Origin of the sequence: Streptomyces sp. NPDC006235 (assembly GCF_040613735.1) — a bacterium.
In the GTDB taxonomy this organism is placed as follows: Bacteria; Actinomycetota; Actinomycetes; order Streptomycetales; family Streptomycetaceae; genus Streptomyces.
The window spans coordinates 1-57,671 of sequence record NZ_JBEXSR010000037.1 but is presented as its reverse complement, the minus strand read 5'-3'; the positions used below and the strand labels follow the sequence as shown (position 1 = coordinate 57,671).

Below are 57,671 nucleotides of genomic sequence, written 5' to 3'. Positions count from 1 at the left end.
CGACTACACGCTTGAGCTCCAGCGCCACGGGATGGAGTCCGTGGAGCGCGAAGTGCGCTGGCTGAACGAGCTCATCGAGAGCGAGCGGGCGGGACGGGACCTGAAGGGTTCCGCCTCGGGGGAGCCCGGTTCGCGTGACACCACATCTGGAGCGTCGGGCGGCCTGCCCCGGACCGGGGACGACCCCCGTCCGGATACGCCTGACGACACCGCCACGTGAGAGCCCGTTGAAGGGCCTCACTCGTACACACAGGGAGCAACCGGAATGGGTTCGGTTCGCGTAGCCATCGTCGGTGTGGGCAACTGCGCCGCATCGCTGGTGCAGGGAGTCGAGTACTACAAGGACGCCGACCCGGCGTCCAGGGTGCCGGGCCTGATGCACGTCCAGTTCGGCGACTACCACGTCCGCGACGTCGAGTTCGTCGCCGCGTTCGACGTGGACGCCAAGAAGGTCGGCCTCGACCTGGCGGACGCCATCGGCGCCTCCGAGAACAACACCATCAAGATCTGCGACGTACCCAGCACCGGTGTGACGGTCCAGCGCGGCCACACGCTCGACGGCCTCGGCAAGTACTACCGCGAGACCATCGAGGAGTCCGCCGAGGAGCCGGTCGACGTCGTCCAGGTCCTCAAGGACAAGCAGGTCGACGTCCTCGTCTGCTACCTGCCCGTCGGCTCCGAGGACGCGGCGAAGTTCTACGCCCAGTGCGCCATCGACGCCAAGGTCGCCTTCGTCAACGCCCTTCCGGTCTTCATCGCCGGCACCAAGGAGTGGGCGGACAAGTTCACCGAGGCGGGCGTCCCGATCGTCGGCGACGACATCAAGTCCCAGGTCGGCGCCACCATCACGCACCGCGTCATGGCGAAGCTGTTCGAGGACCGGGGCGTCGTCCTGGACCGCACGATGCAGCTGAACGTCGGCGGCAACATGGACTTCAAGAACATGCTGGAGCGCGACCGCCTGGAGTCGAAGAAGATCTCCAAGACGCAGGCCGTCACCTCCCAGATCCGCGACCGCGACATGGGCGCGGACAACGTCCACATCGGCCCGTCCGACTACGTGGCCTGGCTCGACGACCGCAAGTGGGCGTACGTCCGCCTGGAGGGCCGCGCGTTCGGTGACGTCCCGCTGAACCTGGAGTACAAGCTCGAGGTCTGGGACTCCCCGAACTCCGCCGGCGTCATCATCGACGCCCTGCGCGCCGCGAAGATCGCCAAGGACCGCGGCATCGGCGGCCCCGTGCTCTCCGCATCGAGCTACTTCATGAAGTCCCCGCCCGTCCAGTACTACGACGACGAGGCCCGCGAGAACGTCGAAAAGTTCATCAAGGGTGAGGTCGAGCGCTGAGGCGCCGCAACCAGTCGCTCCTGCCAGGGCTGTGAGGGTCCCCGGGTCGTACGACCCGGGGACCTTCTCCGTATGTGAGGCTGTGCCCCATGGCCGTCGTCCGTGACCTGCGTGTCCTGTTGCGTTTCCAGGGCTTCAGGCGTCTGCTCGGCGTGCGCCTGCTCTCCCAGGGTGCCGACGGCGTCTACCAGGTCGCGCTCGCCGCGTACGTGGTCTTCTCGCCGGAGAAGCAGACCTCGGCGGCCGCGGTCGCCTCCGCCATGGCGGTGCTGCTGCTCCCCTACTCCCTCGTCGGTCCTTTCGCCGGTGTCCTGCTGGACCGCTGGCGGCGCCGCCAGGTCCTGCTGTACGGCAGCCTGCTGCGCGCACTGCTGGCCGCCGCCACAGCGCTGCTGATACTCAGTCCGGCTCCGGACTGGCTCTTCTACGTCTCCGCCCTGTGTGTCACCGCCGTCAACCGTTTCGTCCTTTCCGGCCTGTCCGCCGCCCTGCCCCGTGTGGTCGACGCCGAGCGCCTCGTGCTCGCCAACTCCCTTTCCCCGACCGCCGGGACGCTGGCGGCGACCGCGGGCGGCGGTATCGCCTTCGTCGTCCGTCTGTTCGTGGCGGACTCCGACGCAGCCGTGGTGCTCGTGGGAGCCGTGCTGTATCTGTGCGCCGCCCTGGCGTCGCTCAGCATGGCGCGGGAACTCCTCGGCCCCGACCGGAACTTGGTACGCGTGCGGATCGGGACGGCTCTCACGAGCACCACTCGCGATCTGGCGGCGGGCGTACGCCACCTGGCCGCACCGCAGCGCCGGGAAGCGGCCTGGGCGCTCGTGGCCATGTCGCTGATGCGCTTCTGCTACGGCGCCCTGCTGGTGATGCTGCTGATGCTCTGCCGGTACGCGCTCACCACGACCACGGACGACGGACTCGCCCTGCTGGGACTGGCGTTGGGCATCTCAGGCGCCGGCTTCTTCGCGGCGGCCGTGGTGACGCCCTGGACCGCGGGGCGGCTCGGGCCGGGCCGCTGGATCGTCGTGTGCGCGGGGGCCGCCGCGCTGCTGGAACCCGCTCTCGGGCTGCCGTTCGCCGCTGCCCCTCTGCTGGCCGCGGCCTTCCTCCTGGGCCTGACCACCCAGGGGGCGAAGATCGCCACGGACACGATCGTCCAGTCCTCCGTCGAGGACGGCTTCCGTGGCCGGATCTTCTCGGTCTACGACGTCCTCTTCAACGTCGCTTTCGTCGGCGCCGCCGCCGTCGCCGCCCTGATGCTGCCGCCGGACGGCCGATCCGTGCCGCTGGTGATCACGATCGCCGTTATCTACGCGGCAGTAGCTGTGACTATGAGCCGGTTTGGCCGCCAGTAAGTGTCACATCAATGACACAGAGCCACATCCGGCTACTGCGGTGTCAGTGGGGACCGCTACCTTACGTGGGTCTTATCTCGCGACATGTTCGCGTCACTCAACCATGTTCCAGGGGGACCCCAAGTGACCACTCCGCCGCCCCAGGGCAACCCGTTCGCGCAGGGCCAGCCCGCCGGTCAGCCCCAGCAGGCTCCGTACCCGCCGCAGGGCGGCTACCCCCAGCAGCCCGGCCAGCCCGGCTTCCCGCCCCAGGGGGCGGCTCCGTACGCTCCGGTTCCGCCGCAGCCGACCGGCCGCAAGCTCAGCTTCAAGACCATCAAGAACATCGCCATCGTCATCGCGGTGGCGGGCATTGCCATCGGCGGCTACATAACGAGCCGGGACGACGCCAAGACGGCGGCCGTCGGCGACTGCATGCACCGCGGCAGCACCAACGACAACAACCCGGACCTCGAAGTCGTCGAGTGCAGCGATGCGAAGGCTCAGTACGTGGTGCTGGCCAAGATCGAGGGCTCTTACCTCACCCAGACCCTGGCGTCGAGCAAGTGCGAGGCCGAGGCCAAGGACTTCCAGTACACGTACACCGAGAGCGGCGACAGCAAGGACTTCCTGCTCTGCCTGAAGGACAAGAAGTAAGGCAGACACAGCGAGGGGGCGGCGTTTCACGTGAAACACCGCCCCTCGGTCCGTCTCCCGGGGTCATGTTTCACGTGAAACATGACCCCGTTTCACGGCCTCAGCTCTCCTGCCCGGCCCACCACTCCTTGAGCGCGGCCACCGCGGAATCGTGCTCCATCGGCCCGTTCTCCAGGCGCAGCTCCAGCATGTGCTGGTACGCGCGGCCGATGACCGGGCCGGGTCCGACGCCGAGGATCTCCATGATCTGATTGCCGTCGAGGTCGGGACGGATCGAGTCCAGCTCCTCCTGCTCCTGAAGCTTCGCGATCCTCTCCTCCAGACCGTCGTACGCGCGTGACAGAGCCGCCGCCTTGCGCTTGTTGCGCGTGGTGCAGTCCGAGCGGGTCAGCTTGTGGAGGCGGTCGAGAAGCGGGCCGGCGTCACGGACGTAGCGACGGACCGCCGAGTCCGTCCACTCGCCGGTGCCATAGCCGTGGAACCGCAGGTGGAGTTCGACCAGACGTGAGACGTCCTTCACCAGCTCGTTGGAGTACTTCAACGCCGTCATGCGCTTCTTGGTCATCTTCGCCCCGACCACCTCGTGGTGGTGGAACGAAACCCGGCCGTCCTTCTCGAAGCGACGCGTGCGGGGCTTGCCGATGTCGTGCAGCAGGGCGGCCAGGCGGAGAGTCAGGTCGGGACCGTCGTCCTCCAGCGCCATCGCCTGCTCCAGGACGATCAGCGAGTGGTCGTAGACGTCCTTGTGCCGGTGGTGCTCGTCACGCTCCAGACGCAGGGCCGGCAGCTCGGGCAGCACGCGGTCGGCGAGGCCCGTCTCGACGAGCAGCGTCAGGCCCTTACGCGGGTGCGGCGAAAGGACCAGCTTGTTCAGCTCGTCCCGCACCCGCTCGGCCGAGACGATCTCGATACGCCCGGCCATCTCCTTCATCGCCGCGACGACCTCGGGGGCGACCTCGAAGTCGAGCTGAGCCGCGAAGCGCGCGGCCCGCATCATCCGCAGGGGATCGTCGGAGAAGGACTCCTCAGGCGTGCCAGGAGTACGCAGCACACGGGACGCGAGGTCCTCGAGCCCGCCGTGCGGATCGATGAACTTCTTCTCCGGCAGCGCGACGGCCATCGCGTTCACCGTGAAGTCACGGCGGACGAGGTCCTCCTCGATGGAGTCGCCGTACGACACCTCGGGCTTGCGCGAGGTCCGGTCGTACGCCTCCGACCGGTAGGTGGTCACCTCGATCTGAAAGCGTCGATCAGCGTCTCCGACGCTGGCGTCCTTCTGCACTCCGACGGTGCCGAAGGCGATCCCGACCTCCCAGACGGCGTCCGCCCACGGGCGCACGATCTTGAGAACGTCCTGGGGGCGGGCATCGGTCGTGAAGTCCAGATCGTTGCCGAGCCGACCCAGCAGCGTGTCCCGGACCGAGCCGCCGACCAGGGCAAGTGAGAACCCGGCCTCCTGGAAGCGGCGGGCGAGGTCGTCGGCGACAGGAGCGACCCGCAGCAGTTCACTCACTGCGCGGTGCTGCACCTGGCTCAGGGCACTGGGCATTTCTTCGTTGGCGTTCGGCACAACAGAAGAGGGTACGTGGCCCGGGCGCCCCCGAGCTCCCCGTATGACGCATGCAGACACGTCCCTCCATACGCGCACAAGGGATGCTCTTGAGAAGGAGACAACCACTCTCCGCCATACAGCGACATACCGGACAGCTCGGTGCCGGACCGCGATCTTGTGGAACGGACCGCGGCACTTCCCCTCAGCGCGCATCGTTACCATGCGTGGACGCACATTCCGACGACCACTGACGACGACGAGGGACGGGCGAGCGCGTGGCCGAGGCGGCAGACTTCCAGGGGACCAGTGCCTCACCTGCCCGCCGGTGGCTGCGGCGCACCGGGGCACTGCTCGCCGGTGCGCCCCTGCTGGCCGGACTCCTCCAGTTGCCCGCCGCGACGCCGGCGGACGCGGCCGGGCAGGAGTCCCTCCAGGCTGCCTCCGGCACGAGCGGCTCGGTGTCCGTCGCTGTCGACTCGCTCAGCCCCAGCGCCCCCACGGAGGGCGACACGGTGAACGTGACGGGCACGGTGACCAACAACGGCAAGCAGCCGGTCACCGACGCCCACGTCGACCTGCGGGTGGGGCCCTCGCTCGACACCCGCTCGGCCATCGACGGCCTGGCCAAGAAGAGCGACGACATCCAGGGCCCCGCCGGCGAGCCAGTCGGCGGCAAGTACACCGAGAAGTTCCCCAAGCTCACCCCCGGCGTGGCGGAGCCCTTCAACATCTCCGTGCCGGTCGACGAGCTGGACCTCGGCCAGGACGGCGTCTACCAGCTGGCCGTCGCGCTCTCCGGCGAGACTGCCGCGCAGCCCTGGGACCAGGTTCTCGGCGTCCAGCGCACGTTCCTGCCGTGGCAGCCGGAGGAGGCCGGCACCAAGACGAAGACCACGTTCCTGTGGCCGCTCGTCTCCGACGTCCACATGACGGCCGAGACGGGGTCGAACGAGCAGCAGACGCCGGTCTTCAGCAACGACGACCTCGCCGAGGAGATCGCCCCGGGCGGGCGCCTGGACCAGATGGTGTCACTGGGCAAAGGCCTCGACATCACCTGGGTGATCGACCCGGACCTGCTGGCGTCCGTGGACGCGATGACCAGGAGCTACGAGGTCAGAGGCGAGGACGGCGCCACGACCCCCGGCAGGAACCAGGCGGCCGCCAAGCAGTGGCTCTCCGAGCTCCAGCAGGCAGTGGCGGGCAAAGAGGTCGTCGCCCTGCCGTTCGGCGATCCGGACCTGGCCTCCCTCGCCCACAACGGCACGGCCGTCACGGGTTCGCTGAGCCACCTCAAGGAAGCCACCGACGCCGTCGACAACACGGTGCAGACGATCCTCCACGTGAAACCGTCCAAGGACTTCGCGTGGCCCGTCGACGGCGCCGTCGACCCGTCGATCATGAAGGTCGCGACGTCTGCGGGCGCCGACAAGGTGATCGCCCGCAGCGACAGCCTCCAGGACAACCTGTCGTACACACCCTCCGCGGCCCGGCCCATCGGCGGCGGCACCACGGCGGTCGTCGCGGACTCCAGGATGTCCACGGCGTTCCAGGGCGACCTGACAGAGGCCTCCGCGTCCACGCTGGCCGTGCAGCGCTTCCTGGCGCAGAGCCTGACGCTCGGCCTCCAGACCGGCAAGCAACGCAGCGTCGTCGTCGCTCCGCAGCGCATGCCCTCCGTGAACCAGGCGCAGGCGATGGCCGAGGCGCTGGGAGCCCTCGAGGGCGGGAACTGGTCCGAGTCGCAGGACCTCACGGCCGCCGCGAAGGCCAAGCCGGACCCGTCGGCCAACAGGAAGGTGCCGCCCGCCTCCGCGTACCCCTCCTCGCTGCGCAAGCAGGAGCTGCCGCGGGCCGCCTTCGAACAGATCGCGAGGACGCAGGACAAGCTCGGCAACTTCAAGGTGATCCTCACCGACGAGTCCCGGGTGGTCACTCCCTTCGGGCGGGCCATGAACCGCGAGATGTCCACGTCGTGGCGGGGCCGGGGCGTCGCGGCGGTGGGTTACCGCGACAACGTCGAGTCCTACCTCGACGGGCTGACCGACGGGGTCAAGCTGATCGAGAAGTCGGAGACCAAGCTCTCCGGCCGCAGCGCCACGATCCCCGTCACCGTCCAGAACAACCTGGTCCAGGGCGTCGAGCACCTGAAGCTGCGGCTCACGTCACAGAACCCGACGCGACTCAAGATCGCCGGCAACGCCTACGAGGAACACCGGGTCGCGGTGAACGGCGGGCACAGCCAGTCGGTGAAGTTCACCACGTCCGCCAACGCCAACGGCCGGGCGAAGGTGGAGGCCCAGCTGTACACGGAGGACGGCCAGAAGTACGGCGAGCCCGTCACCTTCGACGTGAAGGTCACCGAAGTCACGCCCACCGTGATGCTGGTCATCGGCGGTGGTGTCCTGCTCCTGGTCCTCGCCGGCTTCCGTATGTACACCCAGCGCAAGCGCGCCGCCGCCCGTGAGGCCGCCGAGGACGCCGCCGCGGAGGCGGACGATGCCGACAGCCCGGTCGGTACTCCGCAGAACCCGCAGGCCCCCGGCGACCGTCTCAACGAGGAGTCCGAGGCCGGCTCCCGGGCAGACGCCCCGCAGCAGCCGAGTGACCCGGCCCCGGACACCGCAGCGGAAAGCGCCGACCCGCCCGGCACGGGTGAGAGAGTGGACCGTTGAGATGTCGTGGCCGGTGGGCCCGGGACGATGAGGTGGGGTAACCATGAACGCGCCGTACGACGGTGACCACGGCCGTGGCGTGGGCAGCTCGGGCTACCCCGAGTCGGGCGGGCCCGAGGACTCGCCGCCCGAACACGGCCAGGTGCCGCCGCAGCCGCCCGCGGACATGTACCTCCAGGACGCCTACGGCCAGGACCCCTACCGGGCGCAGGACCTCTCCGCCCAGGACCCGGTCGCCGAAGCGCGCTACGACCGCTCCGCGCACCCCCCGCCCCCTGAGGGCACGTACCAGCCTCAGCAGCAGTTGTACGGCCAGCCGCCGCAGTCGCCGTACGCGCCCGACCCCCGGGTGTGGGCCCAGACGCCCGCCCCGGAGCCGGAGGGCCCGTCCAGGCACCTGCCGTACGGCGACGACGCCCGGACCACCCAGTTCGTGGGCGTGGACGACCTCGTCTCCCAGGCGGGCGAGCCGCGCCAGGAGCCGGACGCGTTCGCGCATCTCTTCCGGGACCAGCAGCAGGGCAGCGGCCACCCGTCCTACGAGTCGCCGTCGGTCCCCGGCCCGTCACCGGCCCCGGGCGCGCTGGCGCAGGGGCAGTACGCGGCACAGGGTCAGTACGCGGCGGGCCAGTACCCGGCACCCGGCGAGACCGCGGCGACGCCGGCGGTGGACGACACCCCCGCCCCGGAGGCCGCTGCCTCGCCCGCTCCGAAGAAGGGCGGTCGCGCCGCGGGCCTGATGAAGTCCAGCGCCGTGATGGCGGCGGGCACCATGGTCTCCCGCCTCACCGGCTTCATCCGCTCCGCGCTGATCGTGTCGGCCCTCGGCGTCGGTCTCCTCGGTGACACCTTCCAGGTCGCCTACCAGCTGCCGACGATGATCTACATCCTCACGGTCGGCGGCGGTCTCAACTCCGTCTTCGTGCCTCAACTCGTTCGCGCCATGAAGGAGGACGAGGACGGCGGCGAGGCGTACGCCAACCGTCTGCTGACCCTCGTCATGGTGTCGCTCGGCACGCTCACCGCGCTCTCGATCTTCGGCGCGCCACTGCTCATCCGCATGCTGTCCGACCCGGTCGCCAGCGACCCGGCGGCGAACCAAGTCGGCATCACCTTCGTCCAGTACTTCCTGCCCTCGATCTTCTTCATGGGCGTCCACGTGGTGATGGGACAGATCCTCAACGCCCGCGGGAAGTTCGGCGCGATGATGTGGACCCCGGTTCTGAACAACATCGTCATCATCGTGACGCTGGGCATGTTCATCTACGTCTACGGCACCGCCGCCGAGTCCGGGATGAAGGTCACGAACATCCCGCCGGAGGGCCAGCGCCTGCTCGGCATCGGCGTCCTGCTCGGCCTCGTGGTCCAGGCGCTGGCGATGATCCCCTACCTGCGCGAGACCGGCTTCCGGCTGCGGCTGCGCTTCGACTGGAAGGGCCAGGGCCTCGGCAAGGCCATCACGCTCGCCAAGTGGACGGTCCTGTTCGTCCTCGCCAACCAGGCGGGCGCCATGATCGTCATCCAGCTGTCGACCGCGGCGGGCAAGGCCTCACCGGTCGACGGCACCGGCTTCGCCGCCTACGCCAACGCACAGCTGATCTGGGGTCTGCCGCAGGCCATCATCACGGTCTCCCTCATGGCCGCCCTGCTGCCGCGCCTGTCGCGCTCGGCGGCCGAGGGCGACGGCGGTGCCGTCCGCGACGACATCTCCCAGGGCCTGCGCAACACGGCGGTCGCCATCGTGCCGATCGCGTTCGGTTTCCTCTCCCTCGGCATCCCCATGTGCACGCTGATGTTCGGCTCTTCCGGCACCAGCGAGGCCACCAACATGGGCTTCATGCTGATGGCGTTCGGTCTCGGCCTGATTCCGTACTCCGTGCAGTACGTCGTCCTGCGCGCCTTCTACGCCTACGAGGACACCCGAACTCCCTTCTACAACACGGTCATCGTGGCCGCGGTCAACGCCGGCGCCTCGGCGGTCTGCTACTTCGTCATCCCGTCGCGCTGGGCCGTCGTCGGTATGGCCGCCTCGTACGGCCTGGCCTACGCGATCGGCGTCGGCGTCGCCTGGCGCCGGCTGCGCAAGCGGCTCGGCGGGGACCTCGACGGCGCCCGTGTCCTGCGGACCTACGCCCGGCTGTGCATCGCGTCGGTCCCGGCCGCCCTGCTCAGCGGCGCGGCCTGCTACGGCATCGGCCGCACGCTCGGCCAGGGCGTCGCGGGCTCGCTCGCCGCGGTGCTGGCCGGAGGCGCCGTACTACTCGTGATCTTCTTCGTCGCCGCCCGCCGTATGCGCATCGAGGAACTCAACTCGCTGGTCGGCATGGTCCGCGGACGCCTGGGGCGCTGAGTCGGGGGTGGGCGCACAACCATCGTCAGCCACCGCGTGTCGTGCATAGCGGCGGACTGTGGGCACAATTGGTTTCGGCGTCGAACGGCGCGCAACGGATGCCGGGCGGCGCGCAATGGATGGGGAGGCAGGAACGACGGTGGCGGAACGGAGTACGGCTGCCGTCGACGTGGCAGACAACAGCGACGAGTCGTCGCTGACCGCACAGGCGGACCAGTCCACGGCCGACGGGGTGGCCAAGAACCGGGAGCGGGACACGGACAGCGACGAGGTACAGGAGAGCACCCGGACCGACGGTCCAGGGAAGACCTCGCCGCCTGAACTGCACAGTGGTCACAAACTCGCCAGACGCTACCGCCTCGAGGAGTGCGTCACCCGACTGGACGGTTTCAGCAGTTGGCGTGCCGTGGACGAGAAGCTCCGCCGTGCCGTCGGCGTGCACATCCTGCCCGCGGATCACTCACGGGCCCGGTCCGTCCTGGCCGCCGCCCGTTCCTCCGCCCTGCTGGGCGACCCGCGCTTCGTCCAGGTGCTGGACGCGGTGGAGGAGAACGACCTCGTCTACGTCGTCCACGAATGGCTTCCGGACGCGACCGAACTGACCACGCTCCTCGCCGCCGGGCCGCTGGAGCCGTACGACGCCTACCAGATGGTCAGCCAGGTCTCCTCCGCCATGGCCGCCGCCCATCGCGAGGGCCTCGCCCATCTGCGGCTGAACCCCAACGCCGTCCTGCGTGCCTCGACCGGCCAGTGGCGCATCCGGGGGCTCGCGGTGAACGCCGCTCTGCGGGGCGTCGCGTCCGACACCCCGCAGCGCACGGACACCGAGGCGATCGGCGCCCTGCTGTACGCGTCGCTCACCCAGCGCTGGCCGTACGAGAGCGATGCCTACGGGCTGTCCGGCCTGCCCAAGGACATCGGCCTGATCGCGCCCGACCAGGTGCGTGCCGGCGTGCACCGCGGCCTCTCCGAGCTCTCCATGCGCGCGCTCGCCAACGACGGCGCCACCGCCTCCCGCCACGAGTCTCCGTGCACCACCCCCGAGGAGTTGGTGAAGGCGATCGGCGAGATGCCCCGCATCCGCCCGCCGGAGCCGGCGTTCACCGCCCCGCCCGAGTACCAGCGCACCGCGTACCAGCAGGGCACGTACGGCCGCCAGGCCCCGCGCCCCGGTGCCACGCAGCCCGTCCCGGCCCCGCCGCCCCCGCTGCAGAGCCGCACGGGCAAGGCCCTGAAGTGGGCCGTGTCCGCGCTCCTCATCGCCGCGCTGGGTCTCGGCAGCTGGCAGCTGGCGGACGCGCTCATGGACCAGGGGGGCAAGAACGAGGACCCGGGCCAGACGCAGAACAACGACAGCGGCGACAAGAACAAGGACCGCCCGGCACCGAAGCCGATCGCCATCAAGGGCGCCGAGGAGTACGTCGCCAAGGGCGACGCCCAGCACCCCGCCGACGTCACCAAGACCTACGACGGCGACCCGTCCACGGCCTGGCGCACCAGCAGCTACCTGGACGGCCCGAAGATGGTGATAAAGCCCGGTGTCGGCATCGTCTACGACCTCGGGTCCGAGAAGGAAGTCTCGGCCGCGACGCTCTCGCTGCGGTACGGCAGCGACCACACCACGGTAGAGCTGTACGCGACCGACACCCTCGGTTCGTCCACACCGCTGAGTGCCATGAAGAAGCTGGGCACGGCCACGACGAGCAGCACCTCCGCGAAGGTGACCGTCGACAAGCCCGTGAAGAGCCGGTACCTCCTCGTGTGGCTCACGGCCCTGCCGTACTCCGGTAACGACCCCGCCAACTACAGCCGCCCGGGCTACAAGCAGGCCATCACCGAAGTGAAGTTCACGGGCTGAGAGCCGACCGAGGGGAAGGGGGTTCGATGGCGGACCGCGCCGAGCACAGCGGTGCAAGTGATCAGGACCTCCTCGCCCGGCATGTCGAGGGCGACCCCGACGCCTTCGGTGAGATCGTGCGGCGGCACCGCGATCGGCTCTGGGCCGTCGCCCTGCGGACGCTGGGAGACCGCGAGGAGGCCGCTGACGCGGTGCAGGACGCCCTCGTCTCCGCCTACCGGGCCGCCCACACCTTCCGGGGCCAGTCGGCCGTCACGACCTGGCTGCACAGGATCACGGTGAACGCCTGCCTGGACCGCGCCCGCAAGGTCGCCTCCCGGAAGACCTCTCCCGTCGACGACACCGAGCGCCTGGAGCAGCTGCTGGAGCCACACGAGTCGGCTTCGGCACCCGCCGAGCGCAACGATCTCCACAGGCAGCTCATCGAAGCCCTGGGAACCCTGCCGACCGACCAGCGAGCGGCGCTCGTCCTGGTGGACATGCAGGGCTACCCGGTCGCCGAAGCGGCCCGCATCCTCGACGTGCCGACCGGCACGGTGAAGAGCCGATGTGCACGCGGCAGAGCCAGACTCCTGCCGCTGCTCACGCACCTACGGCCGGACAGCACCGGTGGGAGCGAGAAGCCTGGCGGGGAACGGAACCGGACGCAGGGGCCAGCCGTCCCACCCGCAGCGGGACCGCGCCGAGCGGAATCACCGGACACAGGGCCGAGCGACCCAGCGGCAGTGAAGGGCGGAGGTGGACGAGCGTGACGTCGACGACAGACATGGCCGGGCACCCGGACGTCGCGGAGATCTCCGACCTCACCGAGGGCCTCCTCCCACCGTCCCGGAGCACCGACGTGCGCCGGCATCTGGACGGGTGCGAGCTCTGCGCGGACGTCTACGCCTCCCTGGAGGAGATCCGCGGGCTGCTCGGCACGCTGCCGGGCCCACCGCGCATGCCCGCCGATGTCGCAGGCCGCATCGATGCCGCGCTCGCCGCCGAGGCCCTGCTGAACGCCACGGGGCCGGAAACCGCAGAGCACCAGACGCCGGTGAGCACGCCCCATGCCACGTCCGAGAGCGGCAGCGGTGCGCATGTTTCACGTGAAACATCGACGCCCGCCGACCGCCCCGCCGGACGCCCCCGTTCTGCCACCACCGGCCCGGGCCGCAAGGACCGCACGCGGAACGGGCGCCGGAGGATCGCCGTTCTGGGGACCGTCTTCACCGTCGCCGTCCTGGGGCTGGGCTCCGTCCTGCTGTCGTCACTCGACGACGGCAAACCCTCGCGTGACACGGCGGGCGGACCGCAGACCGCCCCCGCGGACACCTTCTCCGAGGGGAAGCTCGAGAAGCAGGTCACCGATCTCCTGGCGGACAAGCAGAGCGAGGAGGGCGGCGGCTCCCGCACCCCCTTCGGCGCGAAGACCGCCGAGCCCAACCATCATCGGGTCTTCCGGGAGCCCACCGTGCCCGCCTGCGTCCGCGACGGCATCGGGCGCAAGGACACGGCCCTCGCTGTCGAGAACGGCAGGTATCAGGGGAAGAAGGCCATGCTGGTCCTGCTCCCCGACGCATCCGACGCCACTCGGGTCACCGCCTACATCGTCGACGCGACCTGTGTGGATCATGCTGCGGCCAACGCCGAGGGCAAGGTCCTTCTTCAGCGCTCGTACCCGTCCGCCTGAGACACGCCTCCGTCTTCGCCCTGCGCGGTACCCCCCACGGCGCCGCATCTCCGTGTGCCCGGACACAGCGGGAATGCTCGCCCCTTAGGATCCGTTGGGTGGGGTGAGAGCTCCGAGAGGAACTCCCACACCGGTCGAACGACGCAGTCCAGAGACGAGGAATCAAGCCGTGAGCGACGTCCGTAACGTGATCATCATCGGCTCCGGGCCCGCCGGCTATACGGCGGCGCTCTACACCGCGCGCGCGTCGCTGAAGCCACTGGTGTTCGAGGGCGCCGTCACCGCGGGCGGTGCGCTCATGAACACCACCGACGTCGAGAACTTCCCGGGCTTCCAGGACGGCATCATGGGCCCCGAGCTCATGGACAACATGCGCGCCCAGTCGGAGCGCTTCGGCGCCGAGCTCGTTCCGGACGACATCGTCAACGTCGACCTGACCGGTGAGATCAAGACCGTCACGGACACGTCCGGTACCGTCCACCGCGCGAAGGCCGTCATCGTCGCCACCGGTTCGCAGCACCGCAAGCTCGGTCTGCCGAACGAGGACGCCCTCTCCGGTCGTGGGGTGTCGTGGTGCGCCACCTGTGACGGGTTCTTCTTCAAGGACCAGGACATCGCCGTGATCGGTGGTGGCGACACCGCCATGGAGGAGGCCACCTTCCTCTCGCGGTTCGCCAAGTCCGTGACCGTCGTCCACCGCCGCGACACCCTGCGCGCCTCCAAGGCCATGCAGGAGCGTGCCTTCGCCGACCCGAAGATCACGTTCGTGTGGGACAGCGAGGTCGCCGAGATCCAGGGTGACGCGAAGCTCTCGGGTCTGAAGCTGCGTAACCTCAAGACCGGCGAGCTTTCGGACCTGCCGGTGACCGGTCTCTTCATCGCTATCGGCCACGACCCTCGCACCGAGCTCTTCAAGGGTCAGCTCGACCTGGACGACGAGGGCTACCTGAAGGTGGCCGCGCCGTCGACCCGCACCAACCTGACCGGTGTCTTCGGTGCCGGCGATGTGGTCGACCACACCTACCGTCAGGCGATCACCGCGGCGGGGACCGGCTGCTCCGCTGCTCTCGACGCCGAGCGCTACCTCGCCGCCCTCGCGGACGAGGAGCAGCCCGAGCCCGAGAAGACCGCTGTCTGACCTCTCCCTACCCGCCCCACGCACCAACCAGTTAAGGAGCCCGCCGTGGCCGGCACCCTGAAGAATGTGACCGACGACTCCTTCGAGCAGGACGTCCTCAAGAGCGACAAGCCCGTCCTGGTGGACTTCTGGGCCGCCTGGTGCGGTCCGTGCCGTCAGATCGCGCCGTCCCTCGAGGCGATCGCCTCCGAGTACGGCGACAAGATCGAGGTCGTCAAGCTGAACATCGACGAGAACCCGGGTACGGCCGCCAAGTACGGCGTCATGTCCATCCCGACCCTGAACGTCTACCAGGGTGGCGAGGTCGCCAAGACCATCGTGGGCGCCAAGCCTAAGGCCGCGATCGTTCGTGACCTCGAGGAGTTCATCGCCGAGTGAACCGGCGGAGCCGTCGGAGCGACGGTGCCTGTTTCACGTGAAACACGAATGGGCCAACCCGGAAGGGTTGGCCCATTCGTTTGAGTTCCTGCCCCACAGCGGCCACCCAGTTCCTGTTCGGCCACGAGTTCCAGTCCCACAGCGGCCGCCGAATACCGCCCTACAGGGGCCGCAGCGCCGGCTCCTTCTGCACGGCTCCCAGGAGCCGGTCCAGGGCCATCTCGACGTCTTCCTTCCAGGAGAGCGTCGACCGCAGTTCCAGCCTCAACCGGGGATAGGTGGGGTGCTGCCGGACCGTCTTGAAGCCCACCGCCAGGAGGTGATCGGCGGGCAGCACACAGGCCGGTTCCTTCCAGCGCGCATCCCCGAACGCCTCGATCGCTTTGAACCCGCGCCGCAGCAGGTCTTTGGCGACCGTCTGGACCATTACCCGGCCGAGCCCCTGCCCCTGGTACCCCGGCGCGATGAACGCGGTCATCAGCTGAACCGCGTCGGGGGAGACGGGACTCGTGGGGAACGCCGTAGAGCGCGGGACATAGGCCGGGGGCGCGTAGAGCACGAATCCCACGGGCACGTCGTCGACGTACACGACCCGGCCGCAGGAGCCCCAGTCCAGCAGAACGGCCGAGATCCAGGCTTCCTTCTCGAGAGCGGACTCGCCCGCCTTTACCGCGGCCTCACCGCTGACCGGGTCGAGCTCCCAGAAGACACACGACCGACAGCGTTGGGGAAGGTCCTGAAGGTTGTCCAACGTGAGCGGTACGAGCCGGCGACCCATGAAGGCTGATCCTCGCTTCCTTCGCCTGCCGCGTCGCGGGCGGCTGTGAGAGCGCTCCGTTCCCTGAGGAGACTGCCGATGAACCCACCGACCGCTCCCAGCCCCAAACCGGCGCTCACCAGTCCAGTGCGGCTCATCGTTCGCATGGCCCCTGCCTTCCTCTCAGAGGTACTGCCGGGTGGTGCGCCGTATCCGAACGCATCGTATCCACGATGCGATTCCATCGATACCGCCAGAAAGGAAAGAGCGAGCCACGTTCCGGCACACACCGGACATGGCCCGCTCCGTCGTCCACAACAGCGGCTCCCGCCGGAGGCTCAGGACTCGCTCTCCTCGGAGTCGTCCTCCAGCAGGCTCTTCTGCAGAACCGGTCCCTCGCCGGGAGCGAGTGAACCGAGGATCCGCTCAAGGTCCTCCATGGAGGCGAACTCGACGGTGATCTTCCCCTTTTTCTGGCCCAGGTCGACCTTCACCCGGGTCTCGAAGCGGTCCGAGAGCCGGGTGGCGAGCTCGGACAGCGCGGGAGAGACGCGAGCACCAGCACGCGGGCCCTTGGGCCGCTGAGCCTTCTGGGGACGCGACCCCATCAGGGTCACGATCTCCTCGACGGCCCGCACCGACAGTCCCTCGGCCACGATGCGGTGGGCGAGCCGGTCCTGCTCCTCCGAGTCCTCGACGGACAGCAGGGCCCGAGCGTGCCCCGCCGAGAGCACTCCGGCGGCGACCCGACGCTGCACCGCCGGAGAGAGCTTCAGCAGGCGCAGGGTGTTGGAGACCTGTGGGCGGGATCGGCCGATGCGGTCCGCCAGCTGGTCGTGCGTGCAGTTGAAGTCCCGCAGCAACTGGTCGTAGGCGGCTGCCTCTTCCAGCGGATTCAGCTGGGCGCGGTGCAGGTTCTCCAGCAGGGCGTCCAGGAGGAGCTTCTCGTCCTCCGTGGCGCGCACGATCGCCGGGATCGCCTCCAGCCCCGCCTCGCGGCAAGCCCTCCAGCGGCGTTCGCCCATGATGAGCTCGTAGCGGGCCGGGCCCACCTGCCGTACGACGACCGGCTGGAGGAGTCCCACTTCCTTGATGGAGGTGATGAGCTCGGCCAGCGCGTCCTCGTCGAAGACTTCACGCGGCTGCCGCGGGTTCGGCGTGATGGAGTCGAGGGGAATCTCGGCGAAGTGCGCACCGATGGGCGGCGCAGGCGTGGCGGGAGCACTGGGCTGCGCCGGTTCCTCTGTTTCACGTGAAACATTCGGCAGGGTCGCCACCTTCGCCGCGGCCACCCCCCGGTCGTTCGGCAGCACGGGTACTGCCGCGGGGGACGTGGAAGCGGCACCCCCTGCCGCAGCCTGGGCCACCGACTTCTCCGTCGGCGCAGCAGGGATCAGTGCGCCGAGACCACGGCCCAGCCCCCTCCGTCGCTCGCTCACTGAATGCCCTCCACCATGCTCGGGTCGTTCTGCTGTGCGCCGATATGGGCGTGCGTCGCGTCATAGCTGATGCCGACACCCTTCAGCGCGATCTCTCGTGCCGCCTCAAGATAAGAGAGGGCACCACTCGATCCAGGATCGTAAGTCAGGACCGTCTGGCCATAACTCGGCGCCTCGGAGATACGGACGGACCTGGGAATGCTCGTCCGCAGCACCTCGTCGCCGAAGTGAGTGCGCACCTCTTCTGCGACCTGGGACGCGAGTCGCGTCCGGCCGTCATACATGGTGAGGAGGATGGTCGACACATGCAGGGCGGGGTTGAGGTGCCCCCGCACCAGGTCGACGTTTCGCAACAACTGACCCAGGCCTTCCAGCGCGTAGTACTCGCACTGGATCGGGATCAGAACCTCCTGGCCCGCCACCAACGCATTGACCGTCAGAAGGCCGAGCGAGGGCGGACAGTCGATGAGGATGTAATCCAGCGGCTGTTCGTACGCCTGGATGGCGCGCTGCAGCCGGCTCTCTCGTGCCACCAGGGACACCAGCTCGATCTCCGCACCGGCGAGATCGATCGTGGCAGGGGCGCAGAAGAGACCCTCGACATCGGGGACCGGCTGGACGACCTCGGAGAGCGGTTTGCTCTCCACCAACACGTCGTAGATGGACGGAACTTCGGCGTGATGGTCAATGCCCAGCGCGGTGGACGCATTGCCCTGTGGGTCGAGGTCGACCACCAGAACCCGGCCACCGTGCAGGGCCAGTGACGCAGCAAGGTTGACGGTCGTCGTCGTCTTGCCCACACCGCCCTTCTGGTTGGCGACCACCATGATTCGGGTCTGCTCGGGCCGTGGCAGGCCCTCGCCGGCGCGGCCTAGAGCCTCCACCGCCAGTTGGGCAGCACGACCGATGGGAGTGTCGTCCATCGGAGGCGGTGTTTCACGTGAAACATCCGCCCCCATCGACTCGGTACGGGGACCGGGGACCGGATCGGTCATCGGTCCCGCGATGTTGGCGTCGGACCGCAAGGATTCACTCTCCTCGACTTCAGGCTCGCAATGAACAGAGCCTCCCATGTCTTCGGGGTCGTGAACCAGTGAGGCCTTCCGTTCTGTGGAGAATTCCACCTCTGTGGACAACTCGGTTCCCTCATCGAGTGACCCAAGAGGCTTACGGTCGCGGGGTTCGGCCGCAGCGCGGCCACGACTGATGATGCCGTGCAACAGTGAGCGACGTTTCACGTGAAACACGATGCACAGCCGCCGTGGCCGAACCGCCGCGACACTCCGGCTTGCGTACGTTTGGCAGCTTGTGTGGAGTACGTCTCGTCCTCAGGACGGATCAGCGTCGCCGACGGGCCCGCCCCGTGCGAGCCGCCTTGGCGCGCTTCGCCGCGAAGCGCACCCCACCGGGGCTCTCCCCGACCTCGACCCGCACGACCGTGGACATCGGATCCACCACACCCTCACCGACGTGCAGGATGGACGTCTCCACCGCACCCAGCTTGCTCAGGGCCGCCGACGCGCTCTTCAGCTCCTCCTCGGCGGCGTCGCCCTTGAGCGCGAGCATCTCCCCGTACGGCCTCAGCAGAGGGATGCCCCATGTGGCGAGGCGGTCGAGGGGCGCGACCGCTCGGGCCGTCACGACGTGGACGGGCTGGATCTTGCCCATCACCTCCTCGGCCCGGCCGCGCACGACGGTCACATGATCCAGGCCGAGCAGTTCCACGACCTCGGAGAGGAAGTTGGTACGCCGCAACAGCGGCTCCAGCAGCGTGATCTTCAGGTCCTCCCGGACCAGTGCCAGCGGGATCCCGGGGAGGCCGGCGCCCGAGCCGACATCGCACACCGTCACGCCCTCGGGCACGACCTCCGAGAGCACCGCGCAGTTCAGCAGGTGCCGCTCCCACAGGCGGGGCACTTCACGCGGGCCGATGAGACCGCGCTGCACGCCCGCCTCAGCGAGCAGCTCGGCGTACCGCACCGCATCCGCGAAGCGATCACCGAACACCTCGCGCGCCTGCTCGGGCGCGGGGGGAAGCTCCGCTGCCTCCGTCACGGGGGACCGTCCTTCCGTACCGTGTCAGCGCGTACCCGCGCCGACACCAGAACCACCAGAACTATCAGGCTGACAAAGTTCGGCCCCGCCTGCGCAACAGACGGGGCCGGGGAAGTATGGGCCGATCAGGCGGGAAGCACGACGACGAAGCGCTCCGGCTCCTCGCCCTCGGACTCGCTGCGCAGGCCCGCGGCCTTGACCGCGTCGTGCACGACCTTGCGCTCGAACGGCGTCATCGGGTCCAGCCGCACGGCCTCGCCGCTGCTCTTGGCCTCGGCGGCGGCCTTGGCGCCCAGCTCCGACAGCTCGGAGCGCTTCTGGGCGCGGTATCCCGCGATGTCGAGCATCAGCCGGCTGCGGTCACCGGTTTCGCGGTGCACGGCCAGACGGGTGAGCTCCTGGAGCGCCTCCAGCACCTCGCCGTCCCGGCCGACCAGCTTCTGCAGGTCGCGGCTGCCCGTGTCGCTGATGATCGAGACAGAGGCACGGTCGGCCTCGACGTCCATGTCGATGTCGCCGTCGAGGTCGGCGATGTCGAGCAGACCCTCCAGGTAGTCCGCCGCGATCTCGCCCTCCTGCTCCAGGCGAGTCAGGGTGTCTGCACCCTCGGCAGCGGCGGAGGTGGTGCCTTCCGTCACGGGATGGACTCCTTCTTACTTCTTGGACGGGGACTTGGGCCGCTGCGGGCCCTTGCGCTGTCCGGACTGGGCCTTGCTGCGGGTACCGCTGCCGGACTTCGCGCCGCCCTTCTTGGCAGCGGGGGCGGGCTTGGCGTCCTCGGGCGCGTCGGACTTGGTGAGCGACGTCTTCTGCTCGGACTCCTCGGCCGCCTTGGCGGCAGCGGACTGGCGCTGTGCCTTGGTCTGCCGCTTGGGCTGCTGACGCTTCGGCGTGCCGGTGGTCGGCGTACCGTCCTCGGCCTCGACAGCGACAGCGGTGTCGCTCTTGATCACGGTGCCGTCGGTCTGAGCGGCGAGGCCGGCCTTGCTGAGGCCGTTGATGAACTTGCGCTCGAACTCGTTACGGTCGCGTCCCTTGGCGACGATCGCCTTCACGATGACCTTGTCACGCCGCCGGCTGACCTTGCCGTGCGTGGTGACGTGCTTGTGGAGGCGCTCCAGGTACGAGGCCTGGGCCTTGGAACCCGGGGTCGGGTTGTTGTGGATGACGTACATCTGCTGGCCCATGGTCCACACGTTGGTGGTCAGCCAGTAGACGAGGACACCGACCGGGAAGTTGATGCCGAAGACGGCGAACATGACGGGGAAGACGTACATCAGCATCTTCTGCTGCTGCATGAACGGGGTCTTCACCGTGGTGTCGACGTTCTTCGTCATCAGCTGGCGCTGGGTGAAGAACTGCGACGCCGACATCAGGACGATCATGATGGCGGTGACCACGCGGACGTCGGTGAGGGAGGCACCGAGTGCTTCCACCTTCGACGCGCTGTCGGTGAACTTCACCGCCAGCGGCGCACCGACGATGTGCGCCTTCTGCGCGCTCTCCAGAAGGCTGGTGTTGATCACGCCGATGGTGTCGTTCGACGCGATGCTGTTGAGCACGTGGTACAGGGCGAAGAAGAACGGGGACTGCGCCAGGATGGGAAGGCACGAGGAGAGCGGGTTGGTGCCCGTCTCCTTGTACAGCTTCATCATCTCTTCGGACTGACGCTGCTTGTCGTTCTTGTATCGCTCCTGGATCTTCTTCATCTCGGGCTGGAGCGTCTGCATGGCCCGGGTCGCCTTGATCTGCTTCACGAAGAGCGGGATCAGGCAGATACGGATCAGGATCACCAGGGACACGATCGACAGGCCCCAGGCCCATCCGGTGTCGGGGCCGAAGACGGCGCCGTACACCGAGTGGAACTGGACGATGACCCAGGAGACGGGTGTGGTGATGAAGCTGAAGAGGCTGGCAATCGTGTCCACTAATCATGCTCCTTGGGCATGGGACGGTGTCTCTGCGGCCGGGCTCGAAGGACTCGGGGGACTTGTGGGAGAAGTCTGTCCTTCGATGGCCGGGTCGGCGGCGGAGGGCCCGCCCTTGCGTGCACGCCACGCGTTACGCAGCATTTCGTGCCACCGCGGGCGCTTGCGCGGCGGGACATGGTCCACACCACCCAGCGACCACGGGTTGCACCGCAGGATGCGCCAGGCCGTGAGTGCCGTTCCCTTGATGGCACCGTGCCGGTCGATGGCCGTGAAGCCGTAGTGGGAGCACGACGGGTAGTACTTGCAGACCGGCCCGAGCAGCGGACTGATCGTCCACTGGTAGAGCTTGATCAGAGCAAGCAGCGGGTACTTCATCGCGCGCCCCCTCCCAGCAGCCGCTGGAGGGCGGCGTCCAGGTCTCGGGCCAGCTGTGCATGGTCGGCGTCGCCCGCACCGGGCAGCGCTCGTACGACTACCAGGCTACCGGGGGGCAGCTGGGCGACTCGGTCGCGCATCAGGTGGCGAAGCCTGCGCTTGACTTTGTTGCGTACGACCGCACCACCCACGGCTTTGCTCACGACGAAACCCGCACGCGTCGGGGGAGCGCTCTCCCCAGGCGCATGCGGGTCCGTGGCACCGCTACGAAGGTGGACGACGAGGTGCGGGCGTCCAGCCCGGCGCCCCCGCCGTACCGCGGTCGCGAAGTCCTCGCGCCGCCTCAGCCGGTTCTCGGTGGGCAGCACGACGTCATGACCTGATCGGAATCAGGCGGACAGGTTGGCGCGACCCTTGCTGCGACGGTTCGCGAGAATCGCGCGACCGGCACGGGTACGCATCCGCAGGCGGAAGCCGTGGGTCTTCGCGCGACGACGGTTGTTCGGCTGGAAGGTGCGCTTGCTCACTCGGGGGCTCCAGAAGAAATCGGTAGTTGCGGGGTGCCGTCCTGGCTGTCACCGTGCGCCCACGAGTAGCTCGCAGTTACGCCCGTGTGCACCGCTGACCGATCACCCAAATGATCTGTGCCCATCGGAGGCAGGCGGCAGCAGCCATCGACAACTCGACCTGGTTACGGTACGCGCGGCTACGCCATCCGGTCAAACCGGCAGCCGCCCGCAGACACTTGTCCACAGGCTGGGGACAACAACTTGAACCGCAGTGGCCGCCCTGACTACCGTGACGGAACTCCGATTCGTTCCCTTATCCCTGCCCCACCCGATTTACATCCCGAGCCGTCCCAGAACCACACGTTCGTGGGACCTGTGAGAGAGCGTGCCCTGTGGCTGACGTACCTGCCGATCTTGCCGCAGTGTGGCCACGCGTATTGGAGCAGCTCCTCGGGGAGGGCCGCGGCCAGGGCGTCGAGTCCAAGGACGAGCACTGGATCCGGCGCTGCCAGCCGCTCGCGCTGGTCGCGGACACGGCCCTGCTCGCCGTACCGAACGAATTCGCGAAAGGCGTACTCGAGGGCCGCCTGGCGCCCGTCGTCAGCGAGACCCTGAGCCGCGAGTGCGGCCGCCCGATCCGGATCGCGATCACCGTCGACGACTCCGCGGGCGAGCCCCCGGCCACGACGGCGCCCCCGGCCCGCCCCCCGTCGCGGTACGAGGAGCCCGAGCCTCCGGCCGCGCGCCAGGACCGCGACGGTTACGAGGGGTACGGCCGCCACCGCGCCGACCAGCTGCCGGGAACGTCAGGCGACCAGCTCCCGCCTACGCGCGGAGATCAACTCCCCTCCGCCCGTCCCGCGTATCCGTCCGAGTACCAGCGCCCCGAACCCGGCTCCTGGCCGCGGCCGCCGCAGGACGACTACGGCTGGCAGCAGCAACGCCTCGGCTTCCCCGAGCGTGACCCGTACGCGTCACCCAGCCAGGACACGTACGGCGGCCAGGACGCGTACGGATCCCAGGACTCCTACGGATCCCATGGTTCGCACGGTTCGTCCCAGGATTCATACGGGTCCCAGGGATCGTCGCAGGACCCCTACGGATCCCAGCGATCACAGGGCTCACATGGCTCACAGGGCTCACCTGGGTCACAGCGATCCCATGGGTCACAGGACTCCTACGGATCGCATGGCTCACAGGACTCCTACGGCTCGTCCTCCCAGGACGCCTACGGCTCCCCGTCCCAGGACTACCGCCCGCAGTCCATGGAGCGCCCCTCCTACGAGGCACCGCGCTCCGACTACGACACGTCACGCCCCGACTACGACCAGCGGGACCCGGTCCGCCGTGAGCTGCCCGAGCCGCCGGCCGGCTCGGGTCATGTGCACCGGGGCGGCCCCGTCGGCCCGAACCTGCCCACGACCGGTGCGCCCGGCCCGCTGGCCGCACAGCCGGCGCCGGCGACCGGCCCGGGGGAGCCCACCGCGCGCCTGAATCCGAAGTACCTCTTCGACACGTTCGTCATCGGCGCCTCCAACCGCTTCGCGCACGCCGCCGCGGTCGCCGTCGCCGAGGCACCGGCGAAGGCGTACAACCCCCTGTTCATCTACGGGGAGTCCGGGCTCGGCAAGACGCACCTGCTGCACGCGATCGGGCACTACGCGCGCAGCCTCTACCCGGGCACGCGGGTGCGGTACGTGAGCTCGGAGGAGTTCACCAACGAGTTCATCAACTCCATCCGCGACGGAAAGGGCGACAGCTTCCGCAAGCGCTACCGCGAGATGGACATCCTGCTCGTCGACGACATCCAGTTCCTGGCGGACAAGGAGTCGACACAGGAGGAGTTCTTCCACACCTTCAACACACTCCACAACGCCAACAAGCAGATCGTGCTGTCCTCCGACCGGCCGCCCAAGCAGCTGGTCACGCTGGAGGACCGGCTGCGGAACCGTTTCGAGTGGGGTCTGATCACCGACGTGCAGCCGCCCGAGCTGGAGACGCGGATCGCGATCCTCCGCAAGAAGGCGGTGCAGGAGCAGCTGAACGCGCCGCCGGAGGTGCTGGAGTTCATCGCCTCCCGGATCTCGCGCAACATCCGCGAGCTGGAGGGCGCGCTGATCCGGGTCACGGCGTTCGCCTCGCTCAACCGGCAGCCGGTCGACCTCGGCCTGACGGAGATCGTCCTCAAGGACCTGATCCCCGGCGGCGAGGACTCCGCGCCCGAGATCACGTCCACGGCGATCATGGGCGCGACGGCGGACTACTTCGGGCTGACCGTCGAGGACCTGTGCGGCACGTCGCGTGGCCGCGCCCTCGTCACCGCCCGGCAGATCGCCATGTACCTGTGCCGTGAGCTCACGGACCTGTCGCTGCCGAAGATCGGCGCGCTGTTCGGCGGCCGCGACCACACGACGGTCATGCACGCCGACCGCAAGATCCGCAATCTGATGGCAGAGCGCCGCTCGATCTACAACCAGGTCACCGAGCTGACCAACCGCATCAAGAACGGCTGACAAGACCGGTTGTACGACGCCGAAGGGCGCTCCCGGAGCAGGTTTCCGGGGGCGCCCTTCGGCGTGGCGAGGGTCGGCCGTCGTCCGGCCGCAGCCGACCCTCGCCACGGCGAAGCCGGCCGTCGTCCTGCTGTCGGCCGCCGGCTGTTCGAATACCTGCCGGGTTACGGCCGCTCTCCACAGATTCGGTGACTTTTTCCCGTCCACACCCTGGGGACTGGGAAGTTGTCCAGACTGTGTCCACAGAGGCCTCGAGTGAAGGACCATCAGACCAGCTCAGTGGCATGTGGATTCGTGGACGAACGATCTCCACAGGCTGTGGACAGTGCGGGGATCCACAGGCTGTGCATCGAGTTGTCCACCGGCAACCCACAGGTTGAGGCCGGTTGTCCCCAGCGATCCCCAGCTTCTCCACATCGCTGTCCACTGTTCGGCAACGCGACGCGCCTCATCACCGGGTCGAGTGAAAGGCGTCACACGAAGGTGCCGGGTTGGGCTGTGGGAAAGCTGGGTAAAACTGGGGACGGCGCTGGGGAGAACTCGCCTCTCCCTGTGCACGGGGTGTGCAGAACTTTCCGTTCTCCACAGAAACCCCTGGTTGTCCACCGCCGTCACCCACAGGGCCAGTGGACAAAATTCCTGCTCTGAGCTGGGCAAACGTGGTTATCCACGGTATCCACAGGCCCTACTACTACTCCCGACTAGAGAGAGCTGGGAATTCGTTTCGAAGCGGGTCCTGTGCACAACTCGCTCTCCGGTGCCCGGCCGCCCCTCGTCACGACTTGACCCCGAAAGGCACCTACTGTCAGTGCGGTGCGTCAGACTGGTCCCCGGTGTCCTCCCCATCCCAGGGACCGTCGACACCGACACAGACGACGAGGGCCAGGCAGAGCGAGAAGCGCCGGCAACAGCAGGAGGCGGCAACAGTGAAGATCCGGGTGGAACGCGACGTACTCGCGGAGGCAGTGGCCTGGGCGGCACGCAGCCTCCCGGCCCGTCCGCCGGCGCCTGTCCTCGCCGGCCTGCTGCTGAAGGCCGAGGACGGCCAGCTGAGCCTGTCCAGCTTCGACTACGAGGTCTCCGCGCGGGTGTCCGTGGAGGCCGAGGTCGAGGAGGAGGGCACGGTGCTCGTCTCCGGCCGCCTCCTCGCGGACATCTGCCGCGCCCTGCCCAACCGCCCGGTGGAGATCTCCACAGACGGTGTACGGGCGACGGTGGTCTGCGGCTCCTCCCGGTTCACACTCCACACCCTGCCTGTGGAGGAGTACCCGGCCCTGCCGCAGATGCCGAACGCGACGGGCACCGTCCCCGGCGAGGTCTTCGCCTCCGCGGCCGCCCAGGTCGCCATCGCGGCCGGCCGTGACGACACGCTGCCCGTCCTCACCGGCGTCCGCATCGAGATCGAGGGCGACACGGTCACGCTGGCGTCCACCGACCGCTACCGCTTCGCGGTCCGCGAGTTCCTGTGGAAGCCGGAGAACCCGGAGGCCTCCGCGGTCGCCCTGGTGCCCGCCAAGACGCTGCTGGACACCGCCAAGGCCCTGACGAGCGGCGACCAGGTCATCCTGGCGCTGTCCGGCTCGGGCTCGGGCGAGGGCCTGATCGGCTTCGAGGGCGCCGGCCGCCGTACGACGACCCGCCTGCTGGAGGGCGACCTCCCGAAGTACCGCACGCTGTTCCCGACGGAGTTCAACAGCGTCGCCGTGATCGAGACCGCCCCCTTCGTCGAGGCCGTCAAGCGTGTGGCCCTGGTCGCCGAGCGGAACACCCCGGTGCGCCTCAGCTTCGAGCAGGGCGTGCTCATCCTGGAGGCAGGCTCCAGCGACGACGCACAGGCTGTGGAAAGGGTCGACGCCCAGCTGGAGGGCGACGACATCTCGATCGCCTTCAACCCGACGTTCCTGCTGGACGGCCTGAGCGCCATCGACTCCCCGGTCGCCCAGCTGTCCTTCACGACGTCCACGAAGCCCGCGCTGCTCAGCGGCAAGCCGGCGCTGGACGCCGAGGCGGACGAGGCCTACAAGTACCTGATCATGCCGGTGCGGCTCAGCGGCTGAGTTCCGACCGGTTGTCCACAGGCTGGGGGCAAACCCGCAGGTGAGGGCGTACGACTGAGCGCGTATGCCCACAGATGTGCGCGAGCGTCCGGGTTTAGGCTCGGCACGGTACGAAAGTGCCGCAACGCCACATCGGACACCTGCAAACCTAAGGAACACAACTGATGGAGCTCGGTCTCGTCGGCCTCGGCAAGATGGGCGGCAACATGCGCGAGCGGATCCGCCGCGCGGGCCACACCGTCTTCGGATACGACCGCAACCCGGACCTCGCCGATGTCCACAGCCTGCCGGAGCTTGTGGGCAAGCTCAGCGGCCCGCGTGTGGTCTGGGTGATGGTCCCGGCCGGCGAGGCCACGCAGTCCACCATCGACGAGCTCGCCGACCTGCTGGAGCCCGGTGACGTCGTCGTGGACGGCGGCAACTCCCGCTGGACGGACGACGAGAAGCACGCCGAGGAGCTGGCGGCCAAGGGCATCGGCTTCGTCGACTGCGGTGTCTCCGGCGGCGTCTGGGGCCTGGAGAACGGCTACGCGCTGATGTACGGCGGCGACGCGGAGAACGTCGCCAAGGTGCAGCCGGTCTTCGACGCCCTCAAGCCGGAGGGCGACTTCGGCGCGGTGCACGCGGGCAAGGTCGGCGCGGGCCACTTCGCGAAGATGGTCCACAACGGCATCGAGTACGCGATGATGCAGGCTTATGCCGAGGGCTGGGAGCTGCTGGAGAAGGTCGACTCCGTGACCGACGTCCGGGAGGTCTTCCGCTCCTGGCAGGAGGGCACGGTCATCCGTTCCTGGCTGCTGGACCTCGCGGTCAACGCGCTCGACGAGGACGAGCACCTGGACAAGCTCCGGGGTTATGCACAGGACTCCGGTGAGGGACGCTGGACTGTGGAAGCCGCCATCGACCACGCGGTGCCGCTGCCGGCGATCACCGCGTCGCTGTTCGCGCGGTTCGCCTCCCGCCAGGAGGACTCGCCCCAGATGAAGATGATCGCGGCGCTGCGGAACCAGTTCGGCGGCCACGCGGTCGAGAAGAAGTAACCGAGCACCGAGGGAGGTCGGCGAAACGACCATGCACGTCACGCATCTGTCGCTGGCCGACTTCCGTTCGTATCCCCGGGTCGAGGTCCCGCTCGACCCGGGGGTGACGGCCTTCGTCGGCCCGAACGGGCAGGGCAAGACCAACCTCGTCGAGGCCGTCGGCTATCTGGCCACCCTCGGCAGCCACCGCGTCTCCTCCGACGCCCCCCTGGTCCGCATGGGCGCCGAGCGCGCGATCATCCGGGCCCAGGTGCGGCAGGGCGAGCGGCAGCAGCTGGTCGAGCTGGAGCTGAACCCGGGGCGCGCCAACCGGGCCCGTATCAACCGGTCCTCGCAGGTCAAGCCGCGTGATGTGCTGGGAATCGTACGGACCGTGCTGTTCGCCCCCGAGGATCTCGCCCTGGTCAAGGGCGACCCCGGTGAGCGGCGCCGCTTCCTCGACGAGCTGATCACCGCCCGGTCCCCGCGCATGGCCGGAGTCCGCTCCGACTACGACCGGGTCCTCAAGCAGCGCAACACCCTCCTGAAGTCGGCCGCGCTCGCCCGTCGGCACGGCGGCCGCAGCATGGACATGTCGACGCTCGACATCTGGGACCAGCATCTCGCGCGCGCGGGCGCCGAGTTGCTCGCCCAGCGTCTGGATCTGATCGCTGCCGTGCAGCCGCTCGCCGACAAGGCGTACGAGCAGCTCGCCCCCGGCGGCGGCCCGGTCGCCCTGGAGTACAAGCCCTCCGCGCCCGGCGAGGCCCACACCCGCGAGGACCTGTTCGAGCAGCTGATGGCCGCGCTCGCCGAGGCCCGCAAGCAGGAGATCGAGCGGGGCGTCACCCTGGTCGGCCCGCACCGGGACGACCTGCTGCTCAAGCTCGGCCAGCTGCCCGCCAAGGGCTACGCCTCCCACGGCGAGTCCTGGTCCTACGCGCTGGCGCTGCGCCTGGCCTCGTACGACCTGCTCAGAGCCGAGGGCAACGAGCCGGTGCTGGTGCTCGACGACGTCTTCGCCGAGCTGGACACCCGCCGCCGTGAGCGCCTCGCCGAGCTCGTGGCGCCCGGCGAGCAGGTCCTGGTGACGGCCGCTGTCGACGACGACGTTCCGCATGTGCTGTCGGGGGTGCGGTTCGCCGTGTCCGAGGGGACGGTGGAGCGCGTATGACGGAGAACACACCGGAGAACGCACCCGACAGCACACCGGGGAACACAGCGGAGAGTCCGTCCGGGAAGACGCCCGGGCCCCGGTCTCCCGAGCCGTCCGGCGTGGACCTCGCGCGCGTGGCGCTCCGTGCCGCCAAGGACGCCGCACGCGCGCGTGGCGACGCGGCACAGCAGAAGAAGCAGGCGCGCCGCGGTGGACTGCGCTCCGGCGCGCGCGCCGACGGCCGCGACCCCATGGCGCTCGGCTCCGCGATCAACCGGCTGATCACCGAGCGCGGCTGGGAGGCCCCGGCCGCGGTGGGCGGGGTGATGGGCCGCTGGCCGCAGATCGTCGGCGAGGACGTGGCCAAGCACTGCGTGCCCGAGAGATACGACGAGGACGAGCACGTCCTGTCCGTGCGCTGCGACTCCACGGCCTGGGCGACGAACCTCCGGCTGCTCGCCCCGACCCTGGTGGCGCGCCTCAACGAGGACCTGGGCCACGGCACGGTGAAGATGATCAAGGTGCAGGGCCCCGGCGGGCCCCACCGCCGCTACGGCCCGCTGCGCGCCCCCGGGAGCACCGGCCCGGGCGACACGTACGGCTGACGGGCCCGATCGGCACCTGTTTCCCGCCAATCCACAGCACGTGACTGACATCACAAAAATGGGCGCCGACGGCTCGTCCGGAGCCCCGGCGCCCCTCTCTCCGCCCCACCGCACACGGTTGCGAATCGCGACCTGACTCCGAAGTAGCCAAGGGTTGACGGCCGGAAGCGCTGAGTGCCTCCGTGAGCCTCTTGGGGCCCCCATCCGCATATCGGGAGTCGGGGAAGACCGGTTGAGGGCGGCACATGCGGACTCAGGTACCGGCAAACCCCCATCAGTGTCAGTGCTACCGGTAGACTGGAAGCAATCCCGCCCCAATCGTGGGGACCGTCCGGGAAAAGCTGAGCAACGCTGATCAAGGCTTACCAACGCAACATGCCGCAGCCGCTCCGGCAACCCGCCGACGAGCCTGGCTCGTGCTGTGCCAGAAAGGGCGCTTCGTGGCCGATTCCGGCAACCCCAACGAGAACATCCCGTCCACCGAGGCCCCGGCCGGAGTCGCCGAGGCCTCCGTAACGGCGTCGTACGACGCCAGTGCCATCACCGTCCTCGAGGGTCTGGACGCGGTCCGCAAGCGACCCGGCATGTACATCGGCTCGACCGGTGAGCGAGGACTGCACCACCTCGTGTACGAGGTCGTCGACAACTCGGTCGACGAGGCGCTGGCCGGCCACGCGGACACCATCGACGTGACGATCCTCGCCGACGGTGGCGTCCGGGTCGTCGACAACGGCCGTGGCATCCCGGTGGGCATCGTCGCCTCCGAGGGCAAGCCGGCCCTCGAGGTCGTGCTGACCGTGCTGCACGCGGGCGGCAAGTTCGGCGGCGGCGGTTACGCGGTCTCCGGCGGTCTGCACGGCGTGGGTGTCTCCGTCGTGAACGCGCTGTCCTCGAAGGTCGCCGTCGAGGTCAAGACCGACGGCCACCGCTGGACGCAGGACTACAAGATGGGCGTCCCCACGGCGCCGCTCGCCAAGCACGAGGCCACCGAGGAGACCGGCACCTCGGTCACCTTCTGGGCCGACCCGGACATCTTCGAGACCACGGACTACTCCTTCGAGACGCTCTCGCGGCGCTTCCAGGAGATGGCGTTCCTCAACAAGGGCCTGCGCATCAACCTCACCGACGAGCGAGAGTCCGCGAAGGCCACCTCTGGGGCGGACGAGGCGGGCGCGGACGAGACCGCCGACGTCAAGACGGTGAAGTACCACTACGAGGGCGGCATCGTCGACTTCGTGAAGTACCTCAACTCCCGCAAGGGCGAGGCGGTTCACCCCACCGTCATCGACCTGGAGGCCGAGGACAAGGACAGGCAGCTGTCCCTCGAGGTCGCCATGCAGTGGAACAGCGGCTACACGGAGGGCGTGTACTCCTTCGCCAACATCATCCACACCCACGAGGGCGGTACGCACGAAGAGGGCTTCCGGGCCGCGCTGACCTCGCTGATCAACAAGTACGCGCGCGACAAGCGGCTGCTGCGCGAGAAGGACGACAACCTCACGGGTGACGACATCCGCGAGGGTCTGACCGCGATCATCTCGGTCAAGCTCGGCGAGCCCCAGTTCGAAGGCCAGACGAAGACGAAGCTGGGCAACACCGAGGTCAAGACCTTCGTCCAGAGGGTCGTCTACGAGCACCTGAACGACTGGCTGGACCGCAACCCGAACGAGGCCGCGGACATCATCCGCAAGGGCATCGCGGCGGCCACCGCGCGCGTGGCGGCCCGCAAGGCGCGCGACCTGACCCGTCGTAAGGGCCTGCTGGAGACGGCGTCCCTGCCGGGCAAGCTCTCCGACTGCCAGTCGAACGACCCGACCAAGTGCGAGATCTTCATCGTCGAGGGTGACTCCGCCGGCGGTTCGGCCAAGTCCGGCCGCAACCCGCAGTACCAGGCGATCCTCCCGATCCGCGGCAAGATCCTCAACGTCGAGAAGGCGCGCATCGACCGGATCCTGCAGAACCAGGAGATCCAGGCGATGATCTCCGCGTTCGGCACGGGTGTGCACGAGGACTTCGACATCGAGAGGCTCCGCTACCACAAGATCATCTTGATGGCCGACGCCGACGTCGACGGCCAGCACATCAACACCCTGCTGCTGACCTTCCTGTTCCGCTTCATGCGGCCCCTGGTCGAGGCCGGGCACGTGTACCTCTCCCGTCCGCCGCTCTACAAGATCAAGTGGGGCAAGGACGACTTCGAGTACGCCTACTCCGACCGCGAGCGCGACGCCCTCATCGAGATGGGCCGCCAGGCCGGCAAGCGCATCCGGGACGACTCGGTGCAGCGCTTCAAGGGTCTCGGCGAGATGAACGCCGAAGAGCTGCGCATCACGACCATGGACCAGGAGCACCGCGTCCTCGGCCAGGTCACCCTCGACGACGCCGCCCAGGCCGACGACCTGTTCTCGGTCCTCATGGGTGAGGACGTCGAGGCCCGCCGCGCGTTCATCCAGCGCAACGCCAAGGACGTCCGCTTCCTCGACATCTGAGTCGGTCTCAGCTGACCGCACCAGGAAGGACCTTCACCAGCAATGACCGACGAGAACACTCCCGTGACGACGCCCGAGGGTGACGCCCTGGCCATGCGCGTCGAGCCCGTCGGGCTCGAGACGGAGATGCAGCGCTCGTATCTCGACTACGCGATGTCCGTCATCGTCTCGCGTGCGCTGCCGGACGTCCGCGACGGCCTCAAGCCCGTCCACCGCCGCGTGCTGTACGCCATGTACGACGGCGGCTACCGCCCCGAGCGCGGCTTCTACAAGTGCGCCCGCGTCGTCGGCGACGTCATGGGCAACTACCACCCGCACGGCGACTCCTCCATCTACGACGCCCTCGTGCGTCTCGCCCAGTCGTGGTCGATGCGCATGCCGCTCGTCGACTCCAACGGCAACTTCGGCTCCCCGGGCAACGACCCGGCGGCGGCCATGCGGTACACCGAGTGCAAGATGGCGCCGCTGTCGATGGAGATGGTCCGTGACATCGACGAGGAGACCGTCGACTTCACGGACAACTACGACGGCCGCTCCCAGGAGCCGACCGTCCTGCCGGCCCGCTTCCCGAACCTGCTGATCAACGGCTCGGCCGGGATCGCGGTCGGCATGGCGACCAACATCCCGCCGCACAACCTGCGCGAGGTGGCCGCCGGCGCCCAGTGGTACCTGGAGAACCCCGAGGCCTCGCACGAGGAGCTCCTGGACGCGCTCATCGAGCGCATCAAGGGCCCGGACTTCCCGACCGGTGCGCTCGTCGTCGGCCGCAAGGGCATCGAGGAGGCGTACCGCACGGGCCGCGGCTCCATCACCATGCGCGCGGTCATCGAGGTCGAGGAGATCCAGAACCGCCAGTGCCTGGTGGTCACGGAACTGCCGTACCAGGTCAACCCGGACAACCTCGCCCAGAAGATTGCCGACCTGGTGAAGGACGGCAAGGTCGGCGGCATCGCGGACGTCCGTGACGAGACGTCGTCCCGCACGGGCCAGCGGCTCGTCATCGTGCTCAAGAGGGACGCGGTCGCCAAGGTCGTCCTCAACAACCTCTACAAGCACACGGATCTGCAGACGAACTTCGGCGCCAACATGCTGGCGCTGGTGGACGGCGTGCCGCGCACGCTCTCGCTCGACGCGTTCATCCGCCACTGGGTGACGCACCAGATCGAGGTCATCGTCCGCCGTACGAAGTTCCGCCTGCGCAAGGCCGAGGAGCGGGCGCACATCCTGCGCGGTCTGCTGAAGGCCCTGGACGCGATCGACGAGGTCATCGCGCTGATCCGGCGCAGCGACACCGTCGAGATCGCGCGCGGGGGCCTGATGAGCCTCCTGGAGATCGACGAGATCCAGGCCAACGCCATCCTCGAGATGCAGCTGCGCCGACTGGCCGCCCTGGAGCGCCAGAAGATCGTCCAGGAGCACGACGAGCTCCAGGCGAAGATCACCGAGTACAACGAGATCCTGGCCTCCCCGGTCCGTCAGCGGGGCATCGTCAGCGCCGAGCTGGCCGCGATCGTCGAGAAGTACGGCGACGACCGCAAGACCAAGCTGATCCCGTACGAGGGCGACATGTCCATCGAGGACCTGATCGCCGAGGAGGACATCGTCGTCACGGTCACCCGGGGCGGCTACATCAAGCGCACCAAGACCGACGACTACCGCGCCCAGAAGCGCGGCGGCAAGGGCGTCCGCGGTACGAAGCTCAAGGAAGACGACATCGTCGACCACTTCTTCGTGTCCACGACGCACCACTGGCTGCTGTTCTTCACGAACAAGGGCCGCGTCTACCGCGTCAAGGGCTACGAGCTGCCCGACGCCGGCCGGGACGCGCGCGGCCAGCACGTCGCGAACCTGCTCGCCTTCCAGCCCGACGAGGCGATCGCCGAGATCCTGGCGATCCGCGACTACGAGGCGGTTCCGTACCTCGTTCTCGCCACCAAGGCCGGACTTGTGAAGAAGACGCCTCTGAAGGATTACGATTCGCCGCGTTCCGGCGGTGTGATCGCGATCAACCTCCGTGCGCAAGAGGACGGTTCGGACGACGAACTGATCGGAGCCGAGCTCGTCTCGTCGGACGACGATCTGCTTCTGATCAGCAAGAAGGCACAGTCGATCAGGTTCACCGCCTCGGACGAAACCCTGCGCCCCATGGGCCGTGCCACCTCGGGTGTCAAGGGCATGAGCTTCCGCGAGGGCGACGAGCTGCTCTCGATGAATGTTGTTCGACCCGGTACGTTCGTGTTCACTGCCACCGACGGCGGGTACGCGAAGCGGACCAACGTCGACGAGTACCGCGTCCAGGGCCGCGGCGGCCTCGGCATCAAGGCCGCCAAGATCGTGGAGGACCGTGGATCTCTCGTCGGCGCGCTGGTGGTCGAGGAGACCGACGAGATCCTCGCCATCACGCTGGGTGGCGGTGTGATTCGTACGCGAGTCAACGAGATCAGGGAAACCGGCCGTGACACCATGGGCGTCCAACTGATCAATCTGGGCAAGCGCGATGCCGTCGTGGGCATCGCACGCAACGCCGAGGCGGGACGCGAGGCGGAAGAGGTCGACGGCGACGTGGTCGTCGACGAGACCGCCGATGGTGCCGCGACCGCCGGCACGGACGAGGGTGAGGCGCCCTCGGCCGAGTAGCACGAGGAGTGAGTCAGCGTGAGCGGAGCCACGGGCGCCGGACCGACCGGAACCCCGAAGGGTACGGAGACGGACGACGGCGGCCGTGGCTCCGCCGCGCGTGCGGCGGATCCGCACACGACCAACCTGAAGGCGATCAAGTCCCCGACCAAGGACTCGTCTGACAGGCATGAATCACAGGGGGGAACTGTGACGGACACCAGAGGTCCGCAGACCCAGCAGAACACCGCTGGAGCGGGCCCGTCCGCCTCCGGCGCCCAGCGGCAGCCCGAGCCGGCCGCGCAGGAGAAGGGCGCCGCGCAGACGGCCTCCCCCCTGCCGGGGGAACGGCAGACACAGCAGCAGGCGGGGCCGTACCACCCGCCGCAGGCCTACCCGGCGCAGCCGGCGGCGGCCGGTGCGGGAGCCGGTGCCGCCGCCGCTGCCGTGCGGCGTCCGCGTACCGGTGCGCGCACCACGCCGCGCGTCCGCAAGGCCCGCCTGCGGGTGGCCAAGGCCGACCCGTGGTCGGTGATGAAGGTCAGCTTCCTGCTCTCCATCGCCCTGGGCATCTGCACGATCGTGGCGGCCGCGGTGCTGTGGATGGTGATGGACGCGATGGGCGTCTTCTCCACGGTCGGCGGCACGATCTCCGAGGCGACCGGCTCCAACGAGTCCAACGGCTTCGACCTCCAGGCCTTCCTGTCGCTGCCCAACGTCCTGATGTTCACGTCGGTCATCGCGGTCATCGACGTCGTCCTGGCGACGGCCCTCGCGACGCTCGGCGCGTTCATCTACAACCTGTCCGCGGGCTTCGTGGGCGGTGTGGAGCTGACCCTCGCCGAGGACGAGTAGCCCTCCCGGCGATGGATGTCGGTGTCCCGACAACCGATTTTGGGACTGCCCATGTCGTGCGCTAATCTTCAGGGGTCAGCGCGCGGGACACACACCGCAGAGCGCGGCGGGGCTATAGCTCAGTTGGTTAGAGCGCATCCCTGATAAGGATGAGGCCACAGGTTCAAATCCTGTTAGCCCCACCAGCGAAAAGACCCCCGGTCCACTTGGGCCGGGGGTCTTTGACGTCCACGGCTGACACCAGCCGGCCCGTCCGGCGCTTACCTCGCAGGTAATCGCGGCGCACGGAGCGCCTGGCTACGTTCAAGGCGTCGTACCGGAGCGAACGAAGGAAGCGGACGTGCCCGCATATGGCTTTGCGCACCTACGTGACCGCCGTCACCACCCTGACATCCTGGAGTACCTGGAACGCATCCAGGACACCCTCGACCCGTTCCATGGCCGTTTCCTGATCCACGGCCCGCCGACCGAGGTGGTGGAGGGGAGCTGGCCGGGCAGCATGGTGCTGATCGAGTTCCCCGGCCTGGCCGAGGCCCGCGCCTGGTACGCGTCCCCCGCGTATCAGGAGATCCTGCGGCTGCGGACCGACCACATCGACGGGGACGTCGTGCTGGTCGAGGGCGTCGGCCCTGGATACGACCCGCGTGAGCGTGCGGAGAAACTCAGGGGATTCCTGAGGCCGCTGTGACGCCTGCTGACGCTCCGGCGCTTCTTCAGTGAGGCCGGCCGGCCTCCCGGAGCATTCCCTTGGGGGAACCTTGACGAGAAGCACCATGCCCAGACGCGTCCTGGCCCGGACGGTGGGCGTAGTCGCGGCGCTGGCCGTCGCCCTCGCGGTCGCGCCGCTGGCGGGCACCGCGCAGGCCTACGGCGCGGCGACGGGAACGCTGAGCTTCAGCGGTGACGCGGGTGAGCCCATATCCGGCGGTCAGTCGTACGCGTACACGGCCGGAGCGGTCCAGATGTTCGACGTCCAGGGCAGCACGGACGGGAACAGCCTCACCGTCGCCGTCGACGCGGAGCAGGGCACGCTGTGGCGTCTCATCGTCGCCGCCCCGGATGGCCAGAAGCTGACCGAGGGTACGACGTACACCGGGGCGAAGCAGTGGCCCGACGCCCAGCCGGAGGATCCGGAACTGGTGTTCAGCGGGATCGCCAACGGGACCGAGAAGGGGTGCAACACCACCTCCGGTTCCTTCACCATCGAGCACATCGCCTTCGGCCCCTACGGCTACGTCAGCGAGCTCGACGCCACCTTCGAGCAGTACTGCAACGGCTCGGCGGTGCCTCTACGCGGCGCGGTGCACGCGGTCATGCCCGAGCCCCCGGCCGAACTCGCCATGGGGATGACCCTCGACCCCGAGGGCACGGCGGAGGTCCCCGAGGGACGGATCACCGTCGGCGGCACCGTGACGTGCAACAAGCCCGCGAGCGTCTCGCTCGCCGGCCAGGTCTTCCAGATCCAGAAGAAGGGGGCACCGGGCGCGTCCTACCAGACGACCGTGGTCTGCACCCCGGGTGCGCCCGTCCCGTGGTCGGTCAGCCTGACCAGCCAGGAGCCCGGCACCTCGTTCCAGCCCGGTACCGCGACGATGCGCAGCAGGGCCAGGGCGGATGACCGGGACTACCCGGTGACGGTCGACACCGGACAGCAGGAGTCACAGATCACGCTCTCCAAGGGCTGATCGCCGTCGAAGAAGGCCCGGTGGCTCCTCGGAGCCGCCGGGCCTGTACGCGCGTCGCCGGGAGGTTCCGGTGATCTCAGCGCTGCAGCGGCGTGAGATGGTCCGCCGGGTCGCCGTCACCGTCGGCGTCGGTGTCGTCGTCGGAGCAGTCGGAGGTGGGTGACGCCGTCGTGTCCGCGAGCGGGCGGTGCCGGCAGCTGGGGGACTTTCCGTGGGCCTCGGCGTGGATACGCTGCTTCATCGTGGGGGGCAGGGCCTTGGCGTAGGACAAGGACCAGGGGACGGTCGCCGCCGGTGCCGTCCGCTGCTGCGGGATGAGCGCGCTGTTGCGCTTCTGCTCGGCCTGCGGTACCGCCGCCGCGGCGGTCGCGGTGACGAATCCGAGCGCCGTGCACAGCGCGAGGAAGGCGGTGACGATGGCGGTCCACAGCTTCATGACCTTGCTCCGGGCCATAACCCCTCACTTTCGGGTTGGGCGATTTGCGTACTTTCCTCATGATGTGTATGGGGGGCGAGAAGTGGTGGACCGACGCCCGTGGCGCGTCGATGTTCAGATGAACACCACCCGGATGGACGCAAGAGGGGCGAAAAGCTGAGGAAGGAGGAGAAGAGCGGTCGAAGTAACCGTCCGTCGGCGTGTGATCACTCTCCGGCCGGATCGCTGGACTCCGCTTCTATCGCGGTTTCCCGGGCGGGAGTTGAGGTCCGACTCAGGTCACCGATCGGTATCGGTCGGTGTGTATAGTCGGGCGCCAGAGGTCCCCTACGTCAAGGAAAGACGAGGTCGCGCGGTGAAGAAGCTTCTCCTGGTCGCACTGGCCGCCATCGGCGGGCTCCTCGTGTACCGCCAGATCCAGGCGGATCGCGCCGAGCAGGATCTGTGGACGGAGGCGACTGACTCCGTGCCCACGGGTTCGTGAGTCACGACATCCCAAAGCGAGTACACCCCGGCCGCCTCGCGGTCGGGGTTTCGTGTGTTTGGGCGGACGGCGGGGCGGTGGACGCGGCGGCGGGGCAGGATGGGCCACGGTTCCACGGTTGGTGGACGCACGGCGGTTCTGCGGTCCGGTGACGTGAGGGGTGGCGCGTGAGGGGACGGTGTCGTACGGCTCGGAGGCGTGCGGCCTGGGGGCGAGCGGGTGTGTGGCGCGGTCGTCGCGGTCGGCGTCCGTCGGTGGTCGTGCGCCTGGGCGCCGTGGCGGTGGTGCTGGGGACGACGGCTGTCGTGGTGCCCGGACAGGCCGCCCTGGCCGCCGCCGGGGCGTCCGGTACGGCGCAGTCGCCGAGCCCGTACGCCTTCGCCGGTGACGCCCGGAGCATCAAGGGGGCGAGGAGCACCGCCGACGCCGTGGCGCTGACGCCCGGCACGACCTACAAGAGCTCACTCCCGAGCAGCGGCAAGGTCAGCTACCGCCTCCAGCTGGACGCCACGTCGAACGCGTACGTCTCCGTCACCGCCGTCCCCTCCCCCGGCAGCACCGTCTCGGTCATCGACGGGCTCCAGGTGTCCGTGGAGGACGACGACGGCACCCCCTGCTCCAGCGATGTCACGACTTTCGGCGCCGCCCGCAGCCCACACCCGATCGCGGCGTGGGGCCGGCGCGAGATCTCGCCCACCAAGCCGTTGTGCCGGGAGGCCGGAACCTACTACGTGTCCGTCGAGCGCGCCGACCCGAAGGGCGAGGGCTCCTCGCCCGACGCCTGGGACCTGGAACTCGTCGCCATGACGGAGCCCGGGACGGAGAAGACCGGGCCGACCAGCGCACCCGAGGTGTGGAACTCCGCCTCGCCCCAGCCGCTTCAGGAGGAGGCCGAGAACCGCCGGGGCGGTGCGGGGTTCGCCGCGGCGACCCCGCTGGACCAAGGAGTCTGGCGGGACGACATCCGGCCCGGCCAGACCCTCTTCTACGAGGTGCCGGTCGACTGGGGCCAGCAGCTCCATGTCACCGCCGACCTGGGCAGCACGGCCTCCGGAGGCACCGGCTACACGTCCGACGCGCTGGACCTGGCCCTGTACAACCCGGCGCGCGGCCCCGTCGCGGACGTGGGCGTCGGCTACAACGGCGGCCAGAAGTCCGGCAGCCTGCCTCCCCTGCCGCCGGTCGACCACGCCAACCGCTACGCCGTCATCAAGCAGGTCGGTGCGATGCGCTTCGCCGGCTCCTACTACCTCGTCGCGCACCTCGCGAAGAGCGTCGCCGACAGCTTCGGGGACGGGCCGTTCCCGATGACCCTGCGGGTCCGGGTGAGCGGTCAGCCGCGCAGCGGTCCCGACTACGTGGGGGAGTCCGAGCCGCAGGGCGTCTTCGAGGTGTCGGACGAGGACCGGGAGGCCGCGGCCGAAGGCGTGGCCGGGGGTGACGACACCGCGATGCGGGTCGTCGCCGTGGGCGGCATCGGCACCGGGAGCGCGCTGCTGGTGGGGCTCGGGGTGTGGACCGTGGTGGCTCGGCGCAGGAGCACCGGGTGAGGCTCTCTGAGGTCCAGGAGGGTTCAGATGCGGGCCAGGGCCCAGAACTCTACGGCGTAGCAGGCCAGGGCGAGGAGCAGGAGCGGGACCGCCACCTTGGCCGGCGGGCCGGGGCGGCGGGGACGGCGTGCCCGGTGCCGTGAAGTGCCCTGGCCGGGCGGAGTCCCTTGTCCGGGCGGCGGGGCATGCGGGGTCGGGCTCTGCGTGGTGTACGGGGCTGTTGAGGTGTGGGTGAGCTGCTGTGTTGCCGGGGGCAGCGGCTGACTGGGATAGCCCGCGTGGTGCGGGTGTGCCGGAGGCGCCGGGTGCGAGGGCGACCGCGGGTGTGTGGGGTCGTAGGGGGAGTAGAGGGCGTGCTGGGGTGAGGCCTGCGCTTGTGCTTCTGCCTGTGCCTGTGCCTGTGCGGCATGGTCCGGTGTGGGGGAGCCGGTGCCCGTGGCCTGTGGCGGCGGCAGGTGGAAGCTGCCGGTGTCCGACATGGAGGGCGGCTGGGCGGGAGTGGCCGGCGGGGCGGTGTCCTGGCCGGGGCCGGGCCGTAGGACCGCGGCGTCCGGGCCTTGCCGCGAAACCGGCGCGTCCGTTCCCGAGGGGGCCGGGGCGTCCTGCCGGGACCGCGGCTCGTCAGCCGGACGGTACCGCTCGTTCGTCGCCGGGCCGACCGGTTCGCCCTCTCTCGGCGGCAGACCCCGCGCTCTCTCCAGCGGGCCGTCCGGCGCGAACCCCGGGGGCAGCGGGCCGAGTTGGTCGAAGATCTCGATCAGTTCGTCGTCCGGGCCGGGCTCGGGCAGGAGCTCCGCGGCGGCGGCGAGCGCCTTGCGCGCCCCCGTGGCCGTACGGAACCGGGCCTGCGGGTCCGGCTGGAGCAGCATGGCCACCACCTGCCACAGCGGCTCCGGGATGCCCTTGGGCGCACCGGGAGTCCCGTGCTCGGCGAAGTACTGGATGAGCGCCTTGCTGTCCGGCTTGGCGCCCTCCAGCAGATACAGCGCGACCAGGCCTACGGCGAACAGGTCGGCGGGGAAGTCCGGCTCCGCGCCCATCATCTGCTCGGGCGCGAGATAACCGGGCGTCCCCACCACGAGGTTGGTCTCGGTCAGGCGGGGCTCGCCCAGCCGCATCGCGATGCCGAAGTCGGACAGCCGCAGCCGCGGCCGGCCCGTGCCGGTGGCTTCCAGCAGGATGTTGGCGGGTTTGACGTCACGGTGCACCACGTCCTCCGCGTGGACCGCGGCCAGGCCCGCCAGCAGCTGGTCGAGCAGCGTGCAGACGAAGGCCGGCGGCAGAGGCCCGTAGTCCCCGACGAGGTGGACCAGTGAGCCGCCCGCGACCAGGTCCATGGTGAACAGGACCTTGTCGTCGTCGGCGGCCCAGCTGGTCGGGGCGAGCACATGGGGATGGTCGATCCGCAGTGCCTGTTCCCGGACGAAGCGCAGCAGCGAGTGCGCGTCGCTCTGGAGCAGGACCTTGGCGGCAACATAGCGGCGGCGGCGGTGGTCCCAGGCACGCCAGACGGCGCCGACCCCTCCGCGCCCGATCGGATCGACCAGTTCGTACCGGCCGGCGAACACCTCACCCATGGCTGTACGTCGCTCCTCCCCCTGTGGTCTCCCCCCTTGCTTCCCCCTCGACGAGCGTGACGACTCCCCGACGGGCGAAACGACTCCCTGCGCCCCCCATGACTCCCCCGAGACTCTCCCGATGAGTGATACACGTCCCCCTCGCGTCGAACGGTCCCCCGTACGGCACACGCCCCCTCGTGTCCGCCCGTACCGTGACGCAGCCCTCGTCACCTCACCCGATGCCCGGTGCCGAACCCCCTTCGGCGGCCGGGCGACGGGTCAGTTCTGGTGGGACTGGTAGTGCGCGACCGCGTCCGACGTGCGGCCGGCGCCGTACACCCGGAGGAACTCGGCCAGCTCCGGGTGGGTCGGGGCGAGCGTCTCCGCGGCGTCGATGATGTCACCCGCCGCCGCCACCGAGCGCAGCAGCGACTGGATCTCCCGGACGACCCGCTTGACCGTGGGCGCCCCCGAACTGCTCGTGGTCTGCGTGGTGTTGCTGAGCACCGAGCCCCCCTGTGACTTCTTGATCTCCTCCATGCGCTCCGTGGCCTCGGCCGCGCTCACGCTGCCGTCCGCGACCTGCCCCGCCAGGTCCTGAAGCAACTGCACCCGCTGCACCACAGCGGGGTTGCCGATCTTCGCCCGCTGGCCGCTCATGAGCTGCGACAACATCGGTGCGGACAGTCCCAGAACCCCCGCGAGACGAGCCTGGTTGAGACCAAGATCGTCGATGAGCCTACGGAAGAGCGCCCCCAGCGGCTCCCCGTACCAGTTCCGCTGCAGTTCCCGCGCTCTTGCGGTGGCTTCCTGCTGTGCGGCGTCCATTGCGTCTCCCCATCGCTTCCCCAAGTACGGCGGTTCGCGGTAGCGAACCACGCCGAGCATCTTACGGAGAGTGGTCGGCGACGGGGACCCCCAATCCTTTTGCGGAATCATGGGGGTGACCCGGTACTCTGGTCTCCGACGCCCGCCGGGACAAGATTTTCTCCGGGCGGACGTTCCTCTTCCGGGGCCTTAGCTCAGTTGGTAGAGCGCTGTCTTTGCATGGCAGATGTCAGGGGTTCGACTCCCCTAGGCTCCACTCTCAACCCCTCCGAACTGCGGAAACGTGGTTCGGGGGGCTTTCGTTTCACGTGAAACAGCGCGGCGGGGCGGGAGACTCGCAGGCTCGGACGTCCGAGCCTCAAGTCTCCCGCCCCGCCGCGCTATTCGATCCGGTGGCCGTCAGGGACGGTCGTCGGGCTTGGTGGCCTCGTCCTCGGCCTGCTTCGCCTCGACCTCCGGGTCCAGAACGGACTGGCCACTGCCGTCCACGGAGGACAGACGGCCCGACTCGGGAACCTCCGTCGCGGCGGGCGGCTCCACCAGCCAGTCCGGGTTGGCCTGCTTGTCCCACCACTTCCACGCCGCGAAGGCACCGCCCGCGAGGGCGCCCAGAACGACCAGCGTCTTCATGGCCCGGCCGGCCCTCGCCCGCCGTTCCTGCCTGCGGATCAGCTTCTGGACCTCCTTCGACGAGACCTGACCGCGCAGCGCGGCCATCGCGGCCACACTCCGGGCGGCGGCCTCGCTCGTGACGGGCACGGCCGCGGCCACCGCCTGCTCGAGCCTCGGCCTGGAGTACTCCGCCGCCTGCCGGGCGGCCTTGCGCGTGCGGACGGCGGCCTCATGGGCGGCCTGGTCGACCTTCGGCGGCACATGCGTGCGGGCCTGCTCCAGATACGGCTGCACATGGGCGCCGTACTGGACGCGCGCCTGCCCGGCGGCCTGCGTCACCTTGGGCGCTAGCCGTACGCGTGCCTCGTGTGCGTAGTGCGCGGCCCTGTCCTTGGCCGTGTCGGCGTAGGGCGCCACCACTTCCGCGGCGTGCAGCACGCTGTCCTTCGCCGAACCAGTCGCGGCGCGCACGCTGTCGATGCGGGTCACGGGTTCCTCCTCCTCGGTGGCGTACGGTATTTCGACTTTCCACCCTTTTACGGATCATGCCTCCCGGCGCACCACCAGGCATGCGCGGGCGGGCATCCGGGTCACGGGAGCCGGCTCCGGGTCACCTCCGGTCGAAAACCGATCAAGAGCGGACCGAACACTGATGGGGAGCCGATCACCTGCAATAGCGGATGAATAGGGTTCAACAGGAGCTTGTCGTCGACAATGCCACGGATCGCCGCCGCGCGCCCCCGCCCCGGGACTAGTCGACTGGTTTTCCGCAAGCGATCGACCCGGTTTACCTCCCATGAACCGAGGTCGGGCGACGCGGAGCCCCGTCCATGCGAGGATCAGGGAGTCACAGAAAGACAACGGAAGGCAGATCGTGGCTGAGCAGCTCTACGCCACCCTGAAGACCAACCACGGCGACATCGAAGTCCGGCTTCTGCCGAACCACGCCCCCAAGACGGTCAAGAACTTCGTCGAGCTCGCCCAGGGCGAGCGGGAGTGGACCCACCCGGAGACGGGCCAGAAGACCACGGACAGGCTCTACGACGGCACGGTCTTCCACCGGGTGATCAGTGGCTTCATGATCCAGGGCGGTGACCCGCTGGGTAACGGCACCGGCGGCCCCGGCTACCAGTTCGAGGACGAGTTCCACCCGGACCTGCGCTTCGACAAGCCGTACCTGCTGGCGATGGCCAACGCCGGCCCGGGCACCAACGGCTCGCAGTTCTTCATCACCGTCTCCCCGACGGCGTGGCTGAACCGCAAGCACACCATCTTCGGCGAGGTCACCGACGCGGCCAGCCAGAAGGTCGTGGACACCATCGCCACGACCCAGACGAACCCGCGCACCGACCGCCCGCTCAACGACGTGGTCATCGAGTCGGTCGTCATCGAGAACCGCTGAGACCCGCCGAGTGCCGAAGCCCTCGCAGGGAACCAATCGCCCCGCTCGTCCGTAAAGATGAGCGGGGCGGGCTTTTCTCTCACGACCAAGGGGATCCCATGGACGACCAGGCTGCGGGCAGCCCGCAGGACGCCCACAGCGTCCCCATGTGCTACCGCCACCCGGACCGCGAGACGGGCATCCGCTGCACCCGCTGCGAGCGCCCGATCTGCCCCGAGTGCATGGTCAACGCCTCCGTCGGCTTCCAGTGCCCCGAGTGCGTCCGCAGTGGCTCCGGCACCGGTCACGCGCCCACGGCCGCCATGCCCCGGACGATCGCCGGCGGCACCCTCCACGCTGATCCCCGCCTGCTGACCAAGATCCTCATCGGGATCAACCTGGTCGTCTTCATCGCCATCCAGGCCCATGAGTCGCTCGCGACCGATCTCGCCCTGGTCGGCGCCTGGCCGCCCGCGCCCTTCACGCCCACCCAGGGAGTGGCGGGGGGCGAGTGGTACCGCATGGTGACGTCGATGTTCACGCACCAGGAGATCTGGCACATCGGGTTCAACATGCTCAGCCTCTGGTGGCTCGGCGGCCCACTCGAAGCGGCCCTCGGCCGTGTGCGCTATCTCGCGCTCTACTTCATCTCCGGACTCGCGGGCAGCACCCTGGCCTATCTGCTGGCCTCCCCGAACACGGCGACACTGGGTGCCTCCGGCGCGATCTTCGGCCTGTTCGGCGCCACGGCCGTGCTGATGCGCCAGCGCAATTACGACATGCGGCCCATCATCGCGCTGCTCGTGATCAACCTGATCTTCACGTTCAGCCCGGGCTTCAACATCTCCTGGCAGGCCCACATCGGTGGCTTGGTCGCCGGTGTCGTCGTCGGATACGCCATGGTCCACGCCCCGCGCGAGCGACGTGCCCTGATCCAGTACGGCACGTGTGCGCTGGTCCTCGCCGTGGTCATCCTGTTGACCCTGTTGAGGACGTCCCAGCTCAGCTGAGCGCGAGCGTTGTCCACAGCGGGTGGCGGATCTTGTGCATAGGGTGCGGGAACACCTGTGCCCCCTGACACTGACCAGCGTTTCCGCAGATCAGGCAGGGGGCGAACAAGTTTTCGAGTCGCAGTACTTCCGTCATACCGGCGTCAACACTCAACGAGTTATCCACAGATCGTCGTTTCTTTTCCACCTGTGGAAAACCGCTGTGGATAACTCAGTGAACAACCCTGGGCAGAACTGCGTTCACCTGCGGGTGGCCGCTACTTCCACTGGGTCGAGACACCGAATCCGGCGGCGATGAAGCCGAAGCCGACCACGATGTTCCAGTTGCCCAGCGAGTCGATGGGCAGCGACCCGTCGGTGACGTAGAAGACGACGATCCAGGCCAGGCCGATGAGGAACATGGCCAACATGACGGGCGCGACCCAGGCACGGCTGTTCAGCTTGATGGCGGTCGTCTGCTTCGCAGGCGGCGGCGTGTAGTCGGCCTTCTTGCGGATACGTGACTTCGGCACGAGGGTCTCTCCTGTCGATGCGCTGCGTGGCCGCGCAGGTAACTGGGTCGGTCTCGGGGCAGCGTGAGGGGACTCTGAGTGCTCCCCCGGGCGTCCGTTAGCGTAGTGCTTCCGTGGCGCCGAAGGAGATAAGGGTACGTTGAGCAATTCTGCCGACTCCCCCGGGACGGGATCCACCCCTGAGCGCGCGCGGCGTTTCCGGCCCGTGCGGATCCTCACGGCGGCCGTCTTCGCTCTCGCGGGGCTCATTTTCTTCACCAGCTTCAACACCGCCAAGGGCACCGACATCCGCACGGACGCCTCGCTGCTGAAGCTGTCCGACCTCATCCAGGAGCGCAGCCGGGAGAACGGCGCGCTGGACGAGACCAACGGGACCCTGCGCAAGGAGATAGAGGCGCTCGCCGAGCGCGACGACGGCAGCACCAAGGCGGAGGACGACAAGCTCGCCGCCCTGGAGAAGCGCGCCGGCACGCAGAAGCTCACGGGCGAGTCGCTCACCGTCACGCTCAACGACGCCCCGCCGGACGCCACCGCCAAGCTGCCCGGTTATCCCGAGCCGCAGCCCGACTACCTGGTCATCCACCAGCAGGACCTCCAGGCCGTGGTGAACGCGCTGTGGCAGGGCGGGGCCAAGGGCATCAAGGTCATGGACCAGCGGCTGATCTCCACCAGCGCCGTGCGCTGCGTGGGCAACACCCTGATCCTCCAGGGCCGCGTCTACTCACCGCCCTACAAGATCACGGCGGTCGGCGACCCGGACAAGCTGCAGAAGGCGCTCGCGGCGTCCCCGGCGATCCAGAACTACATGGTCTACGTCAACGTCTACGGGCTCGGCTGGAAAGTCGAGGAGAACGGGCCGGTGACTCTTCCCGGCTACTCGGGCACAGTGGATCTGCACTACGCGAAGCCTGTGGAGTAGCAGCCTGGCCGGGGGAGCCGCCGGTGCGTGTGATCGTCAGGACCGTCAGCGAACTGTGCATCACCGTCGGCGGCGTGATCGTGCTGTTCGTGGTCTACGTGCTGTTCTGGACCGGCGTGAAGGCCGACGACGTCATGGAAGACCAGGTCGAACTGCTCCAGGAGCAGTGGGCGAAGTCGAGCGCGCCTCCCGCGGCGGCCGGCTCCTCCACCGCGAACACCACGGGCCCGCCGAAACCCGCGCCCTACGCCAAGGGCAAGCCTTTCGCGATCATGTACATCCCGCGTCTTGGTTTCACGTGGAACAAGCCGGTGCTCGAAGGCACGGCCACCGGCACCCTGAAGAAGGGCCTGGGCCACTACGCGGAGACCGCCCAGCTCGGTCAGAAGGGGAACTTCGCGGTCGCCGGCCACCGCCGCACCCACGGCGACCCCTTCAAGGACTTTCCCCAGCTGAGGCGGGGTGACGCCGTGGTGCTGACCGACGGCACGACCTGGTTCACGTATCGGATCGACAAAGGCCCGTACAAAACAGTGCCCTCCGACATCGAGGTGATCGATCCTGTCCCACGTACATCCGGGTACACGCGTGCGGGCCGGTATCTGACGCTGACCACGTGCGAACCGGAGTGGGGGCACAGTCATCGGCTGATCGTCTGGGCGCACCTGGACTCCACACAGCCTGTGGAGGCAGGGAAACCTGAGGCGTTGCGCCGTTAGTCTGGTGGCTGTACGGCGTGGGTCTGGTGCCGTGGTACGACGGAAGGGACGGCATGTACGGCTGGATCTGGCGGCATCTGCCGGGGAACACGTGGGTGAAGGCGCTGATCTCACTCGTCCTGGTCGTGGCCGTGGTCTACGTCCTCTTCCAGTACGTCTTCCCGTGGGCGGAACCGCTGCTGCCCTTCAACGATGTGACGGTGGACAACCAGTGAGCGCGCGCATTCTCGTCGTCGACAACTACGACAGCTTTGTCTTCAACCTGGTCCAGTACCTGTACCAGCTGGGCGCCGAGTGCGAGGTCCTGCGCAACGACGAGGTGTCGACGGCGCACGCCCAGGACGGCTTCGACGGTGTCCTGCTCTCCCCGGGCCCGGGCACCCCGGAGCAGGCGGGCGTCTGTGTCGACATGGTCCGGCACTGCGCCGCCACGGGCGTCCCGGTCTTCGGTGTCTGCCTCGGCATGCAGTCGATGCAGGTGGCGTACGGCGGGGTCGTGGACCGTGCGCCCGAGCTGCTGCACGGCAAGACCTCGCCGGTCGAGCACACCGGCCGGGGTGTCTTCGCCGGCCTGCCCTCGCCCTTCACGGCGACGCGCTACCACTCGCTGGCCGCCGAGCCCGCGACGGTCCCGGCCGAGCTGGAGGTCACGGCCCGGACGCACGACGGGATCGTCATGGGTCTGAGGCATCGCGAACTCCCGGTCGAGGGAGTGCAGTTCCACCCCGAGTCGGTGCTGACCGAGCACGGGCACCTGATGCTGGCCAACTGGCTGGTGGAGTGCGGGGACCAGGGCGCGGTGGCGAGGTCGGCCGGGCTCGCCCCGGTGGTGGGCAGGGCCACGGCGTGACGGCGCTGCGCCCCGAGCGCGAGTCCGACACCTCGTACGGGCAGCAGCCGTACGGGGTGCCGGGTGCGTTCGAGGACTGGTCGGGTGGAGGGGCGTACGGGGCTTCTCCGCGGCCGGGACCGCAGCCGCAGCCGCCCTCGCCCGAGCCGTACCCGACGTCGTACGAGCCCGTTCCGGACGAGCCGTATCTGCCTCCGGCCGACGAGGAGACGGTGGCGCTGCGGATACCGGATCCGCCACCGACCGCGGCCGGTGACCCCGTATCCGGCTCTCCGGGCTCTGCCGCGCCGCGGCACGGCGGACCCGCCCACGGCGGCCGTGCGGCCCGCAGAAAGGCCGCCAAGCGCCGTCACGGGCGTCATGGCGGCGCTTCGGAGGGCCGCTCGGCTCAGGAATCAGTCCAGGGCTCGGCGCGGGGCTCGGCGCGGGGCTCGGGGCGGGAGGAGCGGCGGGCGCCGCTGTCGCGGGTCGAGGCGCGGCGGCAGGCGCGGGCGCGCAAGCCGGGTCCGGCGGTGGTGGCCAGCCGGGCGATAGGTGAGGTGTTCATCACCACGGGTGTGCTGATGTTGCTGTTCGTCACGTACCAGCTGTGGTGGACGAACGTGCGGGCGCACGCGCAGGCCGGCAAGGAGGCCAGCAGCCTCCAGGACGACTGGGCGAACGGCAAGCGCAACCCGGGGGTCTTCGAGCCCGGGCAGGGCTTCGCCATCCTGCACATCCCGAAGCTGGACGTGGTGGTGCCGATCGCCGAGGGCACGAGCAGCAAGGGCGTGCTCGACCGGGGCATGGTCGGCCACTACGCCGAGGGCGCGCTGAAGACGGCGATGCCGGGCGACAAGACCGGGAACTTCGGGCTCGCGGGCCACCGCAACACCCATGGAGAACCGTTCCGGTACATCAACAGGCTCACCAAGGGCGATCCGATCGTCGTGGAGACGCAGGACAAGTACTACGTCTACAAGATGGCGTCGATCCTGCCGGTCACGCCGCCCAGCAACACGAGCGTTCTGAACCCCGTCCCCCCGGGGTCGGGGTTCACCGAGCCCGGCCGTTACATCACGCTGACCACGTGCACGCCGGAGTTCACCAGCAAGTACCGGATGATCGTCTGGGGCAAGATGGTCGAGGAACGGCCGCGCAGCAAGGGCAAGCCGGATGCGCTCGTCAGTTAAGGGCAGATGACCAGTGGCAGCGACCACCGACACGGAGCACGAAGAGCACACCGGCGCGGGGGCGTCCCGGCCGTCCGCGGCCCGGCGCCGTCCCGGCCCGATCGCCATGGCGGTGAGCGTCTTCGGGGAACTCCTCATCACCGCGGGCCTGGTGCTGGGCCTGTTCGTCGCCTACTCGCTCTGGTGGACGAACGTGGTCGCCGACCGCGCGGCCGGGAAACAGGCGGACAAGGTCCGTGACGACTGGGCTCACGGCCGGGGCGGCCCCGGTGCGCTGGACACCAAGAACGGCATCGGGTTCCTGCACGTGCCGGCGATGAGCAACGGCGAGGTCCTGGTCGAGAAGGGCACGTCGAACAAGATCCTCAACGACGGTGTTGCCGGGTACTACACCGATCCCGTCAAGGCGGTCCTGCCGATGTCGGGCAAGAAGGGCAACTTCTCCCTGGCGGCCCACCGGGACGGGCACGGTGCCAAGTTCCACAACATCGACAAGATCAGGAAGGGCGACCCGATCGTCTTCGAGACGAAGGACAAGTGGTACGTCTACAAGGTCTACGACATCCTTCCCGAGACCTCGAAGTACAACGTGAAGGTCCTCTCGCAGGTCCCGAAGGAGTCCGGCAAGAAGAAGCCGGGCCACTACATCACGCTGACGACCTGCACGCCCGTGTACACGAGCACGTACCGGTACATCGTGTGGGGCGAGCTGGAGCGGGTCGAGAAGGTGAACGCGGACCGGACACCGCCGAAGGAACTGCGCTTCTAGCGCACCGCGGTACTGGCCACGCCACCGCACGGCAAAGCCCCGGCACCCTGTGGAGGTTGCCGGGGCTCTGCCGTGAGTCGGTCCGGGTGCGACCCTGGCGGTCAGTCCTCCTCGCGGCCGCTGATGCCGCCGAAGAAGCCGCCGTTTCCGCCGCCGCCGTTGTTGCCGCCGTTGTTGTTGCCGACGCCGACGGTCTGGAGAGTGATCGTCGTCCCCGCCGGGTCGTCGACCTCCTGGTTACCCTGCGGGTCCTGGCCGGCGACGAGGGCGGTGTCGCTCTGGTCGCTGCCGCCCGCGAACTGGATGTTGGTGAAGCCGGCCGCCGCGAGGATCTGCTTGGCCTGGCCGACGTTCTGACCGACGACCTGGGGCACGCGCGTCTTCTGCTGTTCCTTCTTCTTGCCGATCTGGATGTTGACCGACGAGTTCGGGTCGACCGACGTGCCGGCCTGCGGCGTGGTCTGGATGACCTTGCCGACCTGGTTGTCGTCGTCGGTCTCCACCTCGGTGCAGTTGCCGACCAGGTTGCTGGCCTGCATCTGCTGCTTGGCCTGGTCGCAGCTCTGGCCGAGGACGTCCGGGACGGTGGACTTCTCCGCCTCCTTGGCGACGGTGAGGGTGATCGTGGAGCCCTTCTCCACTTCCTCGCCCAGGCGCGGGTTCTGCTCCAGGACGGTGCCGGGCTCCTCGGGGGACTCCTTCGACTTCGTCTCGACGACGAACTCGTACTTGTCGTCCTCCAGCTTCGCCTTGGCGTCTTCGAGGCTGTCGCCCACGACGCTCGGCACAGCCACCTTCGGCGCCCCGGTCGACACCACCAGGGCGATGGTGTCGCCCTTCTGGACGTCTGTTTCGGCCTTCGGGTCCTGCGAGCAGATGTTGCCCTTGACCTGCTTTTCGCAGGGCTTCTTGGAGAAGGTCAGCTTCAGGTCGGCGTTGTCGGCCAGCTTGCGGGCGTTCTCCTGGGTCTCACCGACGAAGTTGGGCGCGGGGATGGTGTCGTCGCCCACGCCTCCGTTGCCGCTGAACGCCCACCGTCCGATCAGGATCGCTCCGACCAGTACGAGGATGCCCGCCACGACCAGCAGGATCGTCGAGGTGTTGGACTTGCGCTGCTGCTGGCGGCGCCGGTCCGGGCGGTCGTCGTAGCCGTAGCCGTCGTCGTCCGGGTTCATCGGGGGCAGCATCGACGTGGCGCCCGCGCCGGAGTCCGCGCGCAGGGCCGTCGTCGGCTGGTCGTCGGGGTAGCCGCCGTAGCCCACCGAGCCCATCGCGGCCGTGGCCGCGACCGGCTGGCCGTCGAGGCAGGCCTCGATGTCGGCGCGCATCTCGTCGGCCGACTGGTAGCGGTAGTCGGGGTCCTTGACCAGTGCCTTGAGGACGATCGCGTCCATCTCGGGCGTGATCTCGGGGTCGAAGACCGACGGGGCCTGGGCCTCTTCGCGGACGTGCTGGTACGCGACGGCGACCGGGGAGTCGCCGACGAAGGGGGGCCGCACCGTCAGGAGCTCATACAGCAGACAGCCGGTGGAGTAGAGGTCCGACCTCGCGTCGACCTGCTCGCCTTTCGCCTGCTCCGGCGAGAGGTACTGGGCGGTGCCGATGACGGCGGCCGTCTGCGTCATCGTCATACCGGAGTCGCCCATGGCGCGGGCGATGCCGAAGTCCATCACCTTGACCTGGCCGTTGCGCGTCAGCATGACGTTCGCCGGCTTGATGTCGCGGTGGACGATGCCGTTGCGGTGGGCGTACTCCAGGCCCTGGAGGATGCCGATGGTCATTTCCATGGCGCGCTCGGGCAGGAGCTTGCGGCCGCTGTGGAGCAGTTCGCGGAGTGTCGAGCCGTCTACGTACTCCATGACGATGTACGGGATCGACACGTTGTCGATGTAGTCCTCGCCCGTGTCGTAGACCGCGACGATCGCGGGATGGTTGAGCGAGGCGGCCGACTGGGCCTCCCGGCGGAACCGGGCCTGGAAGGAAGGGTCACGCGCGAGATCCGCGCGCAGCGTCTTCACCGCCACGGTGCGGCCGAGGCGGGTGTCATGCGCGAGGTAGACCTCCGCCATGCCACCACGCCCGAGCACCTGGCCCAGTTCGTACCGGCCGCCGAGGCGACGCGGCTCTTCCATAGCTACCTACCAGCCCTCTCCGTCGGTCCCGACCGGAAGCTTGTACGGTCGGAGGCTGCCGTCCGGGCCTACCGTACCCGGCTCGTTGTGTGTGACCTGGCCGAGCCCGTCAGCCGATACAGGACCGGTATCGCAACGTGCATCGATGTGAAGCAGACGTGAGCGGAGTCACTGCTTGCTCTTGATGACCGCCTCCATCACGTTCCTCGCGATCGGCGCCGCGAGGCCGCCGCCGGAGATGTCGTCACGCACGGCGTTGTCGTCCTCGATCACGACCGCCACGGCGACCGGCGAGCTGCCGTCGTCGCCCTTGGCGTACGAGATGAACCAGGCGTAGGGGTTCTCGCTGTTGTCGACACCGTGCTGGGCGGTACCGGTCTTGCCGCCCACCTTGACGCCGGGGATCTTGGCGTTCGAACCCGTGCCCTTCTCGACCACGGTCTCCATCATCGACTGGAGGATCTGGGCGTTCTCGGCCGACATCGGCTTGCTCATCTCCTCCGGCTCGGTCTTCTCGATGGTGTCGACGTTCGGGGCCTGGAGTTCGTCGACCATGTACGGCTTCATCAGGGTGCCGTTGTTGGCGACGGCCGAGGCGACCATGGCCATCTGCAGCGGGGTGGCCGCGGTGTTGAACTGGCCGATGGAGGAGAGCGCGGTCTGCGAGGGGTTCATGTTGTCGGAGAACACCGACGCGCTGGAGCGGACCGGCGTGAACTGCTCCTCGTTGAAGCCGAACTTCTTGGCCGCCTCCAGCATCTTCTCGTTGCCGAGGTCGGAGCCGATCTTGCCGAAGACGGTGTTGCAGGAGTACTGGAGCGCCACCCGCAGCGTCGCGTCCTTGCAGGGGATGTTCCCCTCGTTCTTCAGCTGGGTCGTGGTGCCCGGCATGGTCCACGGCAGCGGCGTCTTGGTCTTCTGGTCCGCTTCCGTGTACAGCCCGTCCTCCAGGGCGGCGGCCGCGGTGAGGACCTTGAAGGTGGAGCCGGGCGGGTAGGTCTCGCGCAGGGCCCGGTTGAGCATCGGGTCGTCCGGGTTGTTCTTCTTGTCCAGCTTCTTCCAGGCCTCGGCGTCCTTGGAACTGTTGCCGGCGATCGACGAAGGGTCGTACGACGGGAAGGACGCCAGCGCCAGGATCTTGCCGGTGGACGGCTCCAGCGCCACGACCGCGCCCTTGCCGCCCTGCTTCTCCAGGCCGTTGTAGGCGGCCTTCTGCGCGGCGGCGTTGAGCGTCGTGACGACGTTGCCGCCCTCCTTCTTCTTGCCCGTCAGCATGTCGAGCGTGTTGCGGAAGAAGAGCCGGTCGTCGTTGCCGCTGAGGATGCCGTCCTCGATGTTCTCCAGCTGGTTGGCGCCGAAGGCCTGCGAGACGAAGCCGGTGACGGGCGCCCACATGGGCCCGTCCTTGTAGGTGCGCTTGTACTTGAAGTCGCCCGACGTGGTCGTCGCGTGCCCGGTGATGGGGTCGCCGCCGACGATGATGTCGCCGCGCGGTGAGGAGTAACGCTCGATCGCGACGCGACGGTTCTCGGTGTCGGTCCTCAGCTCGTCGGCCTTGACGTACTGGATCCAGTTGTCGCGGATCAGCAGGGCAAGGACGAGCAGGCCGCAGAAGATCGCGATTCGGCGCAGGGGCTTGTTCATGACGGGCGGACCACCTGAGTCATCTCGGCGTCGGGGTTACCGGCGGGAGCAGGAGCCGGGCGGCGGGCGGTGTCGCTGATGCGCAGCAGGATGCCGATCAAGGCCCAGTTGGCGATCACGGAGGAACCGCCGTAGGCCACGAACGGCAGCGTCATACCGGTCAGCGGGATGAGGCCCATGACACCGCCGGCCACGACGAAGACCTGGAGGCCGAAGGCGCCGGACAGGCCGATGGCCAGCAGCTTGCCGAACGGGTCGCGGGCCGCGAGCGCGGTGCGTACGCCCCTCTCGATGATCAGGCCGTAGAGCAGCAGGATCGCCATGACGCCCGCCAGGCCCAACTCCTCGCCGAAGGTGGCGAGGATGAAGTCGGAGTTGGCGGCGAAGCCGATGAGGTCGGAGTTGCCCTGACCGAGGCCGGTGCCGAGCGTGCCGCCGGAGCCGAAGGCCCACAGGGCCTGCATCGCCTGCTCGGAGTGGACGACACCGTCCTGGACGCCGGCCCGGGAGAGTTCGTACTCGCGCATCGGGTCGAGCCAGGCCTGCACACGCGTCTGGATGTGCGGCTCGAAGCTCGCCACGCCGACGGCGCCGACCGCGGACATCAGCAGACCGAAGACGATCCAGCTGGTCCGCTCGGTGGCGACGTACAGCATGATGACGAACATTCCGAAGAACAGCAGCGACGTGCCGAGGTCGGTCTCGAAGACCAGCACGAGGATCGAGATCACCCAGACGACGAGGATCGGACCGAGGTCGCGGCCGCGCGGCAGGTACAGGCCCATGAAGCGGCGGCTGGCCAGAGCCAGGGCGTCCCTCTTCACCATGAGGTAGCCGGCGAAGAAGACCGCGAGGGCGATCTTCGCGAACTCGCCGGGCTGGAGCGTACCGAGGCCGGGGATCTTGATCCAGATCTTGGCGCCGTAGACGTCCGCTCCGAGTCCGGGCACGAGCGGCAGGACCAGCAGGAACAACGCGCCGGCCATGGAGATGTAGGTGTAGCGCTGCAGGACACGGTGATCTTTGAGGAAGATCAGTACGACCACGAGCAGAGTGACGCCCATGGCGGAATACAGCAGCTGGCGGGGAGCCGCCTCGACGAACGTCCTGCTCGCCTGGAGCTTCTCCGACTGGTCCAGCCGCCAGATGACGACCAGGCCGATCCCGTTCAGCAGCGTAGCCAGCGGCAGCATCAGCGGGTCCGCGTACGGTGCGAACTTCCGTACGACCAGATGGCCGACGCCCGCGAGGAGCCCGAGTCCGAGGCCGTAGCTCAACAGACCCGGCGGGACCGAGTCGTTGATGGCCAGGCCGACGTTGGCGTAGGCGAACACCGGGATGACGACGGCGAACACCAGCAGGGCCAGCTCGGTGTTCCGTCTGCTCGGTGCGCCGATCGCGCCGATCGTGGACGTGTGGTGCTGCGGCGAGTGCGACGTATTCGTACCGCTCATCGTGTAACAGGGCCTCTCACGGCTTGCCTACTGCTTACCGCACAGCGAGACGACCTTCTGCTCTTCCTCCGAGAGGCTGGGGCCGGGGCTGGGAGTAGGTGCGGTCGTGGACGGGTTCGGGGACTTCTCAGGCGTCGACGGCGAGCCCGACGGGTTCGACGGGTTCGGCGTCGGTGTGGCCTTGGACGTGAAGGAGGCGGGAGTGGTTCCCGTGGTGCCCCCGGCCTCGCCCTCGCCGGTCTTGGCGTTGTTCTGGCTCTCGGCTTCGCGCCGCTGCGCCTGCTTCTTGCACGCGGAGGCCTGCACCGACAGTTCCTGGATCTTCGCCTGGGCGTTCTTCAGCCCGCCCTCGGCGATGGTCGCCTTGACCAGCTTCTGCTGGTAAGGCGGCAAGTACTTGAGTTCGATCTCGGGGTGGTCCTTCTCGACCTTCGACAGCGACACCCACGCCAGGTCCTGGCTGATGCCCCGGTACAGCGCGACGTGTTCGTCCTCGGCGCCGACGTAGTACTGCGTCTGCGTCCAGCGCCAGCCGCCGTACAGGCCGCCGCCGATGACGGCCAGCGCGAGGGCGCCGTAGAAGGATCTCTTCAGCCAGCGGCCCTTCCTGCGGGGCTTGACGAAGTCGTCGTCGCCGTAGTCCAGGCCGGCCGCCGGGATGTAGCCGGTGGTGTCACCGGAGCCGGGCGGGCCGAACTCGCCGCCGCCCTGGCCGTGTCCCTGGCGGCCGAGCCCGGAGGCGCGGCCGGCGGGGGTCTGCATGATGCCGTTGTCGTGGAGCTGGTGCTGGTTCTCGGCGACGGCGCCGACCACGACCGGGGTGTCGGAGAGCTGCCCGGCGAGGGTGTCGCCGGTGTCGAGGTCGAGGACGTCGGCGACGATGACGGTGATGTTGTCCGGGCCGCCGCCGCGCAGTGCCAGCTCGATCAGGTTCTGGACGGTCTCCTGGGGGCCCTGGTAGCTGGCGAGGGTGTCCTCAAGGGTCTGGTGGGACACCACGCCGGACAGGCCGTCGGAGCAGATCAGATAGCGGTCGCCGGCGCGGACCTCGCGGATGGACAGGTCCGGTTCGACGTGGTCGCCGCTGCCGAGCGCGCGCATGAGGAGGGAGCGCTGCGGGTGGGTGGTGGCCTCTTCCTCGGTGATGCGGCCCTCGTCGACCAGGCGCTGCACCCAGGTGTGGTCCTGTGTGATCTGCGTCAGGACGCCGTCACGCAGGAGGTACGCGCGCGAGTCGCCGACGTGCACCAGGCCGAGGCGCTGGCCGGTCCAGAGCAGGGCCGTGAGGGTCGTCCCCATGCCCTCCAGCTGGGGGTCCTCCTCGACCATCGAGCGCAGCTGGTCGTTGGCGCGCTGTACGGCCGTGCCGAGCGAGGTGAGGATGTCGGAGCCGGGGACGTCGTCGTCGAGCGCGACGATCGTGGAGATGGCCTCGGAGGAGGCGACCTCGCCCGCGGCGGCGCCGCCCATGCCGTCGGCGATGGCGAGCAGGCGCGGGCCGGCGTATCCGGAGTCCTCGTTGCCCTCCCGGATCATCCCCTTGTGCGATCCGGCCGCGAAGCGCAGTGACAGACTCATGCGCACCTCGCCTGTCGGCTCCGGGTACAGCCGGTCGTGTCGAGCCACACTGCCCACCCTCCGGTCGGGAGCGCGCCGGGGCCCGGGGTGGGGCCCGCCGCTGCGTGCTCGCTCCGCTCGCTCATTGTCGTACTACTTCCGCAGCTCGATGACGGTCTTGCCGATGCGGATCGGCGCGCCCAGCGCAATCGGTGTGGGAGTCGTCAGCCGGTTCCGGTCCAGGTAGGTGCCGTTGGTGGAGCCGAGGTCCTCGACGATCCACTGGCCGTCGCGGTCCGGGTAGATCCTGGCATGGCGGCTGGAGGCGTAGTCGTCGTCCAGCACGATCGTCGAGTCGTGCGCCCGGCCCAGGGTGATGGTCTGGCCCTGGAGCGCGACCGTGGTGCCGGTGAGGGTGCCCTCGGTCACGACGAGCTTGGTGGGAGCGTTACGGCCGCGCCGGCCGCCGCCGGACTGCTGGCGCTGCTGCGGTGGGGCCTGGCGGGCGGCCTGCTGCTGCCGGCCGGCCTCCCGGCGCGATCCGCGCTGGGTGACGCGCGTACCGAACAGGTCGCTGCGGATGACCTGCACGGCCACGATCACGAACAGCCACAGTACGGCCAGGAAACCCAGCCGCATGACCGTGAGGGTCAGCTCTGACATTGCCCCCGCTTCACCCTTCGGCTTGCCGGTAAATGATGGTGGTACTGCCCACGACGATCCGCGAGCCGTCGCGGAGCGTAGCGCGGGTGGTGTGCTGCCCGTCCACCACGATGCCGTTGGTGGATCCGAGATCCTGGATCGTCGAGGGCGTTCCGGTCCGGATCTCGCAGTGCCGGCGGGAGACGCCGGGGTCGTCGATCCGCACGTCGGCGTCGGTGCTGCGGCCCAGCACCAGCGTCGGGCGGGAGATCTGATGGCGTGTGCCGTTGATCTCGATCCAGTGGCGCGTGCGTCCGCCGGCGGCCGGGGCGGCCGGGGGCCGCTGGGCGCTCGCGGCCGGCGGGTAGCCGTATCCGCCGGGGCGGCCGCCGGGCGGCGGCGCGGCCGGCATGGGCGGGGCGCC

General features: G+C 68.8%; 52 protein-coding genes and 2 tRNA genes (1 of these 54 running past the window's edge). 33 read left to right on the top strand and 21 right to left on the bottom strand.

Annotated elements, in window-relative coordinates; translation table 11 throughout:
- The 4 genes from ABZ192_RS32585 to ABZ192_RS32570 form a co-directional block, all read left to right on the top strand.
- A protein-coding gene (locus ABZ192_RS32585) for a PadR family transcriptional regulator (protein WP_356928074.1) crosses the window boundary here: on the top strand, nucleotides 1-220 show its end. 455 nt of this gene lie to the left of the window's left edge; the window shows 220 of its 675 coding nt (coding positions 456-675); its start codon lies beyond the left edge, outside the window; the stop codon is at nucleotides 218-220.
- Between the two features lie 45 nt (nucleotides 221-265).
- A complete protein-coding gene (locus ABZ192_RS32580) occupies nucleotides 266-1,348 on the top strand; it encodes an inositol-3-phosphate synthase (protein ID WP_356928073.1) in 1,083 nt (360 codons plus the stop codon).
- Between the two features lie 89 nt (nucleotides 1,349-1,437).
- Nucleotides 1,438-2,700: an MFS transporter gene (locus ABZ192_RS32575; protein ID WP_356928072.1), complete on the top strand. Its 1,263-nt coding sequence runs from the start codon at nucleotides 1,438-1,440 to the stop codon at nucleotides 2,698-2,700.
- A gap of 123 nt (nucleotides 2,701-2,823) precedes the next feature.
- Entirely contained in the window at nucleotides 2,824-3,336 is a 513-nt protein-coding gene (locus ABZ192_RS32570; protein WP_356928071.1) for a hypothetical protein, read from the top strand.
- A 100-nt stretch (nucleotides 3,337-3,436) separates the two neighbouring features.
- On the opposite strand, the gene ABZ192_RS32565 is transcribed toward ABZ192_RS32570, so the two are convergent.
- Entirely contained in the window at nucleotides 3,437-4,906 is a 1,470-nt protein-coding gene (locus tag ABZ192_RS32565) for a CCA tRNA nucleotidyltransferase (protein ID WP_356928070.1), read from the bottom strand.
- Between the two features lie 257 nt (nucleotides 4,907-5,163).
- Here ABZ192_RS32565 and ABZ192_RS32560 point away from each other — a divergent pair, with 257 nt between their 5' ends.
- The 7 genes from ABZ192_RS32560 (at nucleotide 5,164) to trxA (ending at nucleotide 14,956) form a co-directional block, all read left to right on the top strand.
- Complete coding sequence (locus ABZ192_RS32560; protein WP_356928069.1) at nucleotides 5,164-7,560, top strand: DUF6049 family protein; 2,397 nt, start codon at nucleotides 5,164-5,166, stop codon at nucleotides 7,558-7,560.
- Nucleotides 7,561-7,603: 43 nt separating this feature from the next.
- Nucleotides 7,604-9,910, top strand: coding sequence for a murein biosynthesis integral membrane protein MurJ (murJ, locus tag ABZ192_RS32555; RefSeq protein ID WP_356928068.1), 2,307 nt, complete (start codon nucleotides 7,604-7,606; stop codon nucleotides 9,908-9,910).
- A 139-nt stretch (nucleotides 9,911-10,049) separates the two neighbouring features.
- On the top strand, nucleotides 10,050-11,768 hold the full coding sequence (locus ABZ192_RS32550) for a protein kinase family protein (protein ID WP_356928067.1): 1,719 nt from the start codon (nucleotides 10,050-10,052) through the stop codon (nucleotides 11,766-11,768).
- A gap of 26 nt (nucleotides 11,769-11,794) precedes the next feature.
- Nucleotides 11,795-12,520, top strand: coding sequence for an RNA polymerase sigma factor SigM (sigM, locus tag ABZ192_RS32545; protein WP_356928066.1), 726 nt, complete (start codon nucleotides 11,795-11,797; stop codon nucleotides 12,518-12,520).
- Nucleotides 12,517-13,440, top strand: a complete 924-nt coding sequence (locus ABZ192_RS32540) for a hypothetical protein (protein WP_356928065.1) — start codon at nucleotides 12,517-12,519, stop codon at nucleotides 13,438-13,440. Before sigM ends, ABZ192_RS32540 begins: the two co-directional genes overlap by 4 nt.
- Before the next feature lie 169 nt (nucleotides 13,441-13,609).
- Nucleotides 13,610-14,578, top strand: coding sequence for a thioredoxin-disulfide reductase (gene trxB / locus ABZ192_RS32535; RefSeq protein WP_356928064.1), 969 nt, complete (start codon nucleotides 13,610-13,612; stop codon nucleotides 14,576-14,578).
- Nucleotides 14,579-14,623: 45 nt separating this feature from the next.
- The gene (gene trxA / locus ABZ192_RS32530) at nucleotides 14,624-14,956 is read left to right on the top strand and encodes a thioredoxin (RefSeq protein WP_010032728.1); all 333 of its coding nucleotides are present in this window, start codon (nucleotides 14,624-14,626) and stop codon (nucleotides 14,954-14,956) included.
- Between the two features lie 160 nt (nucleotides 14,957-15,116).
- On the opposite strand, the gene ABZ192_RS32525 is transcribed toward trxA, so the two are convergent.
- The 9 genes from ABZ192_RS32525 to rpmH form a co-directional block, all read right to left on the bottom strand.
- Nucleotides 15,117-15,734, bottom strand: coding sequence for a GNAT family N-acetyltransferase (locus ABZ192_RS32525; protein ID WP_356928063.1), 618 nt, complete (start codon nucleotides 15,732-15,734; stop codon nucleotides 15,117-15,119).
- 317 nt (nucleotides 15,735-16,051) lie between these two features.
- Nucleotides 16,052-17,152, bottom strand: a complete 1,101-nt coding sequence (locus ABZ192_RS32520) for a ParB/RepB/Spo0J family partition protein (RefSeq protein WP_356928062.1) — start codon at nucleotides 17,150-17,152, stop codon at nucleotides 16,052-16,054.
- Complete coding sequence (locus ABZ192_RS32515; protein WP_078945117.1) at nucleotides 17,149-18,225, bottom strand: ParA family protein; 1,077 nt, start codon at nucleotides 18,223-18,225, stop codon at nucleotides 17,149-17,151. Before ABZ192_RS32515 ends, ABZ192_RS32520 begins: the two co-directional genes overlap by 4 nt.
- Before the next feature lie 265 nt (nucleotides 18,226-18,490).
- A complete protein-coding gene (gene rsmG / locus ABZ192_RS32510; RefSeq protein ID WP_059414784.1) occupies nucleotides 18,491-19,207 on the bottom strand; it encodes a 16S rRNA (guanine(527)-N(7))-methyltransferase RsmG in 717 nt (238 codons plus the stop codon).
- A 125-nt stretch (nucleotides 19,208-19,332) separates the two neighbouring features.
- The gene (locus ABZ192_RS32505) at nucleotides 19,333-19,845 is read right to left on the bottom strand and encodes a R3H domain-containing nucleic acid-binding protein (RefSeq protein WP_356928061.1); all 513 of its coding nucleotides are present in this window, start codon (nucleotides 19,843-19,845) and stop codon (nucleotides 19,333-19,335) included.
- Between the two features lie 15 nt (nucleotides 19,846-19,860).
- The gene (yidC, locus tag ABZ192_RS32500) at nucleotides 19,861-21,135 is read right to left on the bottom strand and encodes a membrane protein insertase YidC (RefSeq protein WP_356928060.1); all 1,275 of its coding nucleotides are present in this window, start codon (nucleotides 21,133-21,135) and stop codon (nucleotides 19,861-19,863) included.
- A gap of 3 nt (nucleotides 21,136-21,138) precedes the next feature.
- Nucleotides 21,139-21,513, bottom strand: a complete 375-nt coding sequence (yidD, locus tag ABZ192_RS32495; RefSeq protein WP_356928059.1) for a membrane protein insertion efficiency factor YidD — start codon at nucleotides 21,511-21,513, stop codon at nucleotides 21,139-21,141.
- The gene (rnpA, locus tag ABZ192_RS32490) at nucleotides 21,510-21,881 is read right to left on the bottom strand and encodes a ribonuclease P protein component (RefSeq protein ID WP_082319883.1); all 372 of its coding nucleotides are present in this window, start codon (nucleotides 21,879-21,881) and stop codon (nucleotides 21,510-21,512) included. Before rnpA ends, yidD begins: the two co-directional genes overlap by 4 nt.
- A 21-nt stretch (nucleotides 21,882-21,902) precedes the next feature.
- On the bottom strand, nucleotides 21,903-22,040 hold the full coding sequence (rpmH, locus tag ABZ192_RS32485; RefSeq protein ID WP_018846094.1) for a 50S ribosomal protein L34: 138 nt from the start codon (nucleotides 22,038-22,040) through the stop codon (nucleotides 21,903-21,905).
- 374 nt (nucleotides 22,041-22,414) lie between these two features.
- Here rpmH and dnaA point away from each other — a divergent pair, with 374 nt between their 5' ends.
- From dnaA to ABZ192_RS32430, 11 genes are all read left to right on the top strand, one after another.
- A complete protein-coding gene (gene dnaA, locus ABZ192_RS32480) occupies nucleotides 22,415-24,535 on the top strand; it encodes a chromosomal replication initiator protein DnaA (protein WP_356928058.1) in 2,121 nt (706 codons plus the stop codon).
- 926 nt (nucleotides 24,536-25,461) lie between these two features.
- Nucleotides 25,462-26,592: a DNA polymerase III subunit beta gene (gene dnaN / locus ABZ192_RS32475; RefSeq protein ID WP_086560490.1), complete on the top strand. Its 1,131-nt coding sequence runs from the start codon at nucleotides 25,462-25,464 to the stop codon at nucleotides 26,590-26,592.
- Between the two features lie 164 nt (nucleotides 26,593-26,756).
- Nucleotides 26,757-27,632 carry a phosphogluconate dehydrogenase (NAD(+)-dependent, decarboxylating) gene (gene gnd / locus ABZ192_RS32470; RefSeq protein WP_356928057.1) on the top strand — a complete coding sequence of 292 codons (876 nt, stop codon included), beginning with the start codon at nucleotides 26,757-26,759 and terminating at the stop codon, nucleotides 27,630-27,632.
- Nucleotides 27,633-27,663: 31 nt separating this feature from the next.
- Entirely contained in the window at nucleotides 27,664-28,785 is a 1,122-nt protein-coding gene (recF, locus tag ABZ192_RS32465) for a DNA replication/repair protein RecF (protein ID WP_306965489.1), read from the top strand.
- Nucleotides 28,782-29,372, top strand: a complete 591-nt coding sequence (locus tag ABZ192_RS32460) for a DciA family protein (RefSeq protein WP_356928056.1) — start codon at nucleotides 28,782-28,784, stop codon at nucleotides 29,370-29,372. The genes recF and ABZ192_RS32460 overlap by 4 nt, the downstream gene beginning before the upstream one ends.
- A gap of 416 nt (nucleotides 29,373-29,788) precedes the next feature.
- Nucleotides 29,789-31,861, top strand: coding sequence for a DNA topoisomerase (ATP-hydrolyzing) subunit B (gene gyrB / locus ABZ192_RS32455; RefSeq protein ID WP_356928055.1), 2,073 nt, complete (start codon nucleotides 29,789-29,791; stop codon nucleotides 31,859-31,861).
- Nucleotides 31,862-31,903: 42 nt separating this feature from the next.
- The gene (gene gyrA / locus ABZ192_RS32450; protein WP_356928054.1) at nucleotides 31,904-34,498 is read left to right on the top strand and encodes a DNA gyrase subunit A; all 2,595 of its coding nucleotides are present in this window, start codon (nucleotides 31,904-31,906) and stop codon (nucleotides 34,496-34,498) included.
- Nucleotides 34,499-34,516: 18 nt separating this feature from the next.
- A complete protein-coding gene (locus ABZ192_RS32445; RefSeq protein WP_356928053.1) occupies nucleotides 34,517-35,332 on the top strand; it encodes a DUF3566 domain-containing protein in 816 nt (271 codons plus the stop codon).
- Between the two features lie 108 nt (nucleotides 35,333-35,440).
- A tRNA-Ile gene (locus ABZ192_RS32440) sits at nucleotides 35,441-35,517 on the top strand.
- A gap of 155 nt (nucleotides 35,518-35,672) precedes the next feature.
- Nucleotides 35,673-36,020 (top strand): DUF1330 domain-containing protein, encoded by a 348-nt coding sequence (locus ABZ192_RS32435; protein WP_356928052.1) that lies wholly within the window; start codon nucleotides 35,673-35,675, stop codon nucleotides 36,018-36,020.
- Between the two features lie 85 nt (nucleotides 36,021-36,105).
- Nucleotides 36,106-37,017, top strand: coding sequence for a hypothetical protein (locus ABZ192_RS32430; RefSeq protein WP_356928051.1), 912 nt, complete (start codon nucleotides 36,106-36,108; stop codon nucleotides 37,015-37,017).
- A gap of 76 nt (nucleotides 37,018-37,093) precedes the next feature.
- Here ABZ192_RS32430 and ABZ192_RS32425 read toward each other — a convergent pair whose 3' ends face one another.
- Complete coding sequence (locus tag ABZ192_RS32425) at nucleotides 37,094-37,471, bottom strand: DUF6344 domain-containing protein (protein ID WP_356928050.1); 378 nt, start codon at nucleotides 37,469-37,471, stop codon at nucleotides 37,094-37,096.
- Between the two features lie 337 nt (nucleotides 37,472-37,808).
- Here ABZ192_RS32425 and ABZ192_RS32420 point away from each other — a divergent pair, with 337 nt between their 5' ends.
- A complete protein-coding gene (locus tag ABZ192_RS32420; protein ID WP_003999697.1) occupies nucleotides 37,809-37,937 on the top strand; it encodes a DLW-39 family protein in 129 nt (42 codons plus the stop codon).
- A gap of 254 nt (nucleotides 37,938-38,191) precedes the next feature.
- A complete protein-coding gene (locus tag ABZ192_RS32415; RefSeq protein ID WP_356928049.1) occupies nucleotides 38,192-39,487 on the top strand; it encodes a hypothetical protein in 1,296 nt (431 codons plus the stop codon).
- Between the two features lie 23 nt (nucleotides 39,488-39,510).
- Here ABZ192_RS32415 and ABZ192_RS32410 read toward each other — a convergent pair whose 3' ends face one another.
- Nucleotides 39,511-41,064 carry a serine/threonine-protein kinase gene (locus ABZ192_RS32410; protein ID WP_356928048.1) on the bottom strand — a complete coding sequence of 518 codons (1,554 nt, stop codon included), beginning with the start codon at nucleotides 41,062-41,064 and terminating at the stop codon, nucleotides 39,511-39,513.
- 261 nt (nucleotides 41,065-41,325) lie between these two features.
- Entirely contained in the window at nucleotides 41,326-41,874 is a 549-nt protein-coding gene (locus tag ABZ192_RS32405; RefSeq protein ID WP_243380052.1) for a DNA-binding protein, read from the bottom strand.
- A gap of 183 nt (nucleotides 41,875-42,057) precedes the next feature.
- Between ABZ192_RS32405 and ABZ192_RS32400 the strand changes: the two genes are divergently transcribed.
- Nucleotides 42,058-42,130: transfer RNA gene (locus ABZ192_RS32400), tRNA-Ala, on the top strand.
- 143 nt (nucleotides 42,131-42,273) lie between these two features.
- Here the strand turns inward: ABZ192_RS32400 and ABZ192_RS32395 are convergent.
- Complete coding sequence (locus ABZ192_RS32395; RefSeq protein WP_356928047.1) at nucleotides 42,274-42,975, bottom strand: DUF5324 family protein; 702 nt, start codon at nucleotides 42,973-42,975, stop codon at nucleotides 42,274-42,276.
- 385 nt (nucleotides 42,976-43,360) lie between these two features.
- Between ABZ192_RS32395 and ABZ192_RS32390 the strand changes: the two genes are divergently transcribed.
- Nucleotides 43,361-43,888 carry a peptidylprolyl isomerase gene (locus ABZ192_RS32390; protein WP_356928046.1) on the top strand — a complete coding sequence of 176 codons (528 nt, stop codon included), beginning with the start codon at nucleotides 43,361-43,363 and terminating at the stop codon, nucleotides 43,886-43,888.
- A gap of 98 nt (nucleotides 43,889-43,986) precedes the next feature.
- Nucleotides 43,987-44,877 carry a rhomboid family intramembrane serine protease gene (locus ABZ192_RS32385; RefSeq protein ID WP_356928045.1) on the top strand — a complete coding sequence of 297 codons (891 nt, stop codon included), beginning with the start codon at nucleotides 43,987-43,989 and terminating at the stop codon, nucleotides 44,875-44,877.
- A gap of 257 nt (nucleotides 44,878-45,134) precedes the next feature.
- Here the strand turns inward: ABZ192_RS32385 and crgA are convergent, their stop codons facing one another.
- Nucleotides 45,135-45,389: a cell division protein CrgA gene (gene crgA, locus ABZ192_RS32380; RefSeq protein ID WP_059417130.1), complete on the bottom strand. Its 255-nt coding sequence runs from the start codon at nucleotides 45,387-45,389 to the stop codon at nucleotides 45,135-45,137.
- 139 nt (nucleotides 45,390-45,528) lie between these two features.
- Between crgA and ABZ192_RS32375 the strand changes: the two genes are divergently transcribed.
- From ABZ192_RS32375 to ABZ192_RS32350, 6 genes are read left to right on the top strand one after another with little or no spacing between them, the layout of a single operon-like run.
- The gene (locus ABZ192_RS32375) at nucleotides 45,529-46,308 is read left to right on the top strand and encodes a DUF881 domain-containing protein (protein ID WP_356928044.1); all 780 of its coding nucleotides are present in this window, start codon (nucleotides 45,529-45,531) and stop codon (nucleotides 46,306-46,308) included.
- Nucleotides 46,309-46,331: 23 nt separating this feature from the next.
- Nucleotides 46,332-47,027 (top strand): class E sortase, encoded by a 696-nt coding sequence (locus ABZ192_RS32370; RefSeq protein ID WP_356928043.1) that lies wholly within the window; start codon nucleotides 46,332-46,334, stop codon nucleotides 47,025-47,027.
- A gap of 17 nt (nucleotides 47,028-47,044) precedes the next feature.
- Entirely contained in the window at nucleotides 47,045-47,242 is a 198-nt protein-coding gene (locus ABZ192_RS32365) for a hypothetical protein (protein WP_307176295.1), read from the top strand.
- Nucleotides 47,239-47,877: an aminodeoxychorismate/anthranilate synthase component II gene (locus tag ABZ192_RS32360; protein WP_356928042.1), complete on the top strand. Its 639-nt coding sequence runs from the start codon at nucleotides 47,239-47,241 to the stop codon at nucleotides 47,875-47,877. Before ABZ192_RS32365 ends, ABZ192_RS32360 begins: the two co-directional genes overlap by 4 nt.
- Complete coding sequence (locus ABZ192_RS32355; protein WP_356928041.1) at nucleotides 47,874-49,049, top strand: class E sortase; 1,176 nt, start codon at nucleotides 47,874-47,876, stop codon at nucleotides 49,047-49,049. The genes ABZ192_RS32360 and ABZ192_RS32355 overlap by 4 nt, the downstream gene beginning before the upstream one ends.
- Nucleotides 49,050-49,062: 13 nt before the next feature.
- Nucleotides 49,063-49,818, top strand: a complete 756-nt coding sequence (locus ABZ192_RS32350; protein WP_356928040.1) for a class E sortase — start codon at nucleotides 49,063-49,065, stop codon at nucleotides 49,816-49,818.
- A 101-nt stretch (nucleotides 49,819-49,919) separates the two neighbouring features.
- On the opposite strand, the gene pknB is transcribed toward ABZ192_RS32350, so the two are convergent.
- The 6 genes from pknB to ABZ192_RS32320 all read right to left on the bottom strand — a co-directional run.
- Nucleotides 49,920-51,950 carry a Stk1 family PASTA domain-containing Ser/Thr kinase gene (gene pknB, locus ABZ192_RS32345; RefSeq protein ID WP_356928039.1) on the bottom strand — a complete coding sequence of 677 codons (2,031 nt, stop codon included), beginning with the start codon at nucleotides 51,948-51,950 and terminating at the stop codon, nucleotides 49,920-49,922.
- Nucleotides 51,951-52,118: 168 nt separating this feature from the next.
- Nucleotides 52,119-53,594 (bottom strand): penicillin-binding protein 2, encoded by a 1,476-nt coding sequence (locus ABZ192_RS32340; protein ID WP_356928038.1) that lies wholly within the window; start codon nucleotides 53,592-53,594, stop codon nucleotides 52,119-52,121.
- Nucleotides 53,591-55,048 carry an FtsW/RodA/SpoVE family cell cycle protein gene (locus ABZ192_RS32335; RefSeq protein ID WP_356928037.1) on the bottom strand — a complete coding sequence of 486 codons (1,458 nt, stop codon included), beginning with the start codon at nucleotides 55,046-55,048 and terminating at the stop codon, nucleotides 53,591-53,593. Before ABZ192_RS32335 ends, ABZ192_RS32340 begins: the two co-directional genes overlap by 4 nt.
- Before the next feature lie 27 nt (nucleotides 55,049-55,075).
- A complete protein-coding gene (locus ABZ192_RS32330) occupies nucleotides 55,076-56,626 on the bottom strand; it encodes a Stp1/IreP family PP2C-type Ser/Thr phosphatase (protein WP_356928036.1) in 1,551 nt (516 codons plus the stop codon).
- Between the two features lie 132 nt (nucleotides 56,627-56,758).
- Nucleotides 56,759-57,268, bottom strand: a complete 510-nt coding sequence (locus ABZ192_RS32325; RefSeq protein WP_020273104.1) for an FHA domain-containing protein — start codon at nucleotides 57,266-57,268, stop codon at nucleotides 56,759-56,761.
- A gap of 10 nt (nucleotides 57,269-57,278) precedes the next feature.
- The coding region (locus ABZ192_RS32320) for an FHA domain-containing protein (RefSeq protein WP_356928035.1) at nucleotides 57,279-57,671 on the bottom strand (393 nt) is incomplete at its 5' end.

What these genes read in the sequence shown, in the direction of transcription:
- ABZ192_RS32385 (WP_356928045.1), top strand. Translation starts at nt 43,987, where the DNA reads ATGGACGACCAGGCTGCGGGCAGCCCGCAGGACGCCCACAGCGTCCCC.
- ABZ192_RS32425 (WP_356928050.1), bottom strand. Translation starts at nt 37,471, where the DNA reads ATGGCCCGGAGCAAGGTCATGAAGCTGTGGACCGCCATCGTCACCGCC.
- ABZ192_RS32515 (WP_078945117.1), bottom strand. Translation starts at nt 18,225, where the DNA reads ATGGGAGGCTCTGTTCATTGCGAGCCTGAAGTCGAGGAGAGTGAATCC.
- yidD (WP_356928059.1), bottom strand. Translation starts at nt 21,513, where the DNA reads ATGAAGTACCCGCTGCTTGCTCTGATCAAGCTCTACCAGTGGACGATC.
- sigM (WP_356928066.1), top strand. Translation starts at nt 11,795, where the DNA reads ATGGCGGACCGCGCCGAGCACAGCGGTGCAAGTGATCAGGACCTCCTC.
- ABZ192_RS32460 (WP_356928056.1), top strand. Translation starts at nt 28,782, where the DNA reads ATGACGGAGAACACACCGGAGAACGCACCCGACAGCACACCGGGGAAC.
- gyrA (WP_356928054.1), top strand. Translation starts at nt 31,904, where the DNA reads ATGACCGACGAGAACACTCCCGTGACGACGCCCGAGGGTGACGCCCTG.
- ABZ192_RS32325 (WP_020273104.1), bottom strand. Translation starts at nt 57,268, where the DNA reads ATGTCAGAGCTGACCCTCACGGTCATGCGGCTGGGTTTCCTGGCCGTA.
- ABZ192_RS32410 (WP_356928048.1), bottom strand. Translation starts at nt 41,064, where the DNA reads ATGGGTGAGGTGTTCGCCGGCCGGTACGAACTGGTCGATCCGATCGGG.
- gnd (WP_356928057.1), top strand. Translation starts at nt 26,757, where the DNA reads ATGGAGCTCGGTCTCGTCGGCCTCGGCAAGATGGGCGGCAACATGCGC.
- ABZ192_RS32340 (WP_356928038.1), bottom strand. Translation starts at nt 53,594, where the DNA reads ATGAACAAGCCCCTGCGCCGAATCGCGATCTTCTGCGGCCTGCTCGTC.
- ABZ192_RS32525 (WP_356928063.1), bottom strand. Translation starts at nt 15,734, where the DNA reads ATGGGTCGCCGGCTCGTACCGCTCACGTTGGACAACCTTCAGGACCTT.
- ABZ192_RS32330 (WP_356928036.1), bottom strand. Translation starts at nt 56,626, where the DNA reads ATGAGTCTGTCACTGCGCTTCGCGGCCGGATCGCACAAGGGGATGATC.
- ABZ192_RS32335 (WP_356928037.1), bottom strand. Translation starts at nt 55,048, where the DNA reads ATGAGCGGTACGAATACGTCGCACTCGCCGCAGCACCACACGTCCACG.
- pknB (WP_356928039.1), bottom strand. Translation starts at nt 51,950, where the DNA reads ATGGAAGAGCCGCGTCGCCTCGGCGGCCGGTACGAACTGGGCCAGGTG.
- ABZ192_RS32405 (WP_243380052.1), bottom strand. Translation starts at nt 41,874, where the DNA reads ATGGACGCCGCACAGCAGGAAGCCACCGCAAGAGCGCGGGAACTGCAG.
- ABZ192_RS32580 (WP_356928073.1), top strand. Translation starts at nt 266, where the DNA reads ATGGGTTCGGTTCGCGTAGCCATCGTCGGTGTGGGCAACTGCGCCGCA.
- murJ (WP_356928068.1), top strand. Translation starts at nt 7,604, where the DNA reads ATGAACGCGCCGTACGACGGTGACCACGGCCGTGGCGTGGGCAGCTCG.
- ABZ192_RS32430 (WP_356928051.1), top strand. Translation starts at nt 36,106, where the DNA reads ATGCCCAGACGCGTCCTGGCCCGGACGGTGGGCGTAGTCGCGGCGCTG.
- ABZ192_RS32575 (WP_356928072.1), top strand. Translation starts at nt 1,438, where the DNA reads ATGGCCGTCGTCCGTGACCTGCGTGTCCTGTTGCGTTTCCAGGGCTTC.
- recF (WP_306965489.1), top strand. Translation starts at nt 27,664, where the DNA reads ATGCACGTCACGCATCTGTCGCTGGCCGACTTCCGTTCGTATCCCCGG.